Origin of the sequence: Actinoplanes utahensis (assembly GCF_016862455.1) — a bacterium.
GTDB classification, from domain to species: Bacteria; Actinomycetota; Actinomycetes; order Mycobacteriales; family Micromonosporaceae; genus Actinoplanes; species Actinoplanes utahensis.
The window spans coordinates 1-56,219 of the sequence record NZ_BOMZ01000001.1 but is presented as its reverse complement, the minus strand read 5'-3'; the positions used below and the strand labels follow the sequence as shown (position 1 = coordinate 56,219).

51 protein-coding genes and 2 pseudogenes (1 of these 53 running past the window's edge) are annotated in these 56,219 nt (G+C 70.8%); 31 read left to right on the top strand and 22 right to left on the bottom strand.

Annotated elements, in window-relative coordinates; genetic code table 11:
* Positions 1-186: the 3' portion of an L-2-amino-thiazoline-4-carboxylic acid hydrolase gene (locus tag Aut01nite_RS00260; RefSeq protein ID WP_052164073.1), read on the top strand. The gene continues 468 nt to the left of window position 1, outside the view; the window shows 186 of its 654 coding nt (coding positions 469-654); the start codon falls outside the window, past its left edge; it ends in the stop codon at positions 184-186.
* Between the two features lie 30 nt (positions 187-216).
* On the opposite strand, the gene Aut01nite_RS00255 is transcribed toward Aut01nite_RS00260, so the two are convergent.
* From Aut01nite_RS00255 to Aut01nite_RS00240, 4 genes are all read right to left on the bottom strand, one after another.
* Complete coding sequence (locus Aut01nite_RS00255; RefSeq protein ID WP_043528097.1) at positions 217-1,674, bottom strand: cellulase family glycosylhydrolase; 1,458 nt, start codon at positions 1,672-1,674, stop codon at positions 217-219.
* Between the two features lie 242 nt (positions 1,675-1,916).
* Positions 1,917-2,873 carry a helix-turn-helix domain-containing protein gene (locus Aut01nite_RS00250; protein ID WP_083999410.1) on the bottom strand — a complete coding sequence of 319 codons (957 nt, stop codon included), beginning with the start codon at positions 2,871-2,873 and terminating at the stop codon, positions 1,917-1,919.
* A 13-nt stretch (positions 2,874-2,886) separates the two neighbouring features.
* A complete protein-coding gene (locus Aut01nite_RS00245) occupies positions 2,887-3,105 on the bottom strand; it encodes a hypothetical protein (protein ID WP_152628877.1) in 219 nt (72 codons plus the stop codon).
* Positions 3,106-3,358: 253 nt separating this feature from the next.
* Positions 3,359-4,132, bottom strand: a complete 774-nt coding sequence (locus tag Aut01nite_RS00240) for an SAM-dependent methyltransferase (RefSeq protein ID WP_043528094.1) — start codon at positions 4,130-4,132, stop codon at positions 3,359-3,361.
* 405 nt (positions 4,133-4,537) lie between these two features.
* Between Aut01nite_RS00240 and Aut01nite_RS00235 the strand changes: the two genes are divergently transcribed.
* The 4 genes from Aut01nite_RS00235 to Aut01nite_RS00220 all read left to right on the top strand — a co-directional run bounded on the left by Aut01nite_RS00235 (position 4,538) and on the right by Aut01nite_RS00220 (position 9,629).
* Entirely contained in the window at positions 4,538-6,478 is a 1,941-nt protein-coding gene (locus Aut01nite_RS00235) for a cellulase family glycosylhydrolase (protein WP_043528092.1), read from the top strand.
* Between the two features lie 105 nt (positions 6,479-6,583).
* Positions 6,584-7,243, top strand: a complete 660-nt coding sequence (locus tag Aut01nite_RS00230) for a lytic polysaccharide monooxygenase auxiliary activity family 9 protein (protein ID WP_083999408.1) — start codon at positions 6,584-6,586, stop codon at positions 7,241-7,243.
* A gap of 132 nt (positions 7,244-7,375) precedes the next feature.
* Positions 7,376-7,921: a hypothetical protein gene (locus Aut01nite_RS00225; protein ID WP_043528090.1), complete on the top strand. Its 546-nt coding sequence runs from the start codon at positions 7,376-7,378 to the stop codon at positions 7,919-7,921.
* 100 nt (positions 7,922-8,021) lie between these two features.
* Positions 8,022-9,629 carry an RICIN domain-containing protein gene (locus Aut01nite_RS00220; RefSeq protein WP_043528089.1) on the top strand — a complete coding sequence of 536 codons (1,608 nt, stop codon included), beginning with the start codon at positions 8,022-8,024 and terminating at the stop codon, positions 9,627-9,629.
* 125 nt (positions 9,630-9,754) lie between these two features.
* Here the strand turns inward: Aut01nite_RS00220 and Aut01nite_RS00215 are convergent, their stop codons facing one another.
* Positions 9,755-10,576 carry an ABC transporter permease gene (locus tag Aut01nite_RS00215; protein ID WP_043528087.1) on the bottom strand — a complete coding sequence of 274 codons (822 nt, stop codon included), beginning with the start codon at positions 10,574-10,576 and terminating at the stop codon, positions 9,755-9,757.
* Positions 10,573-11,508 (bottom strand): ABC transporter ATP-binding protein, encoded by a 936-nt coding sequence (locus Aut01nite_RS00210; protein WP_043528086.1) that lies wholly within the window; start codon positions 11,506-11,508, stop codon positions 10,573-10,575. Before Aut01nite_RS00210 ends, Aut01nite_RS00215 begins: the two co-directional genes overlap by 4 nt.
* 155 nt (positions 11,509-11,663) lie before the next feature.
* On the opposite strand from Aut01nite_RS00210, the gene Aut01nite_RS00205 reads away from it, so the two are divergent.
* The 4 genes from Aut01nite_RS00205 to Aut01nite_RS00190 all read left to right on the top strand — a co-directional run bounded on the left by Aut01nite_RS00205 (position 11,664) and on the right by Aut01nite_RS00190 (position 15,175).
* On the top strand, positions 11,664-12,821 hold the full coding sequence (locus Aut01nite_RS00205) for a sensor histidine kinase (protein ID WP_043528181.1): 1,158 nt from the start codon (positions 11,664-11,666) through the stop codon (positions 12,819-12,821).
* Positions 12,818-13,471 carry a response regulator gene (locus Aut01nite_RS00200; RefSeq protein ID WP_043528084.1) on the top strand — a complete coding sequence of 218 codons (654 nt, stop codon included), beginning with the start codon at positions 12,818-12,820 and terminating at the stop codon, positions 13,469-13,471. Before Aut01nite_RS00205 ends, Aut01nite_RS00200 begins: the two co-directional genes overlap by 4 nt.
* A 124-nt stretch (positions 13,472-13,595) precedes the next feature.
* A complete protein-coding gene (locus Aut01nite_RS00195) occupies positions 13,596-14,852 on the top strand; it encodes an alkaline phosphatase (RefSeq protein ID WP_043528083.1) in 1,257 nt (418 codons plus the stop codon).
* A 26-nt stretch (positions 14,853-14,878) separates the two neighbouring features.
* Complete coding sequence (locus Aut01nite_RS00190) at positions 14,879-15,175, top strand: NADPH-dependent FMN reductase family protein (RefSeq protein ID WP_161790684.1); 297 nt, start codon at positions 14,879-14,881, stop codon at positions 15,173-15,175.
* A 61-nt stretch (positions 15,176-15,236) separates the two neighbouring features.
* Here Aut01nite_RS00190 and Aut01nite_RS00185 read toward each other — a convergent pair whose 3' ends face one another.
* Complete coding sequence (locus Aut01nite_RS00185) at positions 15,237-15,842, bottom strand: hypothetical protein (RefSeq protein WP_152628876.1); 606 nt, start codon at positions 15,840-15,842, stop codon at positions 15,237-15,239.
* Between the two features lie 75 nt (positions 15,843-15,917).
* Between Aut01nite_RS00185 and Aut01nite_RS00180 the strand changes: the two genes are divergently transcribed.
* Positions 15,918-16,127 (top strand): hypothetical protein, encoded by a 210-nt coding sequence (locus Aut01nite_RS00180; RefSeq protein WP_043528079.1) that lies wholly within the window; start codon positions 15,918-15,920, stop codon positions 16,125-16,127.
* A 36-nt stretch (positions 16,128-16,163) separates the two neighbouring features.
* On the top strand, positions 16,164-17,858 hold the full coding sequence (locus Aut01nite_RS00175) for a hypothetical protein (protein ID WP_043528077.1): 1,695 nt from the start codon (positions 16,164-16,166) through the stop codon (positions 17,856-17,858).
* A gap of 192 nt (positions 17,859-18,050) precedes the next feature.
* On the opposite strand, the gene Aut01nite_RS00170 is transcribed toward Aut01nite_RS00175, so the two are convergent.
* Positions 18,051-18,677, bottom strand: a complete 627-nt coding sequence (locus Aut01nite_RS00170; RefSeq protein ID WP_063958811.1) for a CGNR zinc finger domain-containing protein — start codon at positions 18,675-18,677, stop codon at positions 18,051-18,053.
* A 113-nt stretch (positions 18,678-18,790) separates the two neighbouring features.
* On the opposite strand from Aut01nite_RS00170, the gene Aut01nite_RS00165 reads away from it, so the two are divergent.
* The 4 genes from Aut01nite_RS00165 to Aut01nite_RS00150 all read left to right on the top strand — a co-directional run bounded on the left by Aut01nite_RS00165 (position 18,791) and on the right by Aut01nite_RS00150 (position 21,564).
* Complete coding sequence (locus Aut01nite_RS00165; protein WP_043528075.1) at positions 18,791-19,327, top strand: carboxymuconolactone decarboxylase family protein; 537 nt, start codon at positions 18,791-18,793, stop codon at positions 19,325-19,327.
* Complete coding sequence (locus Aut01nite_RS00160; RefSeq protein ID WP_052164071.1) at positions 19,324-19,824, top strand: nuclear transport factor 2 family protein; 501 nt, start codon at positions 19,324-19,326, stop codon at positions 19,822-19,824. The genes Aut01nite_RS00165 and Aut01nite_RS00160 overlap by 4 nt, the downstream gene beginning before the upstream one ends.
* 29 nt (positions 19,825-19,853) lie before the next feature.
* A complete protein-coding gene (locus Aut01nite_RS00155) occupies positions 19,854-20,198 on the top strand; it encodes an MOSC N-terminal beta barrel domain-containing protein (RefSeq protein ID WP_052164070.1) in 345 nt (114 codons plus the stop codon).
* Between the two features lie 196 nt (positions 20,199-20,394).
* Complete coding sequence (locus Aut01nite_RS00150; protein WP_043528074.1) at positions 20,395-21,564, top strand: epoxide hydrolase family protein; 1,170 nt, start codon at positions 20,395-20,397, stop codon at positions 21,562-21,564.
* Positions 21,565-21,755: 191 nt separating this feature from the next.
* Here Aut01nite_RS00150 and Aut01nite_RS44700 read toward each other — a convergent pair.
* From Aut01nite_RS44700 to Aut01nite_RS00140, 3 genes and pseudogenes are all read right to left on the bottom strand, one after another.
* Positions 21,756-21,983 (bottom strand): annotated as a pseudogene (locus Aut01nite_RS44700) (DUF2750 domain-containing protein); the annotation flags it as partial.
* Between the two features lie 65 nt (positions 21,984-22,048).
* Positions 22,049-23,086: a hypothetical protein gene (locus tag Aut01nite_RS44170; protein WP_052164069.1), complete on the bottom strand. Its 1,038-nt coding sequence runs from the start codon at positions 23,084-23,086 to the stop codon at positions 22,049-22,051.
* Positions 23,087-23,173: 87 nt separating this feature from the next.
* On the bottom strand, positions 23,174-23,515 hold the full coding sequence (locus Aut01nite_RS00140) for a DUF6223 family protein (protein ID WP_043528072.1): 342 nt from the start codon (positions 23,513-23,515) through the stop codon (positions 23,174-23,176).
* A gap of 172 nt (positions 23,516-23,687) precedes the next feature.
* On the opposite strand from Aut01nite_RS00140, the gene Aut01nite_RS00135 reads away from it, so the two are divergent.
* The 4 genes from Aut01nite_RS00135 to Aut01nite_RS00120 all read left to right on the top strand — a co-directional run bounded on the left by Aut01nite_RS00135 (position 23,688) and on the right by Aut01nite_RS00120 (position 31,464).
* The gene (locus Aut01nite_RS00135) at positions 23,688-24,776 is read left to right on the top strand and encodes a sensor histidine kinase (RefSeq protein ID WP_043528071.1); all 1,089 of its coding nucleotides are present in this window, start codon (positions 23,688-23,690) and stop codon (positions 24,774-24,776) included.
* Between the two features lie 80 nt (positions 24,777-24,856).
* Positions 24,857-25,510: a response regulator gene (locus tag Aut01nite_RS00130; protein ID WP_043528069.1), complete on the top strand. Its 654-nt coding sequence runs from the start codon at positions 24,857-24,859 to the stop codon at positions 25,508-25,510.
* A gap of 156 nt (positions 25,511-25,666) precedes the next feature.
* Positions 25,667-28,450: an FAD-binding and (Fe-S)-binding domain-containing protein gene (locus Aut01nite_RS00125; protein WP_043528068.1), complete on the top strand. Its 2,784-nt coding sequence runs from the start codon at positions 25,667-25,669 to the stop codon at positions 28,448-28,450.
* Between the two features lie 233 nt (positions 28,451-28,683).
* Positions 28,684-31,464 (top strand): TIM barrel protein, encoded by a 2,781-nt coding sequence (locus Aut01nite_RS00120; protein WP_063958810.1) that lies wholly within the window; start codon positions 28,684-28,686, stop codon positions 31,462-31,464.
* Positions 31,465-31,537: 73 nt separating this feature from the next.
* Here Aut01nite_RS00120 and Aut01nite_RS00115 read toward each other — a convergent pair whose 3' ends face one another.
* Complete coding sequence (locus Aut01nite_RS00115; RefSeq protein ID WP_043528066.1) at positions 31,538-32,350, bottom strand: citryl-CoA lyase; 813 nt, start codon at positions 32,348-32,350, stop codon at positions 31,538-31,540.
* Positions 32,347-33,525 carry a CaiB/BaiF CoA transferase family protein gene (locus tag Aut01nite_RS00110; protein WP_052164068.1) on the bottom strand — a complete coding sequence of 393 codons (1,179 nt, stop codon included), beginning with the start codon at positions 33,523-33,525 and terminating at the stop codon, positions 32,347-32,349. Before Aut01nite_RS00110 ends, Aut01nite_RS00115 begins: the two co-directional genes overlap by 4 nt.
* 182 nt (positions 33,526-33,707) lie before the next feature.
* On the opposite strand from Aut01nite_RS00110, the gene Aut01nite_RS00105 reads away from it, so the two are divergent.
* Both Aut01nite_RS00105 and Aut01nite_RS00100 read left to right on the top strand, forming a co-directional pair.
* Positions 33,708-35,198, top strand: coding sequence for an aldehyde dehydrogenase family protein (locus tag Aut01nite_RS00105; protein WP_063958812.1), 1,491 nt, complete (start codon positions 33,708-33,710; stop codon positions 35,196-35,198).
* Positions 35,195-36,952 (top strand): thiamine pyrophosphate-binding protein, encoded by a 1,758-nt coding sequence (locus Aut01nite_RS00100; protein ID WP_052164066.1) that lies wholly within the window; start codon positions 35,195-35,197, stop codon positions 36,950-36,952. The genes Aut01nite_RS00105 and Aut01nite_RS00100 overlap by 4 nt, the downstream gene beginning before the upstream one ends.
* A 73-nt stretch (positions 36,953-37,025) precedes the next feature.
* On the opposite strand, the gene Aut01nite_RS00095 is transcribed toward Aut01nite_RS00100, so the two are convergent.
* On the bottom strand, positions 37,026-37,835 hold the full coding sequence (locus Aut01nite_RS00095) for an IclR family transcriptional regulator (protein WP_043528065.1): 810 nt from the start codon (positions 37,833-37,835) through the stop codon (positions 37,026-37,028).
* A 418-nt stretch (positions 37,836-38,253) separates the two neighbouring features.
* Here Aut01nite_RS00095 and Aut01nite_RS00090 point away from each other — a divergent pair, with 418 nt between their 5' ends.
* Genes Aut01nite_RS00090 through dctP form a run of 3 tightly spaced genes read left to right on the top strand, consistent with a single transcriptional unit; the run spans position 38,254 to position 41,159 of the window.
* Positions 38,254-38,814 carry a TRAP transporter small permease gene (locus tag Aut01nite_RS00090; protein WP_043528063.1) on the top strand — a complete coding sequence of 187 codons (561 nt, stop codon included), beginning with the start codon at positions 38,254-38,256 and terminating at the stop codon, positions 38,812-38,814.
* A complete protein-coding gene (locus Aut01nite_RS00085; protein ID WP_043528062.1) occupies positions 38,811-40,091 on the top strand; it encodes a TRAP transporter large permease in 1,281 nt (426 codons plus the stop codon). Before Aut01nite_RS00090 ends, Aut01nite_RS00085 begins: the two co-directional genes overlap by 4 nt.
* A gap of 33 nt (positions 40,092-40,124) precedes the next feature.
* Complete coding sequence (dctP, locus tag Aut01nite_RS00080) at positions 40,125-41,159, top strand: TRAP transporter substrate-binding protein DctP (RefSeq protein WP_052164065.1); 1,035 nt, start codon at positions 40,125-40,127, stop codon at positions 41,157-41,159.
* Positions 41,160-41,214: 55 nt separating this feature from the next.
* Here dctP and Aut01nite_RS00075 read toward each other — a convergent pair whose 3' ends face one another.
* From Aut01nite_RS00075 to Aut01nite_RS00065, 3 genes are all read right to left on the bottom strand, one after another.
* Entirely contained in the window at positions 41,215-43,119 is a 1,905-nt protein-coding gene (locus Aut01nite_RS00075; RefSeq protein WP_043528060.1) for an alpha/beta hydrolase family protein, read from the bottom strand.
* 107 nt (positions 43,120-43,226) lie between these two features.
* Positions 43,227-45,899: an outer membrane protein assembly factor BamB family protein gene (locus Aut01nite_RS00070; protein WP_052164064.1), complete on the bottom strand. Its 2,673-nt coding sequence runs from the start codon at positions 45,897-45,899 to the stop codon at positions 43,227-43,229.
* 19 nt (positions 45,900-45,918) lie between these two features.
* The gene (locus Aut01nite_RS00065; protein WP_236642889.1) at positions 45,919-47,007 is read right to left on the bottom strand and encodes a ThuA domain-containing protein; all 1,089 of its coding nucleotides are present in this window, start codon (positions 47,005-47,007) and stop codon (positions 45,919-45,921) included.
* A 675-nt stretch (positions 47,008-47,682) separates the two neighbouring features.
* Between Aut01nite_RS00065 and Aut01nite_RS00060 the strand changes: the two genes are divergently transcribed.
* Positions 47,683-48,255: an MFS transporter gene (locus tag Aut01nite_RS00060; protein ID WP_052164063.1), complete on the top strand. Its 573-nt coding sequence runs from the start codon at positions 47,683-47,685 to the stop codon at positions 48,253-48,255.
* A 75-nt stretch (positions 48,256-48,330) separates the two neighbouring features.
* Complete coding sequence (locus Aut01nite_RS44695; protein ID WP_373871422.1) at positions 48,331-48,966, top strand: pyridoxamine 5'-phosphate oxidase family protein; 636 nt, start codon at positions 48,331-48,333, stop codon at positions 48,964-48,966.
* On the opposite strand, the gene Aut01nite_RS00050 is transcribed toward Aut01nite_RS44695, so the two are convergent.
* Positions 48,890-50,209 (bottom strand): alpha-amylase family protein, encoded by a 1,320-nt coding sequence (locus Aut01nite_RS00050; protein WP_043528059.1) that lies wholly within the window; start codon positions 50,207-50,209, stop codon positions 48,890-48,892. The genes Aut01nite_RS44695 and Aut01nite_RS00050 overlap by 77 nt on opposite strands.
* Before the next feature lie 89 nt (positions 50,210-50,298).
* Here Aut01nite_RS00050 and Aut01nite_RS00045 point away from each other — a divergent pair, with 89 nt between their 5' ends.
* Entirely contained in the window at positions 50,299-50,802 is a 504-nt protein-coding gene (locus tag Aut01nite_RS00045) for an anthrone oxygenase family protein (protein WP_052164062.1), read from the top strand.
* Here the strand turns inward: Aut01nite_RS00045 and Aut01nite_RS00040 are convergent.
* Genes Aut01nite_RS00040 through Aut01nite_RS00030 form a run of 3 tightly spaced genes read right to left on the bottom strand, consistent with a single transcriptional unit; the run spans position 50,744 to position 52,048 of the window.
* Complete coding sequence (locus Aut01nite_RS00040) at positions 50,744-50,983, bottom strand: helix-turn-helix domain-containing protein (protein ID WP_425551452.1); 240 nt, start codon at positions 50,981-50,983, stop codon at positions 50,744-50,746. The genes Aut01nite_RS00045 and Aut01nite_RS00040 overlap by 59 nt on opposite strands.
* A gap of 23 nt (positions 50,984-51,006) precedes the next feature.
* Positions 51,007-51,585, bottom strand: a complete 579-nt coding sequence (locus Aut01nite_RS00035) for a DUF2975 domain-containing protein (RefSeq protein WP_043528055.1) — start codon at positions 51,583-51,585, stop codon at positions 51,007-51,009.
* A gap of 55 nt (positions 51,586-51,640) precedes the next feature.
* Complete coding sequence (locus Aut01nite_RS00030) at positions 51,641-52,048, bottom strand: DUF6157 family protein (RefSeq protein WP_043528054.1); 408 nt, start codon at positions 52,046-52,048, stop codon at positions 51,641-51,643.
* Positions 52,049-52,220: 172 nt separating this feature from the next.
* On the opposite strand from Aut01nite_RS00030, the gene Aut01nite_RS00025 reads away from it, so the two are divergent.
* Positions 52,221-52,472 carry a hypothetical protein gene (locus Aut01nite_RS00025; protein WP_052164061.1) on the top strand — a complete coding sequence of 84 codons (252 nt, stop codon included), beginning with the start codon at positions 52,221-52,223 and terminating at the stop codon, positions 52,470-52,472.
* A gap of 39 nt (positions 52,473-52,511) precedes the next feature.
* On the opposite strand, the gene Aut01nite_RS00020 is transcribed toward Aut01nite_RS00025, so the two are convergent.
* Positions 52,512-53,318: an SDR family NAD(P)-dependent oxidoreductase gene (locus tag Aut01nite_RS00020; RefSeq protein WP_043528051.1), complete on the bottom strand. Its 807-nt coding sequence runs from the start codon at positions 53,316-53,318 to the stop codon at positions 52,512-52,514.
* A gap of 139 nt (positions 53,319-53,457) precedes the next feature.
* Here Aut01nite_RS00020 and Aut01nite_RS00015 point away from each other — a divergent pair, with 139 nt between their 5' ends.
* The 3 genes and pseudogenes from Aut01nite_RS00015 to Aut01nite_RS00005 all read left to right on the top strand — a co-directional run bounded on the left by Aut01nite_RS00015 (position 53,458) and on the right by Aut01nite_RS00005 (position 56,193).
* Positions 53,458-54,297, top strand: a complete 840-nt coding sequence (locus Aut01nite_RS00015) for a polysaccharide deacetylase family protein (protein WP_063958809.1) — start codon at positions 53,458-53,460, stop codon at positions 54,295-54,297.
* A 417-nt stretch (positions 54,298-54,714) separates the two neighbouring features.
* Positions 54,715-55,309, top strand: a pseudogene (locus Aut01nite_RS00010) (IS30 family transposase); the annotation flags it as partial.
* A 218-nt stretch (positions 55,310-55,527) separates the two neighbouring features.
* Complete coding sequence (locus Aut01nite_RS00005; RefSeq protein WP_043528049.1) at positions 55,528-56,193, top strand: Type 1 glutamine amidotransferase-like domain-containing protein; 666 nt, start codon at positions 55,528-55,530, stop codon at positions 56,191-56,193.
* Positions 56,194-56,219 lie beyond the last annotated feature (26 nt).

Genomic DNA, 56,219 nt, shown 5'->3' with positions numbered 1-56,219 from the left:
TGCCTCTTCCACGAGGTTCTGGCCGCGACCGGGCGTACCGCGCTGCAGTCGATCCTGTGCCGTTTCGATCTCAACTGGGCGGACGCCATCGACCCGGAACGGCACCGTCTGCGGTTCGTGCGCCCGGTGACGTTCGCCGGCGGCCCCACCTGCCGCATGCTGTTCACCCGGCAGGAACCCGGCTGACCGGGAACGGCAGGCACCGAGTCGGCTCCGTCAGGAGATCGCGACGTCGTCGAAGTAGACGGAGCCGGTGTTGTCACCGCACTTGAGGTGCAGCTGGACACTCGTCGCCGCGGCCGGTGCGACGGCGTCCACGGCGAGCTTGGTCCAGGTGGAGTTTCCGGTGGGCAGGCGGTTGGAGGTGTTCTGGCTGATCCACGTGCCGTTGATGTCGAACCAGCTCAGCGCGATCTCGGTGATCCCGGTGGCGGAGACGCCGCGGGCGTACGCCTCGGCGTGCCACTGGTGGCCCGCCTGAACCGGTGTGATCGGCGAGGTCAGCAGGGACGGCAGATTGCTGCCGCTCCGGGTCGTGGCGGAGAACCTGGCCGACGCGGCGCCGGTGCGCGCGGACTCGGTGGTGATCACCGCGGTGCCGGCCGCCGGCTGGTAGTTACGCCACGGCGAGTTCCCGGTGGCCGCCTCGAAGCCGAGGTTGAGGACGGTGTTCGGGGTGGCCCCGGTCGTCCACGCGGTGCCGGTGACGGAAGCGCTGAGCTTCGGCGTGGCGTCGGTGCGGTAGAGCCCGTACTTGTACTGGGCCGGCATCGTGGACACCGCCGAGTTCGCCGGGATCGCGCCGGGGGAGAAGTCGTTGAGCGTCCACGGCGCCACCGAGGCGACGCCCGCCACGCCGGCCGCACGGAAGACCCGGGCGAGGTAGGCGGCCTGTTCCCCGTCGCTGCCGGAGTGGGTGCTGGCGCCGGTCTCACCGATGACGATCAGGTCGGGCGCCACCGCGGCCTGGGCGCGGCGGATCTCGGCGAGGGATCGTTCGGAGGCGCCGTAGAAGTGGAAGTCGTAGTAGTCCAGCGGTGTGGTGGCCAGCTGCGCCTTGATGCTCGCCATGCCGGGCGCGCCGGTGCCGCCGTCGACGGACAGGGTGAGCGGCATGGCCGGGGCGGTGCTGCGGATCGCGGGGATCACCTGCCGGACCCAGGTGACCGCGGCGGCGTCGCCCGGCTGGAACTCGTTCTTCACCTCGACGGCGATCACCCGCGGATCGGCGGCGTACGGCGCCAGCAGAGCCTGTGCCCAGGTGATGCTGTTCGCCACGTCGGTGTAGCCGTTCCACCAGTCGAACAGGGTCAACTTGACGGTCAGGCCGTGCGCGTCGGCGATGCCGACGAACTGGCTGAGCTTCTGGGCGTACGCCGCCGTCGGGGTGGGATATCCGAAGGTCTGCGGGAAGACGATGGCCCGGACGTTCGTCGCGCCGAGGGCGGCGGCCCTGGTCAGGTCGGCGTCGATGCGGACCGGGTCGAAGCCCGTCCACATCGACGTCCAGCCGGCGTTCGACGGATAGTAGTTGATCGTCTTGGCGGTCTGGACCGCCGACATCCGGCTCGCCAGGGTCGGCGCGGCGGCGGCGTGGGCGGGCAGAGTCGGCAGCACCGTGCTCAGCAGCAGGGAGCCGCTCAGGACGATGGCGTGGAAGCAGAGACGGCGCATGGGGGACCGCACCTTCAGCAATGATCACGGCCGGGGGCGGGCCGTGTCCGGGGGAATGAGGACTCGTGGGCGACTGCCGCACTGAAGCCTCTATCGACGACAGTAATTACCGACCGTCTGGTCGGCAATGACTACCGCGTGCCATCCCGCGGACAGGCACGAGATGGCGAGGGGCATCCGGTGGGCGGGCAGGCGCTCGACCCGGGAAGGCCGGCCGGATGGCGCGTTCGCTGGCGCCGACTTCAACTCTCTCGCCGTAAGATCTCTTCAAGCGTCCTCCGAGATCGGCGGGGCTCGTCTGCGAGGATGACCAACTCGCCCATGGTTCGCCGATATATCTCGGATTCGTTGCGGTCGTCCAGAAATTGAGCCCGGTCGAGATGTTCCATGTAGACCACCTCGGAGGATTCATGCTGGAGGATCGAGAACGAATTCCCCCGGAATGTGAGGCCTCCGGCGCCTGGCATGATGATCTGAATCGTCACGTCCGAGGACTCGGTGATGTCCAGGAGAAATCTGATCTGCTCCTGCATTATCCGCGGATCGGTGAAACCCTCCGTCAGAGCCGAGTATTCGACGATGGCCCATAATCTGGGAACTCCGCGTTCCAATACCAGACGCTGCCGGTGCAGTCGCACATCGACAAGTCTGCCCACCTGATCCTCGTCGGTGGTCGCCGGGCGGATCACCGCCTCGGCATATGACCTGGTCTGCAGTAGCCCAGGAATGAATCGAACCTCGTATGTCCGGATGTGTTGAGCGGCCGACTCCAGGACGAGATACGAGCAGTACCATTCGGAGAAACCGCTACCGTAGGTGCTCCACCATCGAGGCTCACTCAGGCGCTGGTTGCGTTCTATGAAGGCAAGCCTCTCACCCGCGTCGGATATGCCGTACAGCGTCAGAAGATCGTGCAGGTCCAATTCCTTGATGCCGACTCGCCCGAGTTCCATTCGGCTCAGCTTGGATGCGGAGGCTTCGATGTGCGAAGCGGCCTCCTCGAGGGTGAGGCGGCGGGATTCCCGCAATGCGCGAAGCCGGAGACCGAGGGTCTGGCGGGCGTTGATGGGCCGTCCGTCGCCATCGGACGGAGCCGGCGTGGCGGCTACCACGTCCATCCCCTCCGCTGGTTCGGAAGGGCTGCTGAAGCCGTTCGATCTGGTGTTGCGGATGCAGATCTCGTAGTTCGCGCTTCGCATCGTCGGCGGACATTCACCGCAAGAGCCTGCGTGCCAGTCTGTTCGCCAGGCCGACGCTGGCGACGCCGGTGATTGCTGCCAGCGTGGGTTGGACCAGGATCACCAGCGTGATCGTCGAGCCCATGAGGGCGAGGTCGATCGCGGCGAGTGACATCAGAGCCCCATCGGGGACTCGCCGGCCGGGGCGCGGCGGCTCAGCCCCGGACCCGTGTCGAATCTTCGTCTTCTTCACGTCGAGGATGGTGCCGGGGCACCTGATGACTGGCAAGGCGATCTGCAAGCGTGCAACTTGCACGCCAGTCCCGGTGCTTCCCCGGCCGACAGCGATTGACGCACGTCAACCACGTGATCACCTGGGCAGTGACCGAGTGCGCCTCGAAAGGATCACCCTCTCGGGTGACACCGGCAGGGCGGTCCGGTGGGCACATCCGCCGTGGGCGTGCACGCTGCTACCGAAACCCGCCCGTCATCAGTGGCGAGCCGAGCTAGGGCTTGCGGCCGACGCCGCAGTAGCCGTCCAGAGCGGGTGGGAGCGGGCTGACATCCGGGCGCCAGTGCGGTATGGAGGTCACGCCCGGCTCGACCAGTTCGAGCCCGTCGAAGAAGCCGATGATCTCCTGTGGCGTGCGTAGGTGATACGGATGGCCGCTCCGGTTGGCGATCCGCTGCCCTTCGACGATCTCACTGCTGGTGTTCGTGCCGTCGGAGACGGCCAGGTAGCTTCCCGAGGGCATGGCGTCCAGCAGGCGCCCCACGATGGATCGGGCCTCGGCATGATCGGCGACGTTCCCCAGGATGCCCAGCATGGTGAGCCCGACTGGTTTCTGGAGATCCAGCGTGCGCTGGGCCTCCCGCAGGATTCGTCCCGGGTCCTCGACGTCGGAGTCGACGTAGTCGGTCACGCCCTCCGGCGTACTGTCCAGCAGGGCCCGTGCATGCGCCAGGACGAGTGGATCGTTGTCGACATAGACGACCCGGGAAGTGGGCGCCAGGCGTTGCGCGACCTCGTGCGTGTTGTTGGCGGTGGGCAGGCCGGTGCCGATGTCCAAGAACTGGCGGATGCCTGCCCCGACGAGGTAGGAGACCGCACGCACCAGGAACCTTCGCTGCTCGCGTGCCACTTCCACGATGGCCGGAAAAGATTCGCGCACCTGATCGCCGACCATGCGATCGATCTCGAAGTTGTCCCTGCCGCCCAGGATGTAATTCCAGACCCGGGCGCTACTGGGCCTGGTCAGGTCGATCTTCGGCTTGGGCATCTACGACGTCCTTCCACAGGAAGGCGAGACTGACATCGAGTCGGAAGTCAGATCCTACGGCTGCGGGTAGCGCTGAACCTATCCGATTAGCGCACCGAATGAATCGGGAGAACCCTCGCCTCCAGCGGCCGGGGCCGCGGCGCGGGCCGTTCACCGGGTTCGGGCCGCGCTCCGGGCAGCCGGCCTCGGCGGGTACGGCCTCGAGATGCGCGAGGGCGGCGGCGACCGGGACGCTCATGCCACCCCGGGGTCACCGGGCTGACCAGGTGCCGGAGTTTCTTGCATGACCGCGGGTGCGGTGGGCGTACCAAAAGAGGGTGTTGCTTTGTTTCCCGGGCATTAAATACTGTCGATGCGACTGGGAGCGCTCCCAGCCGCTCCGTTCCCCATCCCCTGGAGACTGTTGTGACACTCAGATCGCGTCGTGGGCGCCGGCTCGCGGCTGCTCTCGTCGGGGCCGCTCTCGCGGTCACCGGCGCCTCCACCGTGCCGACCGCGGCCGCGGCCGCGCCCCCGGCCGACGACTGGCTGCACGTATCCGGCAACAAGATCGTCGACGCCGCCGGGAATCCCGTGTGGCTGACCGGCGCCAACTGGTTCGGTTTCAACGCGTCGGAGCGCGTCTTCCATGGACTGTGGTCGGCGAACATCACCGAGATCACCAGGTCGATGGCGCAGCGCGGGATCAACCTCGTCCGGGTTCCGATCTCCACCCAGCTGCTGCTGGAGTGGAAGAACGGGCAGGCCACCGCCCCGAACGTGAACACCTACGCCAACCCGGAGCTGGCCGGGATGGACAGCCTGGAGATCTTCGAGTTCTGGCTGGACCTGTGTGAGCGCTTCGGCATCAAGGTGATGCTCGACGTGCACTCCGCCGAGGCCGACAACTCCGGTCACATCCACCCCGTCTGGTGGAAGGGCACGATCACGCCGGAGCACTTCTACCAGGCGTGGGAGTGGGCCGCGGCGCGCTGGAAGACCAACGACACGATGGTCGCCTTCGACCTCAAGAACGAGCCGCACGGTACGCCCAACGACCCCGTCCGCGCCAAATGGGACTCCTCCACCGACGTCGACAACTGGAAGCACACCGCCGAGACCGCCGCGAAACGCATCCTGGCGATCAACCCCGAGGTGCTGATCGCCGTCGAGGGCCAGGAGGTCTACCCGAGGGAGGGCGAGACCTGGAACTCGCCGAACACCGACCCGGACCTGTCGCCGAACTACCACTACAACTGGTGGGGCGGCAACCTGCGCGGCGTCAAGGACCACCCGATCAACTTGGGCGCCCACCAGGATCAGCTGGTGTACTCGCCGCACGACTACGGGCCGCTGGTGTTCAACCAGCCGTGGTTCGACAAGCCGTTCGACAAGGCGTCGCTCACCGATGACGTGTGGCGCCCGAACTGGTTCTACCTGCACGAGAACGGCACCGCGCCGCTGCTGATCGGTGAATGGGGCGGCCGGCTCGGGCAGGACGCCCGGCAGGACGAGTGGATGACGGCGCTGCGGGACCTGATCGCCGAGAACCAGCTGCACCAGACGTTCTGGGTGCTGAACCCGAACTCCGGCGACACCGGCGGGCTGCTGCTGGACGACTGGAAGACCTGGGACGAGCAGAAGTACGCGCTGCTGAAGCCGGCGTTGTGGCAGCACGGCGGCAAGTTCGTCGGCCTCGACCACCAGGTGCCGCTCGGCGGGGACGGCAGCACGACCGGGATCAGTCTGGGGCAGCGGTACGGCGACGGTGGCGGCGAGGGCGACGGCATCGCGCCGAGTGCGCCGGGGCAGCCCACGGCCGGGACGGTCACGGCGAACAGTGTGGCGCTGAGCTGGACGGCGGCGACCGACAACGTCGGCGTGACGGGGTACGAGGTGCTGCGCAACGGGACCGTGATCGCCACGGTGTCGGGGACCTCGTACACCGCGACGGGGTTGACCGCGAGTACGGCGTACACCTTCAGTCTCCGCGCCCGCGACGCGGCCGGGAACGTCTCCGCCGCATCGGCCGCCCGCGGGGTCACCACCGCGAGCGGCGGGGGAGGGGAGAGCCAGGGCTGTTCGGCCACATTCACGACGGCCGGGTCATGGTCCGGCGGCTTCCAGATGGCGGTCACGGTCACCAACACCGGCACGGCCGCCCGCACCGGCTGGACCGTGAGCTGGACGTACCCGTCCGGCACGACGGTGGCCTCGCTGTGGAACGGGGTGCTCGGCACGCCTGCGGTGACCGTCCGTAACGCCGCCCACAACGGCGCTCTGGCGCCCGGGGCGAGCGCCACGTTCGGTTTCGTCGGTAACGGCCCGGCTGCCACTCCCACGGCTCTGACCTGCACATCGTCGTAGGAAGACATCGAAAGTATTGACGTTTGTTGATATCACGAAACATCGGTGCAATGCTGGGCCGGGAGCGCTCCCATTCCCCGAACGCGACCCTTAGGAGGAGGTAACGTGCCCCCACACGAAACCCGCCGTCCCGGCCGCCGGCTCGTCCAGGTGTCCATCGTGCTGATCGCCCTGGTGGTCAGCATGGTGCCCTGGACCGGCGCGGCTCAGGCACACGGCACCATCGTCTCGCCGGCCAGCCGCGCCTACCAGTGCTGGCAGGCCTGGGGCAGTCAGCACACCAACCCGGCGATGCAGCAGCAGGACCCGATGTGCTGGCAGGCCTTCCAGGCCAACCCGGACACCATGTGGAACTGGATGTCCGCGTTGCGGGACGGCCTCGGCGGCCAGTTCCAGGCGAGGACCCCGGACGGGCAGCTGTGCAGCAACGGGCTGGCCCGTAACAACAGCCTGAACCGGCCCGGGGCGTGGAAGACCAGCACCGTCGGCAGGAACTTCACCGTGCGGCTGTACGACCAGGCCAGCCACGGCGCCGACTACTTCCGCGTCTACGTCAGCAAGCAGGGGTTCAACCCGGCCACCCAGACCCTCGGCTGGGGGAACCTCGACTTCATCACGCAGACCGGCCGGTACGCCCCGGCACAGAACATCTCGTTCGACATCTCCACGTCGGGTTACACCGGCCATCACGTCCTCTTCGTCATCTGGCAGGCCTCGCACCTCGACCAGGCCTACATGTGGTGCAGCGACGTGAACTTCGCCTGATCGGCACGACCCCGGCGGTCCGGTTCGTCCGGGCCGCCGGGTCTCTTGTTCTCCCGGCTGGTTGTCAGGGCTGTCTCGACCCCACCGAGGCGGCCCTGACAACCAGCCGGATCCCCTGAGACGAGGACAGAGATGAAGACCTTCTTGCGGTACGGGCTGGCGGCCGCGACCCTGCTGGCCACCTCGGCCGGTGCGTTCGCCCTGTCGAAGTCCGACGCGGCGCCCGTGGACCTGCGGACGCAGATCGAGACCCGGATGCGTACGGTCCTCGAGCAGGCCGACCCCGGGCAGCACCAGCACGCCGGGCATGCCGTTCAGCCGTCGGCCGGCGCGGCGAGACCGGCGGTGGTCTGCGGGGTGCGCGTCTACGGTCACGAGCCCGCCGCGGCCACCGCGCTGGACGAGGTGCGCACCGTCTACGGCTTCCACCTGTGCGGGGTCGCCGAGCAGCAGCGGCCCTGGGACGTGGCGGTCAAGCTGGCCGGACCGCTGATCCTGGACATGACCACCGATCCGCCCGGCATCGAGGTGGTCGAGGCGACGGCCGAGGTGAAGTACGTCGACCGGGTGTGGCAGAGGTTCCCGCCCCGGTACGCCGAGGTGGCGCTGGCCGAGGCGCTCTCCGCCGAGCAGATGGCTGACCTGCGGGAACGCTACGACGACGCGGCCGGGCTCTGACCGTACATCGGGTGTAGTCTATGTCCGCTCTGTGAGCGCTCACATCCCCAATCTGAGCGTCCACCCTCCGAGCGTCCCCCGATCCGAGTGGAGAATCCCCATGTCCCCCAGGAAACGCCCCTGGCGTGCCGCGCTGATCGGCACGGTCGTCACCGTGCTGGCCGGCGCCGGTGCCGCATTCGGCCTGCAACAGGCGAACGCCGCCACGGTCGACACCTCGGCCTGGTACGCCCTGGTCAACCGCAACAGCGGAAAGGCCATGGACGTCTACGACCTGGCCACCACCGCGGGCGCCGGCATCGCCCAGTTCACCCGCAACGACGGCAACTGGCAGCAGTGGCAGTTCGTCGACGCGGGCAGCGGCTACTACAAGATCAAGAGCCGGCACAGCGGCCTGCTGCTGGAACTGCCGAACGCCACCGACGGCACCCAGCTGATCCAGAACACCGACAACGGCACCACCCGCCAGCAGTTCACCCTCAAGGACTCGCCGGACGGCCATGTCCGCCTGCTCAACCGGCACTCCGGCAAAGCCGTCGAGGTGTGGGAGCACGCCACCGCCGACGGCGCGAAGGTCGCCCAGTACGCCGACCTCGGCAACCCCAACCAGCAGTGGCGGATGGTGCGGGTCGCCGGCGGTGGCACCGCGGCCGGCTGCGGCACCGGCACGTTCCAGTCCGAGGTGACCGTCAGCGGCGGCACCTGGACCGCCCGCAACGCCGCCGGCACGGCCGTCTACACCGGCGCCGACTTCCGGGCCGCCGTGCAGGCCGGCATCGGCAGCCTCACCGCCGGGCGCACCGGCATCCAGCGGGTCGTGGTCCGCGGCAACGGCACGATGACCGCCGGCAGCCGCATCTCCCTCGCGAGCTACACGTCGCTGTCGGTGTGCGGCACGATCAACGTGACCGGTGGCGGCAGCGGCGACTACGCCCCGATCTACGCGCGCGGGGTGAGCAACATCGAGGTGCCGTACCTGAACGTGACCGGCGCCCCGATCTACGGGATCTTCATGCGCAACGTCACCAACGTGTGGCTCGGCCAGATCGACATGCGGCTCGGCGCCGGCCTCGGCGTGCGCATCGACAACCGCGGCGACACCTCGCAGTGGACCCGCAACGTCAAGATCGACAATGTGTACGTGTCCGGCGCGTCCTCGCACGCCGTCGAGACGTACGGCGTGGACGGCATCACCATCGGCACGGTGACCGCCCGCAGCGTCGGCGAGTCCGGCCTGCTGCTCAACCAGACGATCAACGCGACGGTCGGCACCGTCGACGCGGAGAACGCCGGGACGGGCACCGGTTACGCGGCGTTCCGGATGGCCAACCGCAACGGCCGGGTCGGCTCGTCCTACCCCGACAACGTCAAGGTCGGCCTGGTCAAGGCCCGCGGCGGCGGCCGCGGCGTCTTCTGCGTCTCGGAGAGCGGCGGCGCGACCATCGACCGGGTCGACATCGCCGGCACCGGCAACAACGCGATCCTGGTGGAGAACTGCTACAACGTGGTCGTCGCCGGCGTCTCGGGCACGGTCTCCGGTGGTGGCGAGGTGCGCATCGCCTCCCGGGCCGAGTTCGCCCCGTCCAGCGGCATCCGGTTCCAGAACCTGACGGTGTCCGACACCAACGTCACCTGGAGCCCGTGCACCGGCAGCAACAACACGATCAGCAACGTCACGCGGACGAACTCCACGCTGACCTGGTGCTGACCGGCTGAAGCGCGGAGGTTGCGAAGTACGCGGCCCGGTCGTGACGCCACGACCGGGCCGCGCACACCCCCGTTGCCCGGTCGCGGCGCCACGACCCGACCGTGCACACTCCTCGTCGCCCGCGGTCAGGCGTCCCGCCGGCCGAGAAGGAGGAGGGCGATCGCCAGCAGCGCCGCGGTCGCCCCGGCGAAGGTGACGAATCCCGGCCACGGCGCGAGCTGTCCGGGGAGCCGGTCGACGTGCAGCAGCTGGAATCCGGCGTGCGTGGGCCACCACCGGCTCACCGCGCGTCCCGCGCCGCCCAGTTGGGCGAGCATGCTCGGCACGATCAGGATCGCGAGGATCAGCGTGGTGATGGTGCCGGCGCTGTGCCGCAGAATCGTGCCGGTGGCGAGCGCGAAGACGGCCAGCACGGCCAGGTACAGCCCGCTGCCGGCGACGGCACGGAGGACGCCGGGATCGGTCAGGCTCACCCCGGCGGCCGGGGAACCGATCATCGGCCTGGCGACGAGAAAGGCGAGCAAACCGGTGAGCGTTCCGGTGACCAGGGCGACCGCGGCGACGACGATCGCCTTGGCGAGCAGGAGCCGGTTCCGGGCCGGTACGGCCGCCAGAGTGCTGCGGATCATGCCGGTCCCGTACTCGCCGGTGATCACCATCGCGCCCAGGACCCCGATCGCCAGCTGGCCGAAGACGACGCCCTCCATCGCGGCGCCCACCACATCGGCGGCGGAGACGTCGGCGGGAGGTCGGTAGGAGAGCAGGGTCCGGCCGGAGACGACGGCGACCCCGACGACGGTGAGGCCGGTGATCAGCAGGCTCCACCCGGTGGAGCGCACCGACCACAGCTTGGTCCACTCGGCGGCCAGTGCCTGGCGCAGTCCGACCGGGTACGGCGCGGGCCGCTCGGGCCGATCGGTCGCCAGGGTCTCGGATCGTACGGTCATCGGATCGCTCCGTCCGTCTCGGCGCCGCGGTAACGCACCACGTCGCGGGTCAGGTCCATGAATGCGGCTTCCAGCGAGGCGCGGTGCGGGGACAACTCGTGCAGCCGCAGCCCCGCCTCGCCGGCCAGGTCCCCGATCCGGTCACTGTCGAGACCGGTCACCGTCAGCGCGCCGTCGTCGAGCGGATCCACGACCGCTCCGGCCCTGCGGAGCAGGGGGACCAGTGCGGCCGGGTGCGGCGTGCGGACCCGGACCCAGTGGTGCCCGGAGGCGTGGATGAGGCCGGCCATCGTCGTGTCCGCGACCAGCCGGCCCTGCCCGACGACGATCACATGGTCGGCGGTGTCCTGCATCTCGCTCATCAGGTGGCTGGAGACGAACACCGTGCGCCCCTCCGCGGCCAGCGACCGCAGGAAGCCGCGGATCCAGTGGATCCCCTCCGGGTCCAGCCCGTTGACCGGTTCGTCGAGCATGAGCACCGGAGGATCGCCGAGCAGGGCCGCAGCGATGCCCAACCGCTGCCGCATGCCGAGCGAGAAGCCCTTGACGCGCTTCCCGGCGACGTCGGTGAGCCCGACCGTGTCGAGCACCTCACCGACCCGCCGCCGGCCGATGTCGTTGCTGCGGGCCAGGGCGAGCAGGTGCAGGTACGCGGTGCGGCCCCCGTGCACGGCGGCGGCGTCCAGGAGCGCGCCGACCTGCCGCAGCGGCTGGATCGCGTCGGTGAACGGGCGGCCCCCCACGGTCGCGGAGCCCGAGGTGGCCCGGTCCAGGCCGAGGATGATCCGCATCGTGGTGGACTTGCCCGCTCCGTTCGGGCCGAGGAAGCCGGTCACCCGGCCGGGTCGCACGGTGAACGACAGGTCCGCCACCGCGGTCGTCGTTCCGTACCTCTTGATCAGTTCGCGGACCTCGATGTCGTCGGATGGCATGTGTCCAGCGTGGTCCTCGCGGCGGCGGTCGCGCATCGGTCCGGGGAGTGCTTCACCGGCTCCGCCGCACGGCCGACTGTGCGATTGTCATCGGCCGTGCGGATGACGGTCCGGGGGCGGACGTCCGCGCCGTCCGGTGGGGCTACCGTGGGCGGGTGCCGCAGGAAGCCCGCCCACGACTGGCCGCCCGACTGCGCCCCGGGCACTGGCTGGTCATCGATGCGTTGGCCGCCGCGGTGCTGGCGGCGGTGGGACTGGTGAGCGTCCAGCCGGGAGCCCTCGGGCCGCTGACGGTCGTCGCCATGACGGCGCCGCTGGCGGTCCGCCGGATCTGGCCCGTCCCGGTGTTCGGCGTGGTGCTGGCGTTCTCCGCGATGGCGCCGCAGTTCGAGGTGATCCGTGACGCGGACCTGGCCCGGGCGATGGCCCTCTATCCCCTTCTGGTGCTGGCGCCGGAGTGGCTCGCGGCGGGCGCCGGAGTCGCCGCCCTCACCACCACCCTGCTCGCGATCCTGGCAGCCTACGACTTCCACCTCGACGAGGCGGCCGGGCCGATGTTCAGTGGTGGGCTGATCATGACCACGATCGGCGCGATCGGGGTCGCGGTCCGGCTGCACCGCAGATATGTCGCGAGTGAACGGGGCCAGGCCGCCGAGCGGGCGGTGTCCCAGGAACGGCTCCGCATCGCCCGGGAGCTGCACGATGTCCTCGCGCACGGGATGAGTGTGATCACGATCCAGGCCGGAGTGGCACGGCACGTGTTCGAGGTCCGGCCGCGGGAGGCCCTCCGGGCGCTGGAGGCCATCGAGGACAGCAGCCGCAGCAGCCTGACGGAGCTGCGCCAGTTGCTGACCGCGCTGCGTGCCGAGGACGCCGGCGCCCTCGACGACGACGGGCCCGCCCTGGACCCGGCGCCTGGCCTGGCCGATCTCGCGACGCTGGTGGCCCGGACGAACGCCGCCGGGGTCCCCGTCGAGGTGCGCACCCGGGGCCGGCGGCGGCCGCTGCCGCCCGGGATGGAACTCTCCGCGTACCGGATCGTCCAGGAGGCGCTGACCAACGTGGTGAAGCACGCCGGCCCGGCCCGGGCCGAGGTGCTGCTGGACTACCAGCCGGAGGCGCTGACCATCGAGGTCACCGACGACGGGACGGCCGCCGGCACGCGCCCGGGGACCGGCTCCGGGCACGGCCTGATGGGCATGCGGGAACGCGTCGCCGTGTACGGTGGCCGGCTCAGCGCCGGACCTTTTCCGCCACCGCGGCCGGGCTTCCGGGTCCACGCACGACTGCCCCTGGGGGAGGAGCCGGCATGACGCGCGTCGTGGTCGTCGACGATCAGGCTTTGGTGCGGGCGAGTTTCGGAGTCCTCCTCGACACCACGCCCGGCCTCACCGTGGTCGGTGAGGCCGGTGACGGTGCCGAAGCGGTCGACGTCGTCACCCGCCTGCGGCCCGACGTCGTGCTGATGGACATCCGCATGCCCCGGCTCAACGGCATCGACGCCACCCGGCAGGTCCTGGCCCGGGTTCCGGACGTCAAGGTCCTCATGCTGACCACGTACGATCTGGACGAGTACGTGTACGCGGCGTTGCGTGCCGGCGCCAGCGGATTCCTGCTCAAGGACACGCCACCGGCCGATCTGCTGACCGCGATCCAGGTGATCGCGGGCGGTGACGCGATCCTGGCGCCGCAGATCACCCGGCGGCTCATCCGCGAGTTCGCCGACCGGCCCGAGCCGCGCCGGGGCCTGCCGCACGGGCTCGCCGGCGTCACCGAGCGGGAACGCGACGTTCTCCTGCTGGTCGCGCAGGGCCTGTCCAACACCGAGATCTCCGAGCGGCTGCACATCAGCCTGGCGACCACGAAGACGCACGTCGCACGGCTGCTGGCCAAGCTCGGCGCGCGCAACCGGATCCAGTTGGTCATCGTCGCCTACGAGGCCGGGCTGATGGAGACCGCCTGACGAAGCCGTGTCACCCGGCCGGCGGAAGTATCTCCACGATCTGGGTAAACATGTCGGCCCGCGGGTGTGCGGCGTCGCGACGGCGTTTACTGGCGTCGATGTCTCGACGTTCGAGGAGGAGCCCGTGCCGACACGTACCGTCCGATGGCTCGCAGCGGCCGGCCTGCTCATGGCCACCCCGTTCGCCGTGGCCGGGGAAGCCGTGCGCGGGCAGGCCGCGCCCGATGGAGAGGCGCAGAACCGCGGGACGAAGGTCCGTAATGTCATCTTCATCAACGGGGACGGGATGGCGGCCGCGCACCGTGAGGCCGCCCGCCTCTACCACGCCGGCCTCGACGGGCAGCTCGTGATGGACTCGTTCCCGGTGTCCGGGCAGCTCACCACCAGCCCGGACGACCCGGAGTCGGCGATCACCGACTCGGCGGCCGGGGCCAGCGCCTGGGCCACCGGTGTCGCCACCTACAACGGCGCGATCAGCGTCGACCCGGACGGGAACCCGCTGCCGGTGCTCGGCGGCCGGGCGAAGGCGGCCGGGAAGGCGACCGGGCTGGTCACCACCGCGCAGGTCACCGACGCGAGCCCGGCCGCGTTCTTCGCCAACGCCGTCGACCGGGCCGCCCAGGACGACATCGCCCGGCAATATTTGGAGGTCACCAAGCCGGATGTGATCCTGGGCGGCGGCGAGGACTGGTGGCTGCCGGCCGGAACGCCCGGCGCCTACCCGGACCGGCCGGCCGAGGACCCGGGGGAGTACAGCCGCGGCACCGAGGGAAACCTGATCGACCGGGCCCGTGCCGACGGCTACCAGTACGTCTCCACGGCCGCCCAGCTCGACGCGGCCCGGCCGGGGAAACTGCTCGGGCTGTTCGCCAACGAGGAGATGTTCCAGCAGCGGGCCGAAGGGCAGGGCGACGTCTACCAGCCGGTGGTGAGCCTCGCCGACATGACCCGCAAGGCCCTGTCCACCCTCTCCACCGACCGGGACGGCTTCTTCCTGCTGATCGAGGAGGAGGCGGTGGACGAGTTCGCGCACCGCAACAACGCCACCCGTACCCTGCAGGCGATGGGGGAGCTGGACAAGGCGGTCGCGGTCGCCAAGGCGTTCGCCGCCCGCCACCGGGACACCCTGGTCGTGGTGACCGGCGACCACGAGACCGGCGGTCTGGCGGTCGAGGACGTGGACGACGCCTCCCCGGCCGAGGACGGGCCGTTCGGTGTGAAGGGCACGCCGTTCCAGTTCCGCATCGACTGGACGACGACCGACCACACCGGGCAGGACGTGCCGGTCACCGCGTACGGCCCGTTCGCCGACCGGTTCACCGGCAAGCACCCGAACACGTACGTGCACGACGTGCTGGAGCCGCTGCTGACCCGGCGGTGAGGTCGGCGGAGAGGTCGGCGGGGAGGTTGGCGGTAAGGTCGGCGGCCAGGTCGGCGGGGACCGGCCCGGTCGAGCCGCGGACCCGCAGCGTCGTGGCGGCCGGGTACTTCCGTGGCTCGGTCCGGCCCTGGAAACGCTCGAGCCGGGCGGCGGGCCCGGCCGCCCACGGCCTCGACAGGGCCATCGACGTGCAACTGCGCGTGGGCGTCGCGGAGTACTGCGGCATCACCGACGCCTCCGTGCACCTGATCCACGACATCCTCGGCGGCCCCCGGGTCGCCGCCGTCGACGCGATCGTGTCGACCGCCGGCGTCGCGGTCTAAGGCCGGCCGCCGCCGTCTCCCGGCCCGCGTCGTGTTCGGCGGCGCGGGCCGGGGCCGGCGCTCAATACCGATAGCGGACGTCGGCGTATCCGGTGCCGTCCGGGAACGAGCTGACCGGCACGGCGAGGCTCTCCTCCTGCCCCGGCGTCCAGGGAGTACCGGCATCGGTGGAACCGTTGCTGGAGTTGCCGCCGTCGCCGCCCGAGGTGCCGTCATCGCAACGGTAACGGGTGGTGGCGTAGTCGAGTTCGATCGTGAAGTCGAACAGATGGGAGCCGTCGTCCTCCTGCATGTCGAAGCCGACCCTGCCCCGCACCCAGCTGAACGGCGGCGCGGAGGCCGTGCCCTGACAGCCGAACTTGAGGTCGTCGTACTCCAGGGCCACCGTGGCGCTGTCCTCGTCGATCACGTAGTCGCACTGGCCGCCGGGGGTGCAGGGCTCCCGTTTCGTCGCCGTGAACGTCACCTCGTCGGTGCGCCGGAGCTCCCGGGTGTTCTCCGTCATGTGGAAGCTGATCTCCACCTGGCGGGGGAAGGGGTCGTCGGGCGGGGGTTCGTGCGGCCCGTGGACCGATGCGGCCGCGGGCCGGCCGGGTTCCATGGTCATCGGCAAGGACAGCGCCATCAGCACGCCGACGGCTCCGCGCAGCAATGTTCTCGAGGTCATATCACGGAGCGTAGGCTTCTGGCTTCGTAACGTTACTGGCCTCGGTGGTTCCCGTGCCGGTCGTATCGGGCGATCATGGTGCGGGCGGACCCGGCGTTCCCCTTCCCGTTTGCGTTGGACCTGGTGTTCCTGACCCGGATGCTCACCAGCGCCGCCAACCTCGACCGGCGCCGACGCGGCCTGGACGTCCTCGCCGCCATCGACGGCCACGCCGGAACCGCGGTGATCGACTCGCTCGCTGAGATCTCACCCGCGCTGGGTCACCACGTGGCGGCGTCGAGCTGACGGCGTCCGGCTGCGGAGCGCGGGCCGAGACCCGGCATGATCATCGTCGTGCTGCCGCGCTCCGTTCCGATCACCGTGGACACCCTGCTCGCCTCGGCCCTGGCCGAGCAGCGGCCGGCGGATCGCGTCCACGCGATCGCCGACCTGGTGCCTCATCTCGGCGCCGGGCAACGGGACCGGATCCGGAACCTCGCCGTCGAGCTGCCCGACGAGCATCTCCAGCAGATCCTGATCGAGGCGCTGCTGCCCTACCTGGACATCGGGCACCTCGCCGCCATCTTCCAGCCGGGCCTGCTGTCCGACCTGGATACCGGGCACCTCGCCGCCCTCTCCCGGTCCGGCCCGCTGATCGTGCTCGCGCCCCGGCTCTCCCGCCGGCAGCAGGAGGACCTGATCGAGGGGTTGCTCGCCGAGGTCGAGGCCGGTCGGCGTGACGCCGGCTCCCTGACGACCCTGCGGCCCCTGCTCTCCACCGGGCAGGCGAGCCGGATCGGGCGGCTGCTGCTCGCCGGCGACGACCCGGAACGAGCTGTCCAGGACCTCCGGATCTGGGCGCCGGTGCTGCCGGCCGAGATCCGTTCGGCGGCCCTGGCCCTCGCCCGTACGGTCCACTCCGACGACTGGACGCTGGCTCGCCTGCTCGAGAATGACTGGATCCCCCATCTGAGCCCGGACGAGGCCCGGCGGCTGCTGCCGATGGCGGCGGCCCTGAACAGCGATGCTCGCGCCGAGGTGTTGCCGGCGTTGACCGCCGTACTGCCGGAGGTCGCCCCCGCCGCCGTGGAAGCGCTGCGGCACGGTCGCGGGACCGGCCGGGGCATCGTCACACTGGCGCGGGCCCTCGCACCGGCCGATCGCGGCGAACTGCTGAGGATCCTCCTTCCGCCACCCGTGAAAGTTCTGGTGGGCGAGATGCTGCGGCCCTTGGTGCCGTTGCTCGACGAGGACCAGGTCGAGTGGGTGCTGCGGGTCTGCGAGACCAGCCCGTACCCGGACACCTGGCTCGACGCCGCGGCCCTGTGTCTGCCGTACCTCTCCGGCCCTCGCCGGGCCGACGTCCAGGACCGGGTCGTCGAGCGGATGACCGGCATCCTGTCGATCCGCTCGTTACCGCGGTTCACCGGCCCGCTCCGGGACGAACAGTACGACGGCGTCAGCGAGCCGAGGCGCCTGCTGCCCACCGAGGATCTGCTGCGGGAGGATCAATATCGGGCTTTGATCCCGTACGCCTTCGCGCTGCCCTTCGGCGACGCGGTCGGACTGGTCACCCTGGCGCACGAACTCGATCGCGGCCACCGTGACGCGGCGCTCGGCATCGTCGACCGCCTGGAACCGCCCTCCCAGCGGACCATCCTGGTACGGGCCCTCGCGCCCTTCCTCGACGACGACCAGATCGAGATCGCCGCGACGCTGCCGGCCCTGGCCGACGCCGAACCGGACGAACTGGTCCCGGTGTTCACCGCCCTCGCCGTGTCGGCGGTCGACGACGCCCTGCACGCGCGTCTGACGGCAACGGCGATGAAGATCATTGAGACGGTGTACGACGGATACCGTCACGGCTGCATGATGGTCGACGTGGCGGCCGTCTGCCGTACCGAACCGGCCCGGCAGCACGCCCTGCACGCCGCGACCCGGCCCTTCCCGGAACTCACCCCCACACAACGCCTGATCATCCGCCGCCGCATCGCCGCGCTGCTGACGGGGAACCTCGTGGCCGCTTCCGATCGCTGAGGAGCGGGCACACCCCGACCCCGCCACCATCCGCACCGCACCGAGCGCGCCTACGTCGCCAGCGGTTCCGGCCCCGTTGCGGTTCCGTCCGGCTGGTGGTGCGGGCTGTCTCGGGGTTGTTCTGGGCCGGCCAACTGTCAGCGAGTGCGCCAGTCGAATGTCAGTGCGGCGGTCGACGTGCGGGTTCGGGTGTCAGGGGGCTTCGGTGGGGGAGTCGGACGTGGGGCGGTGGCGGCGGTAGTGGCGGGCGGCTCTGGCTCGGTTGCCGCAGGCGGTGGAGCACCATTCGCGTCGTGGGTGGTCCTTGGCGAAGTAGAGGACGCAGCCGGGGGCGTGGCAGGCGTTCAGGACGGCGTCGGGTGCGGTGAGCAGGGTGATGGCTTCGGCGGCCACGGTGGCCAGGGCGACGGTCGGGTCCGCGGTGGGCGCGGTGGGGCGTAGGCGTAGCTGGTCACCGAGGACGTCCAGGGTGTCACGGCAGGGGCCGGCGGCTGCCGTTTCGTTGACCACGTGGACGGCGGCGCCGACGTCGCGTATCGGGGAGCGGGCCGTGGGCCGGGTGTCCCGAGTCTTCAGGGCGGCCAGGCGTCGCAGGGCGTCGCGCAGGGTGATCGCGGTGTGCAGGTCGGTGGCCGTCACCACCGGCTCGGCGTGGGTGAGCCCTGTCGCCGTCAGCCATTGCGCCAGGTCGGCGGGGGTGGTGAGTGCCTCGTGGACGCCGTGGCGGTCGGCCCAGATGGTGTTCATCAAGCGGACCGGCCGGGGTTCGGTCGGCAGCACGAGCACCGTCGGCACGTTGTCGACGTGTCCCTCATCCATGTTCTAACGGTAACACCGGCTTGCCGGCGTGAGAACTCGTCTGCTACAACTTCTAACGGCAGCGACACGCCGTCGGCGTTAGAACATGTTGCCTTCGCTTTGAGGAGCACCACATGGGCACCCTGCCCCTGATCGACCCGGCCACCGCCACCGGCAAGACCGCCGACCTGCTCGCCGCCGTCCAGCGCGGCCTCGGCGTCGTCCCGAACATGACCAAGGCGATGGCCAACGCCCCCGCCCTGCTCGAGGGCTACCTCGCCCTGTCCGCAGCGCTGAGCAAGGGAACGCTCAAGGCCGCCACCCGCGAGCGCCTCGCGCTGGCCGTGGCCCAGGGCAACGCCTGCGACTACTGCCTCTCGGCGCACTCCTACCTCGCCGAACACGCCGCCGCACTGTCCGCCGACGACATCGCCGCCGCCCGCGAAGGCGACAACGACGACCCGAAGATCGCCGCGCTGCTCACCTTCGCGGTCGCCGTCAACACCACACGCGGCAGCGTCAGCGCCGACGACCTGGCCGCCGTGCGCGCCGCGGGAGCCGGCGACGAGGAGATCGCCGAGGTCATCGGTCACGTCGGCCTCAACGTGCTGACCAACTACTTCAACAAGGCCGCCGCCGTCGACATCGACTTTCCGGTCGTGACCGCATGACCGAGACCACGACAGCAGCAGCCCTCGGACCGGCTGCCGTAACCCCTCGTGCGCCGCTGCCGCCCTTCGACGAGGCCGGGGCACGGGCCAAGGTCCAGGCCGCTGAAGACGCCTGGAACAGCCGCGATCCCGAGCGCGTCGCCGCCGCTTACACACCGGACTCGCAGTGGCGCAACCGCGACGAGTTCCTCACCGGCCGCGAGGAGATCGTCTCGTTCCTCACCGGCAAATGGGCCCGCGAGCGCGACTATGCCCTGCGTAAGAGCCTGTGGGCCTTCACCGCCGACCGGATCGCCGTCCGCTTCCAGTACGAGTGGCGCGACGAGACAGGGCAGTGGTGGCGTAGTTACGGCAACGAGAACTGGGAGTTCGACGCTGCCGGATACATGAGCCGACGCGAGGCCGGCATCAACGACGTCCGCATCGACGTCAACGAGAGGCGCATCCACGGCGCCCGCCCCGCGTCTGAACGCGACAGCGTCCTGCCGCTGCGCTGAGCACAGCGGCCCGACCGGCAGGAGTCCTCATGCACGTCGCGGCGCTGTGGCGCTACCCGGTCAAGTCCCTGGCCGGGGAGCGGCTCCAGCAAGCAGTCGTCACCACCGACGGCCTGTACGGTGACCGTCTCGTGCACGTCCGAGGCCCGCGCGGCCCGCTGACCGGGCGCACCCGGCCCGGGCTGCTCACCCTGCCGGCAAGCACCGGCGCCGACGGTGTTCCGCGGGTGGCCGGCCACCCGCGGAACACCGTCGGCGCCGCCGAACTCATCCGCCAGCGAGCCGGGGACGCCGCCCGACCGCGGGCTTACGCCGGCCCCGAACGCTTCGACATCGGCAACCTCCTGGTCGCCCCCACCACCAGCCGGGGGTGACCGGGGCGGGCATGCATGGCCCGCAGCCGGGGGACGGTCGGAAGGGGACGCCTGCCGTTGCCGCCGCGAGGCACGGGACGCTTGCGTGGCCCGTACCGAGGCATGGTGTGAGAGAAGTGCCGCGGACCGGAAGCAGGCGGCCGCCGTAGGCGATTCAGGACAGGAGGTGTCCTGATCGTTTCCTAGCGTGGCCCGCATGACGAACAGCCGACCCGGCCTCCGCCCGTTCCGTATCGACATCCCGCAGTCGCAGCTCGACGACCTGAAGGCCCGCCTTGCCGACACCCGGTGGCCGCACGAACTGCCCGGGGTCGGCTGGAGCCGCGGAGTTCCCGTCGAGTACCTGCGGGAGGTCGCCGACCACTGGCGCACCGGGTACGACTGGCGGGCTCAGGAGGCGGCGCTCAACGCGTACCCACAGCACCTGACCACCATCGACGGGCAGAACCTGCACCTGATGCACGTGCCCTCGCCCGAGCCGGACGCGACGCCGTTGCTCCTGCTGCACGGCTGGCCCGGCGGCGTGGCGGACTTCCTCGACGTCATCGGGCCCCTGTCCGATCCGCGTGGCCACGGCGGCGACCCCGCCGACGCGTTCCACCTGGTGATCCCGTCGCTGCCGGGGTTCGGGTTCTCCACCCCACTGGCGGGGCCGGGCATGAACGCGGACCGGATGGCCGGGATCCTGGCCTCGCTGATGGACCGGCTGGGGTACGACCGGTACGGCGTACACGGCTACGACTGGGGCGCCTGGATCGGCGCCCGGGTGGGCCGGCGGGACCCGGAACGGGCCACCGGTGTCCACCTCACCGCGCTGGTCACCTTCCCGGTCGGAGCCGACGGGGAGATGGACGGCCTCAGCGACGCCGAACAGTCGCGCTGGCAGCGCATGCAGAACTTCAACGACGGCTATCTGCAGTGCAACGCCAAACGTCCGCAGACCGTCGGGTACGCCCTCACCGACTCCCCGGTCGGCCAGCTCGCCTGGATCATCGAGAAGTTCAAGGAGCTCACCGATCCGGAGGAGGGCCTGCCCGAGGAGAGCATCGACCGGGACCGCATCCTCACCGACGTGTCGATCTACTGGCTGACGGGCACCGCCGCCTCCGCCGCCCAGATCTATTACGAGGAGTTCTCCGCGAGCTCACCGGACGACGGCGAGCCGGACCCGGCTGCCTTCGGGCGCGGCACCGTGCCCACCGGTGTCCTCGTGTCCCGTCACGACACCACGATCCGGCGGTGGGCCGAGCGTGACCACCACGTCGTGCACTGGACCGAACTCGGCAAGGGCGGCCACTTCCTCGCCATGGAGGCGCCCGAACTCCTGGTCAGTGACATCCGGACGTTCTTCCGGAAGCTCGGGTGACCTCTGCGCCGGCCCACCTGACCTGACTCGGGGCCGGGTCCGGAGACGCCGGCAGGGGCGTCACCGGCCCGGCTCCGGAAGGGCTCGATCGAGCCGGCGGAGCACCTCGGCGACCGTGAAGTCCTCGCCGACGAGGCGCGGCCGGTCCAGTTGATCCCGGCCCGAAGGCCCTCCTCGGCGAGCCGGGGCAGGTCCTCCTCGCGCCATCTCCGCAGCGTCATGGAGGCGACGCGCAGGTCACCGCCCCACACCGTGACGGCGCGCCGGGCCCGGGCCGCGGAGGACCAGTACGGCATCGCCCGGCTCCCGCTGTCCGTCATCGGGGCCGGGCTGCCCTGGTCGTTCCGCACGAACCAGACGACCTGACGGCGGGCGACCTCCGTGAAGAACGCCGCCGCCTGGCTCCCACTCCGGCTCATGAACGCCGAGAACAACGGCGCCGACGGCGAACGAGGCCACGCCGGCGTGGTGACGGACGGTGCGGTCAGCGGCGCGAAGTGACCTCCAGGGAACCCAGGCCGCCGGAGGCGTCGATGGCCAGGCCGGGGCCGAAGCCCAGGGAACCGGACTCGACGACCGAGCCGGGTCCCTTGCCGCCGCTGCTGTCGCCGTACAGGGTGACGTTCCCGGCGCCGTCGCCGATGGTGACCCGGGCCGGGATCCGGGAGGTGGTCCGGATCCGCCAGATGCTGACGCCGCCGGTCATCCGGATCGGGAGTACGCCGGACGGGCGGCCCAGCGACAGGTTCGTGGTCTCCGCGCCGCCGTCGAGGTCGATGCGGCTGATCGCGCCGGACGTGGTGTCCAGGTTCAGGGTCCGCACCCCCGCGCCGATCCGCAGGTGCCAGGTGATCCGGTCGCTGAGCAGCACTTCGAGGGTGCTCGGGGCGGAACCGGCCCGGTTCACGTCGACGCGCAGCACGCCGTCGCCGAAGGTGGCGGCGGCGGCGTCCAGCGGCGCGGCGACCCGGAAGGGGGCGTCGCCGGTGCCGGCGATGCGGACGGTCAGTTCGGTGACGCCGGAGACGAACTCGAAACGGGCGCTGCGCACCGCCTTCCGCGGTGGGGTGGTCGGCGGCGGGCTGGGGGTGACGACCGACGGCGGGGGCGGAAGCGGTGCGGGGGAGGAGGACGGCGCGGGTTCGAGGGGGATGGTCGCGGGTGGCGGGGGCGGTGTCGCGGCCGCCTGCTGCCGGATCTCGGAGTCGGCGAGGGGCCGGGCCAGCAGCACCGTGCCGGCGACGACGAGCATGGCCGTCATCCCGGTGAGCACGACCGGGCGTTGCAGCCAGCGGCGCTCCGGCGGGACGTCGGTGGGCCGGCCGGCGTCCGTGTCCGAATGGAACGCCGACAGCGGCAGGAACGCCTGCCAGGCCGCGCCGTCCTGCAGCCGCCGGTGCGGGGCGTCCGGCCAGTAATCGGCGATGTTCGGCAGCGTGACGCCCGGCGGGCCGGTCTCCGGTTTCGCGGTACGGTGGTCCACGTAACGGCCCACTCTCAGGCCGTTCTCGTCCGAGCCCACGCATTCTCCTTGCGGCATCGATGGCGACCCCCATGGCATGTTACGAGCACGGAGCGTATCGATGGATCGGTGCGCTGCCAATAGCGGTCATGACCGAAAGCGCTCAGATGTGGGAACGTGCGCATGCGAGCGATGGGCGACGGTGCCGAGAGCGATGGCGAGCACCCCGAGAACGATCGCGGCGAAACCGCCGACGATGCCGTTGCCGGTGCCCGGGCCGCCGTCGGCGGTGCCCACCACGAAGGCGCCGACCACGATGCCGATCACGCCAGCGGCCCAGGCCAGTCCCGGTCCGCGGGAACCGGGCCGGCGGCGGATCACGGCCACCGCCGCGACGATCACCCCGGCCAGGGCGATCAGTGCGGCGACGGCGCCCAGGACGCGCCCGCTGGTCACGGCCGTGCCGGCCACGGCGTAGGTGTCGATCATGACGGTTCCTCCAAGAGGCTGTGGGGAGTACGACGGGTCGGGATGAATCGTGGCCGCCGGGACCGCTGCCGCGCGTCGTGCGGGCGTGGTCTCTTCCGACTGCTGCGGATGCGGTAGTCGGCTGCCGCTCCGGGAGGATCCGGCGGCGGAGAGAGAAGGCTAGGGTCGGCGCATGCGCTTCGATGTCCGGGACGGGCTGATCGCGGCCGGGGTGGCGGCGATCCTGCTGATCACCGGGCTGTCCGCGCGGCCGGCCGGGAACGGCGCCGCGATCGCCGGATGCGTGCTGCTGGCCGCCGGTGGGCTGGCGCTGGCGTGGCGGCGGCGGTTCCCGGTCGCGGTGCTGATCGCCACCGGGCTGTGTGCCGTCGGCTATCAGACGGCCGGTTTCGACGTGTTCGCGGTGGCCTATCTGGTCGCGGTCTACGCGGCGATGCGCGCGGGCGAGCGGGCCGCCACCGTGACGACGAGCGTGCTCATGCTGGCCGCGCTGCCGCTGGCCGCGATGGCGTCCGGTCTGCCCGCGACCAGCTCCCGCGGCGTCCTGGAACTGGCGTGGCTGATCGCGGCGGGGGCCGCCGGTGAGGCGCTGCGGCAGGCGGAGCGCCGCGCCGACGAGGCGGAACGCACCCGCGAGCAGAGCGCTCTGCGCCGGGCCGGGGAGGAGCGGCTGCACATCGCCAGGGAGCTGCACGACTCCCTGACACACCAGATCTCGGTGATCAAACTACAGGCTGAGGTGGCCGTACATCTCGCTCGGAAAAGGGGTGAGCCGGTGCCGGACGCGCTCGTCGCCATCCGCGATGCCGGGCGCGAAGCGGCCCGGGAGCTTCGCGAGACGCTCACGGTGCTGCGCGACGACGGGGACTTCTCGCGGTACGGGCTGGAGCACGTCCCCGGACTCCTCGACGGTGTCCGTGCGGCGGGCGTGAACGCCACGCTGACCACCACCGGCGATCCCGGCGCGCTGCCGCCGGCGGTGGACCGCACCGGCTACCGGATCGTGCAGGAGTCGCTGACCAACGTGGTCCGGCACGCCGCCGCGGGCTCCGCGACCGTCTCCATCGACTACCGCCCCGGTTCGGTCCGGATCCGGGTCGACGACGACGGCGCCGCCGGGCCCGCGTCGCCGCAGCCGGGCGTGGGCCTGCTCGGCATGCGGGAACGGGTCACCGCCCTCGGCGGCACCCTCCGCGCCGAGCCCCGCGACGAGGGCGGTTTCACGGTCCACGCCGAGCTTCCGCTGGCCGGCGCGTCATGACCGGTGGCGGGCCGACGAACGGGCCGAGCGGCGGGCCGACCGGCGGGACCACGAGTGGGACGAGCGGCGGGAGGGCTGCCGTGATCCGGGTGCTGCTCGTCGATGATCAGCCGCTGATCCGCAGTGGGTTCCGGGCGCTGCTGGACGCCGAGGACGACATCGAGGTGGTCGCCGAGGCGGGCGACGGGCCGGCCGGGGTGGAGCAGGCCCGGCGGCACCTGCCGGACATCGCGCTCGTCGACATCCAGATGCCGGTGGCCGACGGCATCGAGGCGACCCGCCGGATCGCCGCCGACCCGGCGCTGGCCGGGGTGCACGTCGTGGTGCTGACCAACTACGGCCTCGACGAGCACGTGTTCCACGCCTTGCGTGCCGGCGCGGCCGGTTTCCTCACCAAGGACATCGAGCCGGAGGATCTGCTGCACGCCGTCCGGGTCGCGGCCCGCGGTGACGCGCTGCTCGCCCCGTCGATCACCCGCCGGCTGATCGACCGGTTCGTGACCGAGCCGCCGGCCCCGGCCGCCCTCGGCGAGCTGACCAACCGGGAGCGGGAGGCGGTCGCCCTGGCGGCCCACGGCCTGTCCAACGACGAGATCGCCGCCCGCATGGTGATCAGCCCGATCACGGCGAAGACCCACGTCAACCGGGCGATGACCAAGCTGCGCGCCCGCGACCGCGCGCAGCTGGTGGTGATGGCCTACGAGTCCGGCCTCGTCCGCCCGCGCGGCCGCTGACCGGGCCGGCCACCGAAGCGAGTGATCTCACAGCGCCTCCGGCGGGCGTGCGAGCCCCGATCCGGGGCGGATTACCATGGCGGCGACGTCCGAAGCGCGTTCACCGCCGCACGATGCCCAAGGCGGAAACAGCACGAACACAGCCTTGGAGACCGCGTGACCAGTGCCGATCTGACCGCCCGCCTGCGCGCGGCCGGTGTCACCGACATCCTCACCGACGCGGCGCACCGGTCGGCTTACTCCAGCGACGCCTCCCTCTACCGGGTGGTGCCGCAGGCGATCGTCCGCCCGCGCCACGACGACGACGTGCTCGCCACCCTCGCGGTGAGCCGCGAGACCGGCGTCCCGATCACCGCCCGTGGCGCCGGCACGTCGGTGGCCGGCAACGCGATCGGCCCCGGCATCGTGCTCGACTTCAGCCGCCACATGAACAGGGTTATCGAGGTCGACGGGGACGCGCGGACGGCCCGGGTGCAGGCCGGCACCGTGCAGGCGGTGCTGCAGGCCGCCGCGAAGCCGTTCGGGCTGCGGTTCGGCCCGGATCCGTCGACGCACACCCGCTGCACCATCGGCGGCATGATCGGCAACAACTCGTGCGGCTCCCGCACTCTCGGGTACGGGCGGACCTCCGACAACACGCTGGGCCTCAAGGCGTACACGATCGACGGCGAGGAGCTGTCGCAGTCGAAGGCCGTGGACCGGCTGCGCGACGTGATCGGGGCGAACCTGGCGATCGGCCGCACCGAGTTCGCCACCTTCGGCCGCCAGGTCTCCGGTTACGCCGTCGAGCACCTGCTGCCGGAGAACGGGTTCAACCTCACCGAGTTCCTGGTCGGCAGCGAGGGCACTCTGGCGATCGTCACCGAGGCGACGGTCCGGCTGGTCGCCGACCCGGCGTACCGGACGTTGATCGTGCTCGGCTACCCCGACTTCGGCACCGCCGGCGACGTCATCCCGAAGATCCTGGAGTTCAGCCCGACCGCCTGTGAGGGCCTCGACCACCGCATCTGCGACGTGGTGCGGTCCCGGCGCGGTCCCGGCGCGGTTCCGCCGCTGCCCGGCGGCACCGCCTGGCTGATGGTCGAGATCGCCGGCGACGACGCCGACGAGGTCCGCGAGCGGGTCACCAAGCTCGTCGCCGCCGCCGAGGCCGTCGATCACCGGATCGTCGAGGACACCGCCGAGGCCGCCCCGCTGTGGAAGATCCGTGAGGACGGCGCCGGCCTCGCCGGGCGGGCGCCGAGCGGGCTGCCCGCGCACGCCGGCTGGGAGGACGCCGCGGTGCCGCCCGCCCGGATCGGCGCCTACCTGCGCGACTTCGACGCGCTGACCGCGCGGCACGGGCTGTCCGTGATGCCGTACGGGCACCTCGGCGACGGCTGCGTGCACGTGCGCCTCGACTTCCCGCTCGACAAGCCGGACGGGCCGAGACTGTTCCGCGCGTTCCTCGAGGACGCCGCCGACCTGGTCGTCAGCTACGGCGGCTCGTTGTCCGGCGAGCACGGCGACGGCCGCGCCCGCAGCGAGCTGCTCACCCGGATGTACTCGCCCGAGGCCATCGACCTGTTCCGGCAGATCAAGGGCGTCTTCGACCCGCGGAACCTGCTCAACCCCGGCAACCTCGTCGACCCGGACCCGGTCGACGCCAACATCCGGGTGTCGCAGGCGCGCAAGGTGACGGTGCCGCTGGCCCTGGCGTACCACCACGACGGCGGCGACTTCAACCAGGCCGTGCACCGGTGCACCGGCGTCGGCAAGTGCCGCGTCGACACCACCGTCCTCGGCGGGGTGATGTGCCCGTCGTTCCTCGCCACCAAGAACGAGAAGGACTCCACCCGCGGGCGGGCGCGTGTCCTTCAGGAGATGCTCGACGGGGACCTGGCGCCGGATTGGCGCTCGGAGGCCGTACACGATGCGCTCGATCTCTGTCTGTCCTGCAAGGGGTGCGCGTCGGACTGTCCGACCGGTATCGACATGGCAGCGTACAAGTCCGAGGTGCTGCACCAGAGCTACAAGGGCCGGGTGCGGCCGCGGTCGCACTACTCGCTCGGCTGGCTGCCCCGGTGGTCGAACGTCGCGGCGCTCATGCCGCGTTTCGCCAACTTCATGATGCGCCTGCCCGGGTTCCGGGGCCTGGCGCTCTATGCGGCAGGCGTCGACAAGCGACGTGGCATCCCCGCTTTCGCCGACAAGACGTTCCGGTCCGGGTTCACGCCGGTGACGGGCGGTAAGCCGGTCGTTCTGTTCGTGGACAGCTTCACCGACCACTTCTCGCCCGCCGTGGCCCAGGCGGCCGTGGACGTGCTGGTCGACGCCGGTTATGCCCCGCAGATCTCCAGCCGCAAGGCCTGCTGCGGCCTGACCTGGATCTCCACCGGCCAGCTCGACGCGGCCCGGCGCATCCTCGGCGGCACCGTCGCCGAACTGCACGAAGCCGTCAAGCAGGGCATCCCGATCGTCGGCCTGGAGCCGTCCTGCACCGGCGTGCTCCGCCAGGACGCCGTCGAACTCGTCGACAACGAGGCGGCCCGCGAAGTCGCCAAGGCGACGATGACGGTGGCCGAGCTGCTCGCCGCCACTCCCGGTTACACCCCTCCCAACCTCGACGGGGTACGGGTCATCGCCCAGCCCCACTGCCACCACCACGCCGTCATGGGCTGGGACGCCGACGCCAGACTCCTCAAGAAGGCCGGCGCGACGGTCAAACGCCTCGGCGGCTGCTGCGGCCTGGCCGGCAACTTCGGCGTCGAACGCGGCCACTACGAGGTGTCCGTGCAGGTCGCCGAGCAGCAGCTGCTGCCCGCCTTGGCGCAGGCGCAGGACGGCGACATCCTGCTCGCCGACGGTTTCTCCTGCCGCACGCAGGCCGACGATCTGGCCGGTGTCTCCGGCGTCCACCTGGTCCAGCTCCTCCAGGAACGCCTCGGACAACGCCGCTGACCCCGCGCGCGGGGTCGATCCCGGTGTAGGCCGCTCGAACGCCGAGATGGACGGAGGTACTTCCTCCGTCGGCGCTCCGCGCGTATAACTAACTAACTAGTACATACATAGCGGCCGACGGTGACGCCTGTGGTGCGGGACCGTCGGCGGCGTACACCTTCCCTGGTCCCATCAGGCGCATCGCTGAACCCGTCCGCGAAGCCGGGTGAAGCCGTCGAGGAAGGCAGTGCACCATGCTGATCGCTGACCGTGATGCCGCCCGGGGCGAGGCCGCCGTACCGTCCACCGGCCCGCACCTGACGATCGCCACCGCCTGCCTGTCCGGAACCCTGGAGGACAAACTCGCGGCCGCCGCGGCCGCCGGCTTCCACGGGATCGAGATCTTCGAGAGCGACCTCATCGCGTCGGCATGGTCACCGGCGCGAGTCCGGCAGGAATGCGCACGCCGCGGCCTGACCATCGACCTCTATCAGCCCTTCCGCGACTTCGAGGCCGTCGCGCCCGACACCTTCCGGGCCAACCTGCGCCGCGCGGACCACAAGCTCGGCGTCCTGGAACGACTCGGCGCCGGCACGATGCTCGTCACGTCGTCGGAATCGGCCGACGCCGTCGACGACGACGAACTGGCCGCCGATCAACTGCGGGAGCTGGCCGGGCGGGCCGCGGCTCGCGGGCTGCGCATCGCGTACGAGCCGCTGGCCTGGGGCCGGTTCGTGAACACGTACGCCCACGCGTGGCGGATCGTGCGGCATGCCGACCACCCGGCCCTCGGTCTGTGCCTGGACAGCTTCCACGTGCTGTCCCGGGGAGACGATCCGGCCGGGATCCGGGTGGTGCCCGGCGCGAAGGTGTTCCACCTGCAACTGGCCGACGCGCCCCGGTTGAAGATGGACGTGGTGGAGTGGAGCCGGCACCACCGTCTCTTTCCCGGCCTGGGCTCGTTCGACCTGACCGGCTTCGTGAGCCACGTCCTGGCCACCGGCTATGACGGCCCGTTCTCGCTCGAGGTGTTCAACGACGTCTACCGCCAGGCCGATCCCCGGCACGCCGCCATCGACGGCATGCGCTCGCTGCTCGCCCTGCAGGAGTCGGTCAGCACCGGTGGCCCGCCCGTCGCGCGGCGGCGGCTGCGATCACCGGGCCTGCCCCCGGCTCCGCGCCTCGGCGGCCACCTGTTCACCGAACTGGCGGTCGACGACGTCTCCGGCCCGGTCGTCGCCCGTACCCTGACCGCGCTCGGTTTCGCCCGGACCGGGGCGCATCGTTCCAAGCCGGTGCAGCTGTGGCAGCAGGACGGTGCCCGGATTCTGCTCAACTTCGCGTCGCAGCGGACGGTGGAGCCGGGTACGGCGGCGATCTGCGCCCTCGGGCTGGAGAGCAGCGATCCCGCGAGTTCGGCCGAGCGTGCCGACCGCCTGCTCGCTCCGGTGCTGCCCCGGGTGCGTCAACCGGGGGAGGCCGACCTCAGCTCGGTGGCCGCTCCCGACGGGATGGCGGTCTTCTTCTGCCGCGCGGGCGCCGACGGCAACGGCTGGCCGGCCGACTTCGAGGCCGTCGACGGCGGCACCCGCACCGAGGGCCTGGTGACCGGAACCGACCACATCGCTCTCACCGAGCCGGTGGACGACTTCGACCAGGTCGCGCTCTTCTACCGTACGGTGCTGGGCCTGCGCGCGGGTCAGACGACGGAGCTCGCCGCCCCCTTCGGCCTCCTCCGCAGCCGGTCCGCCACCGACCCCGGGCGCACTGTCCGGATCACCCTCACCACGGCGCCGCTGCGCCGCGGTTCCTGGGCGCCCGTCGTGCCGAGCCCGCAGCACATCGCGTTCACCAGCAGCGACGTGATCGCCGCCGCCAGGGCCATGCGGGAACGCGGCGCGCCGGTGCTGCGCATCCCGCACAACTACTACGACGACCTCGACGCCCGGCTCGCCCCGGACCCGGAGCTGCTCGCGACGCTGCGCGAGCACTCGATCCTCTACGACTGCGACGCGGGCGGGGAGTACCTGCACTTCTACACCGAGATGCTCGGCTCCCGGCTCTTCTTCGAGGTGGTGCAGCGCATCGGCGACTACGCCGGTTTCGGTGCCGCGAGCAGCGCGCCGGTGCGGATGGCCGCTCACCGCCAACGCCGCCTGCGGCGACTGAGGGAGACCCCACGGCGGGCGTACGGTCGTGAGCACGACTATTCACTCGCCCACCTGACGGCGCTGAGCCTGTCCCCACCGGAACTGGTCGAGGCGGCCGCGGACGCCGGTTACCGGTATGTGGGCCTGCGCCTGACCCGGGTGACGCCGGTCGAGCCGCACTATCCGCTGGCCACCGATCCCGCGCTGATGCGTACGACGAAGATCCGCCTGGCGGCGACCGGGGTCGAGGTGCTCGACATCGAGCTGGCCAGAATCGGCCCCGACGAGGATCCTCGGGATTTCCAGCGCTTCTTGGAGGCCGGTTCCGAACTCGGCGCGCGTCATGTCATCGTCCAGCTGCCGGACCCGGACCGCAACCGCAAGATCGACCGGTACGCGCAGTTGTGCCAGATGGCCCGTCCGCTCGGCCTCACCATGGACCTGGAGTTCCCCTCGTGGACCGAGACACCGGATCTCACGGAGGCGACCCGGGTTCTGCGGTCGGCGGATCAGCCGAACGCCGGCGTCCTCATCGACCTGCTGCACTTCGCCCGCTCCGGCTCCAGCGTGGCCGATCTGCGGGAGCTGCCGGCCGAGTGGTTCCACTTCGCCCACGTCTGTGACGCGCCGCCGGGAGTGCCGGCCGGCCGGGAGGAGCTGATCCACACCGCGCGGTTCGAACGGCTCTATCCCGGCGAGGGCGGCATCGACGTCGGCGGGATCCTGGCTGCTCTGCCGTCCGGTATCCCGTACGCCCTGGAGATCCCCCGGGCGCAGTTGGTGGCGCAGATCGGCGCGAAGGAGCATGCCCGTCTGGCGGTGGCCGCGGCGCGCCGCCGCCTCGACGGCGTGCCGGCGAACCCGGATTCGGCCGACGCGGCATAGCCGAACCGGCGGGCGCCGCGGAAGGGAGTGACGGCCGATGGCGGAGGTGGCGCCGCCGGGGATCCCGACGCCGTCAGGCGCCGTCGGTGAAGGTGGGCAGGATGGACGGCGGCATCGGGCCCTTGTTGCGGCGGCCCTGCCCGGTCTCCTCCCAGGCGTGGGCGAGGATGCCGACACTGCGGCTGAGGACGAACAAGCCCCGGGCCAGCGGCGGCGGGAAACCCAGTTCGGCGTAGACGACGGCGGTGCAGCCGTCGATGTTGATCGGCACGGGCCGGGCGCGGCCCTCGGCCAGAACCCGTTCGACGGCGTGCGCGGCGCGCAGGTAGGAGCCGTCGACGACGCGGTCGGCGACCGCTCGCTCCACCTGACCGAGCAGGGGGTCCCGGCGGGGGTCCACGGAGTGGAACCGGTGCCCGAAGCCGGGCAGGTATCTCGAGCGAGCCCGCCAGGAGGCCACGGTCGTCTCGGCGGCGACGGCGAGGCCGACGCCGTCCCGGTGCAGGCGCCGGACGTCGTCCAGCAGGGCCATGCACTGTTCGCCGGCGCCGCCGTGCACGTCACCGAGCAGGTTGACGCCGGTGGCCACGGCGTTGTTGAGGCCGATCCCACAGGTCGCCGCCATCCGGGCGACCGCGATGGACGGTGCGTGCGGCCCGTGGTCCACCGAGGAGACCAGGGCCGCTTCGAGCAGCCGCTCCTGGCCCGGCGTGGCCGTCTCGCCGCGCAGCATGAGCCAGATGATCCCGGCGAAACTCATCGAGCCGATCAGGTCCTGGACCGGATGCCCGCGCAGTTCGATGCGGTCGGGTTCGACACGCGAGACGCTCGTCGCCCACCAGTCGGACACATCCCGGACGGTCGGTTCGGGTTGATCCCGGCTCATGGCGCCGTCACCTCGTCGGTGGTGGTCTTGAACAGGTGGTTGTGCTCACCGAGCAGTGGAGGCGGCGTCCGGGGGCGCAGGGCCTCGCCGTCGACCAGCACCCCGTTGCCGGTGACCCGCAACGTCCGGTCCGGGTCGCCGGGGAAGTCCAGGTCGGTGAGGAAACCGCGGGCTTTCAGCTGGTCGAGTTCCATCGCCTGCGCGACGGTGAGGATGCGGGCCGCCGGCACGCCGGCCGCCGACAGGACGCGTTCCCACTCGAGGGCGGATCGGCTGCGCAGGGCTGAGTTGATCTCCTCGTTGAGCGCCGCCCGATGTCGTTTGCGGGCCTCACGGTCGGCGAATCGCTTGTCGGTGAGCAGGCCGGGGCGCTCGATGAGCCGGCAGAGGGTCGCGAACTGCTCCTGCCGGTTGGCGGCGATGTTGAGGGGCCCGTCGGCGGCATGGAAGGTGCCCGAGGGCGCGGCGGTGGCGTTCTGGTCGCCCATCGGCTCCGGTGGGACGCCGCTGACCAGGAAGTTCGATGCGGCCCATCCCATCGCGGACAGCGAGGTCTCCAACATGGAGACGTCCAGGCACACGCCCTTGCCGGTCCTCGACCGCCCGGCCAGCGCGGCGGCGATCGTCATGGCGGCGACCAGGCCGCCGATGGTGTCCGAGACCGGGAACCCGACCCGGAGCGGGGCGGTCTCGGGTGTGCCGGTGACGCTCATCATGCCGGACAAGCCCTGGATGATCTGGTCGTACGCGGGCGCCCGGCGCATCGGCCCGGTCTGCCCGAAGCCGGAGATGGCGCAGTACACCAGGCGCGGATTGATCCGGTGCAGCACGTCCCAGCCGTATCCGAGCCGGCTCAGGACACCGGCCCGGAAGTTCTCCAGCAGGACATCGGCGCCGGTGAGCAGCGTCTCGAAGGTGGCGCGGTCGGTGGGTTCCTTGAGGTCGAGCTCGACGGACTTCTTCCCCGCGTTCTGGGCGAGGAAGGAGGCTCCGATCGCTGCCCGGTTCAAGCCCGGCTCCGGGCCCAGCCGGCGGGCCAGATCGCCGTCGCCGGGCCTCTCGATCTTGACGACCTCCGCGCCGAGAAGCATCAGGTGATAGCTGCAGTACGGGCCGGCCAGGACGTTGGTCAGGTCCAGGATCCGGACGCCGTGCAACGGTCGGTCGTCATCCATGAGGCGTGCCCCTCGGTCGTCATCGGGCGAGCAGCCCGGCATGGCGGTCAGGCGGCTTCCACTTCCCCGGAACAGAACCGCGGAGCCGGCCATTGCCAGGGGGTCTCCGCGGCCCGTACGTTACACCTAGTCCACAGGGTGGTCCATATGGACTACCAAGCGGTTCGCTCGGAGGAGTGCCGATGATTGACAGCCCTGGCCGTGCCGCCCCGGACGACGCGCCCGTCACGGTCGGATGCCTGGTCGCCGGCGAGTGGTCGAGCGACGGACCGCGGGCGGACCGCGTCGGCCCCTGGACCCGGGCCGTCGTCAGCACCGCCCGGCAGGCAGACGACCGCGACGTCGAGACGGCCCTGCGATATGCGCGCCACGGCGCCACGGCGGTCGCCCGGATGTCGCCCGCGGCCCGCGCCGGTGTGCTGGAACGCGCCGCGGCCCAGGCGCTGGCCCGGCGCGACGAACTGGCCCGGCTGCTCGCGCTGGAGCTGGGCAAACCGGTCAAGGACGGGCGCGGGGAGATCGACCGGGTTTCCGACACCTTCGCGGTCTCCGCCGCCGAGGCCCGCCGGATCGGCGGGGAGGTCCTGCCGGTGGCGGGCTGGGCCCGCGGCGTGGGCGACACCGCTCTGACCCACCGCGCCCCGGTCGGTGTCGCCCTCGCGATCACCCCGTTCAACGCGCCGGCCAACCTGCTGGCCCACAAGCTCGCCGCCTCGTTCGCCGCGGGCAACACGACGATCGTGAAACCACCGCCACAGGCCCCCGCGTCGTCGGCGGCGGTGGTCCGGCTGCTCCTCGACGCCGGGATGCCACCGGAGGCGGTCCAGGTGCTGCACGGCGGCGGCGCGGTCGGCGCGGCCCTGAGCGCCGCGCCCGAGGTCGGCGTCATCAGTTTCACCGGCAGTCCCGCGACGGGTGCGGCGGTGGCCCGGTCGGCCGGCGCCAAACGCCTGGTCATGGAACTCGGCGGCAACGCCGCCACCATCGTCTGCGAGGACGCCGACATCGCCGCCGCCGCCCGGATCTGCGCCGCCACCGGCTACAGCAACTCGGGACAGAGCTGCATCTCCGTGCAGCGCGTCTACGTGCACCGCAGTCGGTACGAGGAGTTCCTCGACGCGTTCACCCCGGCGGTCGGGAGACTGACGGTGGGTGACCCTCTCGACGCGGCCACCGACGTCGGCTCGATGGTCGACGACGACGCGGCCGAACGGGTCGTCTCGTGGGTGCGGGAGGCGGCGGCTGCCGGCGCGACCATCACGATCGGGGGCCGCCGCGACGGAGCGACGGTGATCCCGACCGTCGTCGCGTCCCCGCCGCCGGACGCCCGCCTCGTCCGCGAGGAGGTGTTCGGCGCCGCCGTCGCGGTCCGGCCGTTCGACGACTTCGACGACGTGCTCGCCACCTGCAACGACAGCCGCTACGGCCTGCAGGCCGGGCTGTTCACGCACGACGTGCGGCGCATCGTCACCGCATGGCGGGAGCTCGAGGTGGGCGGGCTGATCGTGAACGGGTCCTCGAACCACCGGCTCGACCACGTCCCGTTCGGCGGGGTCAAGGACTCCGGGTTCGGCCGCGAGTCCCCGCGCTGGATGATCGACGACTACACCGTCGTCAAGACCCTGATGCTGCGCGGCATCTCCCTCTTCGGCGACCAGGAGGACGCCCGATGACCATCGGATCGGACGAGAAGACCGTGACCGCCGCCGAGGCGATGGTCGCCCAGCTCGAGTCGTACGGTGTCGAGTACGTCTTCGGCACCTGCGGGCACACCAACATCGCGCTGCTCGACGCGATCGGGCGCAGCGGCATCCGGTTCGTCATCGCCCGCCACGAGCAGGCCGCCGCGCACGCCGCCGACGGGTACGCCCGCGCCAGCGGCCGCACCGGCGTGGTGCTCATGCACGTCGGGCCCGGCCTGACCAACGGGGTCACCGGCGTGCTCACCGCCGCGCTCGACTCGGTGCCGCTGGTGGCGATCGCCGGTGACATCCCGTCCTATTACCACGGCCGGCACCCCCATCAGGAGGTGAACCTGCACGCCGACGCCGACCAGACGGCCATCTACCGGCCCTTCGTCAAACGGGCCTGGCAGGTGCACCGGGCCGCGGACCTGGCCCGGTTCACCGAACGGGCCTTCTGGACCGCGGCGTCCGGCCGTCCGGGAGCGGTGCTGCTCAGCGTGCCGATGGACCACTTCTCCCGCCCGGTGCCGGCCGACACCGGCAGCACCCGCCCGCTCGCCGTGCCGCAACGCCCGGCCCTGCCCGCCGACGTCGCGGAACGCATCGCCGACATGCTGCTCGCCGCCGGCAGACCGCTCGTCTATCTCGGCGGCGGGCTGCGCCGCGGGCCCGGCCTGAACGCGTTGCGCTCCCTGATCGAGCATCTCGACATCCCGGTGGTCCACTCGCTGATGGCCAAGGGAACCCTGCCCGACAGCCACCCGTTGCTGCTCGGCATGCCGGGCTTCTGGGGCTTGGCGACGACCAACGAGCACACCCGCGAGGCCGACGTCGTCCTCGCCCTGGCGACCCGCTTCGCCGAGACCGACGCCAGCTCCTGGGATCCCCGCTACACCTGGGGATTCCCGCCCGGCAAGCTGATCCAGATCGACATCGACCCCGCCGAGATCGGCCGTAACTACCCGGTCGCCGTCGGTGCGGTCGCCGACGTCGCCCAGGCCGTCCAGGCGATCGACGCCACCGTGCGCGCCCGCCACCCGCGGCCCCGGCAGCGGGACGGGCTGCGGGAGACCATCACCGCGGCCCGCCGCGCCCTGTTCACCGGCAGCCGCGAGCGGGGAGCCGGCGACGACTTCCCGCTGCGCCCGGAACGCATCCTCACCGACCTGCGCTCGATCCTGCCCGCCGACGCGGTCCTGGTCACCGACGTGGGCTGGAACAAGAACGGTGTCGCGCAGTGCTACGAACTGCCGGACGAGGGGCGGTTCATCACGCCGGGGGGCGCCTCGACGATGGGCTTCGGCCCGGCGGCGGCGGTCGGGGTGCAGATCGCCCGGCCCGGCCGTACCGTGGTCGCCCTGATCGGTGACGGCGGCATGAGCGCCCAGCTCCCGGCGCTGCCGATGGCGGTCGAACAGGGCGCCCCGGTCATCTTCGTGGTCATGAACAACGGATCCCACGGCACCATCAGTGACCTGCAGGCCGCCCACTTCGGGCAGAGCTACGGCTGCGACTTCACCGGTCCGGACGGGAAACCGTACAGCCCGGACTTCGCCGCGCTCGGCCGCGCCTGCGGCGCCGACGGCTACGCCGTGACCAGCGCCGGCGATTTCGGTGACGCCCTGCGGGCCGCCCTCGCCGCGCGCCGGCCGGCGGTCATCGACGTGCCGATGGTCAACGAACCGGTGCCGACTCCGGGGCACTGGAACATCAAGGACATCTACCAGGGCGTCTTCGAGTGACTCCCGAGGTGCCGGCTCCCGTGGCCGGCGCCGGAAGGCGAGGCCGTCCGTGCGGACCGGGACGGGGGAGTGGTCAGCCCGCGCTGCCGAACGGGCGGTCGAAACCGCGGTCGGCCATCCGCGCCGCCACCTGCCGCAGGTCGTCGGCGAACGCGGTGACCTGCTCGGGGGTGAAGCGGACGGTGGGACCGCTCAGCGCCAGCGCGGCGACGACGCTGCCGGACTGCCCGAGAATCGGAACGGCCACGGCGGACAGGCCGGCCTCGCGCTCGCCGTGGCTCTCCCCGTACCCCTTGGCGGCCGTCTCGCCGATCCACGCGCGCATGGTCGCCGCGTGCTGCGGGCCGTGCGGCGACTGCCTGGCGATCCGCTCCAGGAGCCCGTCGGCGGCGTCGCGCAGCAGGACCTTCGAGGAGGCGCCCGCCCACATCGGCAGCTCGTCGCCGACCTGGACGACGTGCCGCAGCGGCTGCGGGCTCTCCTGCTGGGCGACGCACACGCGGTAGATGTCGCGAACCACGTACATGTTCACGGTCTCGCGGCGGCGCGCGGCCAGCTCCCGCATGTCGCGCTGCGTCTCGGGCGGCAGTTCCCAGCTGCGCCGGGCGAGATGCGCCCACCGCCAGAGTCCCGGTCCCGCCATGTAGCCGCTGCCGGTGGCCCAGAGCAGGCCACTCTGCTCCAGAGTCGACACCAGCCGCAGCACGGTCGTCTTGGCCAGGCCGGTCTCCTCCACGATGGTGCGGACCGAGACGGTGGGCCGGTCGTCGGTCAGCAGGCCGAGGATGCCCAGCGCCCGCTGGACGCTGCGCACGCCCTGCTGGTCGGCGGACTCCGCCGCGGACGGCTGGGCCGCGGCATTGCGGGTGGGGGGCGCGTCCACGGTTCTGCACTCTCCTCGGGTCGCGGGAACGGTCCGCTGACCATCCTTCCTGCATCGCCCCCGTTCTCGCCTCCGGGGCTCTCGTTTCGCTCATCCGTAACGGTCCGGACTCAGGCCCTTGCCAGGAACGGGGGCCGCCCGTACCTTACACCTAGTCCACGCAGCGGTCTATTTGGTCCGGCTGGTGGTCACCCGGGTGAAGGTCCCGTCCGGGTGCTGTTCCGGGATCGCACCCGCCGTGAAGGCCCAGCCCGGATCACCAAGCCCGATTCCGGTCATCGAAACAGCGGCATCGCCGCGGCACCTCGTGTCGCGACGGACATGAACCTGAAAGCGAGGGCGCATTGTTGACCACCCCCGTCCCGCATGACCGGCCCGCGCTGCCGGCGGCCGGAGCATGTGCTGGGAACGACGGCCGATGACCGCCGAACCCGTCGATTCCCCGGACGCCCCGCCGCGCCCTCCGGAGCCGGAGCCACCGTGGCGTGAGCCACGGATCCTGCGCGCCTGGGCGGCGGCCGAGCTCGGGATCGCCTGCCTCGCCGTGGCGACGATCTTCCTCAGCGTCCTCTGGCAGGTGATCAGCCGCTATGTGCCGGCCCTGAACTGGCAGGGTGTGAGCGAACTGGCCAACTATTCGCTGATCGTGCTGACGTTCATCATGGTCGGGTACCTCATCGGCAACAACGGCCACATCGTCATCCAGATCATCGACTATGCCGTCAAAGGCCGTGCCCTGACGGTCGTCAAGGTCATCTCCGCGGCGTGCACGGCGGTGATCTGCGCGTTGATGGTGTGGGAGGCGTGGGAGCTGATCCTGGCCTATCCGGACCGGCGGACCGCCGCCCTCGAGATCCCCCTCTGGATCCTGTACACGCTGCCGCTGGCCGGCTTCCTCTCCGGCGCCGTGCGGGCGATCGTCCGCATCTTCCTGGCCGGCCGGCCGGACGGATTCTTCGACGCGGCGGAGGCCCGATGATCCTCGAGCTCTGGATGGTCGGCGTCGCCATCATCGTGTTGTTGCTGCTCAGGGTGCCGGTCGGGCTCGCCTTCATCGGCCCCTGTCTGTGGTACGCGCTGGCCGACGGGAATTCCAGCGGGTTCGCCCTGAAGACCACCTTCGACGGCCTCAACAGCTTCCCGCTGCTCGCGGTCCCGCTGTTCATCCTCGTCGGCGTCATGGCCAACCGCCTCGGCGTCGCCGACCGGCTCTACGACTTCTGCCTGGCGGTGTTGGGCCGCATCCGGGGCAACCTCGCGTACGTCAACATCGGCACCGCGGTGGGCTTCTCGTGGATGAGCGGCTCGGCGCTCGCCGACGTGGCGGGACTGGGCAAGATCGAGGTCCCGCACATGGTGAAGGCCGGCTACCCGTACCGATTCGCCGCCGGTCTGACCGCGTCGTCGTCGCTGATCAGCCCGGTCATGCCGCCGAGTATCCCGGCCGTGATCTACGCCGCGACGGCGACCGTCTCGACCGGGGCACTCTTCGCCGCCTCGATCATCCCGGCGCTGCTCATGGCGGCCGGCCTCTGCGTGTACGTCTTCCTCTGGACTGCGCGCCGCCCGGATGTCACCTCCGTGCCGTTCGACCGCACGCGGCTGCGCAGCACGGCGATCGCCACCATCGGCCCCGCGTTCGTCCCGGTCATCCTGCTTGGTGGCATCCTGTCGGGCACCTTCACCCCGACCGAGGCCGCGTCGGTGGCCGTGCTCCTGATGGTCGTGCTCGGCCTCCTCTACCGCACCCTGACGTTCCGGGTGATGATCCAGTCGCTGCGCGAGACGGCGGTCATCACCGGCGGCATCGGACTGATCCTGGGCTCGGCCGCTCTGCTCGGGCTGATCCTGACCCGCGCGCACGTCTCGCGAGACGTGGCGGAGCTGGTGACGTCGGTGTCGACCGAACCGTGGATCTTCATGATCATGGTCAATGTCGTCCTGCTCATCCTCGGCACCGTGGTCGACGCGACGGCCGCCATCCTCGTGCTCGTGCCGGTGCTGCTACCGGTCGCCGTCGGCCTGGGGGTCGACCCGGTCTATTTCGGCGTCGTCATGATCATGAATCTGATGATCGGGCTGCTGACGCCACCGGTCGGCAGCGTCCTGTTCGTCACCGCCTCGGTGACCGGACGACCCGTCGAAGAGGTGTTCCACGGGATCATCCCGTTCCTGGTCCCCCTGGTCGCCGTACTGGTCCTGGTCACGGCACTGCCCGGCTTCGTGCTGTGGCTTCCCCACCTGCTCGGATTCTGACCGCATCGCCGCCCCATCCGAAAGGGAGACACCATGCGCCAACGTCCAGTTGGGTGGCGCCGAATCACCGCGGCGCTCACCCTGCCCCTGTCACTCCTGCTCGCCACCGGTTGCTCCACGGCCGGCAACACCCCCGCAGCCGAGGGCGACAACCCCGCACTGACCCTCAAGATCGGCAGCTCGCAGCCGGAGGCGCAACCCAACTTCTACTGCGGAATGAAGCTGCTCAAGGAACGGATCGAGGCGCAGAACCTCGGCCTCACCATCGACATGTTCCCCAACAGCCAGCTCGGCCCGGACGCCGAGCGATTCGCCAGCGTACAGACCGGTGACATCGACATCGACCTCCAAGGCGGCTCGGCCATGTCGACCGCCTTCCCGCAGATCGGCGTGCTCGACGCGGCCTATGCCTTCAACGACGTCGACCACTTCTTCACGTGGATCGATCGGAACGGCAAGGACTTCTTCACCGAGTTCAACACCGCGACCGACACCACCATCGTCGACGCCTGGTACTTCGGCATGCGGACGTTCACCGCCACCAAGCCGATCCGCAAACCGGCGGACCTCGCCGGCTTGAAGGTCCGCTTCCCGAACACCCCGCAGTTCCTCGCCAATGCCAAGGCGCTCGGCGCCGACGCGGTGGCGATCGCCGTCGAGGAGCTCTACCTCGCCCTGCAGCAGGGTGTGGCACAGGGCCAGGAGAACCCGGTCGTGGCCACCCACGCCCAGAAGTTCGACGAGATCCTCAAGGTCGCCAGCCTCACCGACCACCAGGTCGGCGCCCACTACGTGGTGGTCTCCGACAAGACCCTCGACAAGATGAGCCGGCCCCAGAAGGACGCGCTGTTCAAGGCCATCCACGACATCCGTGCCGAGAACCGCAAGTGCGTCGACGACGAGACCGGGAAGGTCCTCGACGGCTGGCGCGGCGACTCCGCCCGTACCGTGGTGGAGATCGACCAGGTCGACCGGGCGGCGTTCATCAGCAAGGCGGAGGCCTTCTTCAACACCCACTTCACCGGTGAGAACCTGGAGCTCTACAAGAGCATCCGAGCATCGGCCTGATCGGTACGCCGGGGCCGGCGATCCGCCGGTCCCGGCGAACGGTGCGCGCCCCGGATCACAGCCGCTTCTTGTCCCGGGGACGCCGGAACGCGGACCGGCTGTAGTACCGGACGACGTCGCCGTCGTGGTCCGCCTCGCTGCTGTAGTGCTTCAGGAAGTCCCACAGCAGCGGCGACTCCTCGGGCATGGTGTTGTGCGAGCGGTACAGGTTCCGGGACAGCTTGAGGACCGGGATCGCGGTGTCGTCGTCGTGCCACGTCCAGGTCTGGAAACGATCGTGCCGGCCGTGCCGTCTGCCCGTGACGGTGTCCACGTCGGCGAGTGTCAGCCCATGGGCGCGCAGGTGGTACCCCGCCCAGCTGTCGAGAGCGTTCTGCGTGCCGTCCCAGAGGTCGCCGGCCAGGAAGCCGAGGTCGCCGTACCCGTAGATCTGGTAGTTCGGGATCGGCCGGCCGCTGGCCGGGACCTGCACACCGTCGATGCCGACCGTGCCGGCGGCGTCCGGGGCGGTGGTGAACGACGTCGAGGCGACCGCGGCGAAGTACTCCGGGTAGGCGATCGCGAAGTTCTGGGTCACCGCGCTGCCGGCGGACTGCCCGGTGGAGTAGAACCTCGTCGGGTCGGCCCCGAACTCGTCGGTGACGAGCCGGCGCAGCTGCCGATAGAAGGCGTGCGAGTCGCGGTGGCTGACCGACACGGAGGTGGCGCTGTACTGCTCGCCGACGACCACGAGGATGCAGCCCTCGCGGTCGGCGACCCTCCACCATTGGGCGGCGTCGAAGAAGACCTTGGCGGTCTGGCTGTTGCCGGGCCAGACGAACACGACCGGCGCGCGGTCGCGCCACAGACGGCGGGCGGCGCGGGGAACGTAGACGAGGTATTCGCGGAGGGAACCCTCGACCATCATGGTGCGCACCTGTACGCCCATCTTCGCGTAGTCGGCGCGCTCGAAGAGCTGGTTGCCGTACGCGAAGAAGTTCTCGTACCGGGTGTACCGGGTGAGGAACTCGACGATGTGGTGGGTGCTCATCGGACGCTGTTGCACCGCCACCTGCGAGATCGGCCCGGCGTACGATGTCATCCACCGGCGGGAGCCGTGGCGCTGGCGATACACGGCGCCGAGCGTCCGCTCCTGCCGGGTGCGGTTCTCGGTGTCGTTGGCCCGCATCCAGTAGGACAGGCTCGCGCCTATCCGGTGCCGATCGGGACGGATGTACCAGGTGGGCAGGACCGTCTCGTCGTACCGGATCAGGTCGAAGCCCTCGGGGAACTCGACCGGGGTGTAGGCGCCTTCGGTCTCGCCGCCGAACTCCCGGCCGGCGTAGGAGTTCAGATGGTCAGCGCTCAGGCCCGGCGAGTCGACGTACACCTGGCTGATGACGCGCAAGGGGTGCGCGACCGCCCAGGCCTCCAGGGCAGCCGCGCCGGTGCCGTAGCCGACGAGGTAGTGCAGGCCGAAGATGGAGAAGTACCGGTTGTTCTGGAAGAACGCCATCGCGGCCTCGACGTGGGCCGCCTCCTCCGTGGCGGCGCCCCACCCGCCCGGACCGGGCTCCAGGACGAACAGACCCTCCTCGCGCTGGTCGGCGATGCCGGCCCAGCCCGCTCGCCGGAGGAAGTCGCCCGTCTCCACGTCGTCGGGAACGGCGATCACCGTGTAGTAGGAGCGGATCGGCGTCTCGGGTGAGATGTACACCTTCGCGCTACGGGTGGTGCCCGCGACGTCGAAGGACTTCGTCCAGTAGCCGGTCATCTCCCGCGGCAGCCTGCTGGCACGGGAGTAGTCGTATGCCGGGAACGGGCGGCCGTCCAGCGGTCGTGGTTCCCCGAGTGTTCCCGGGATTCGCCAGGCCGGGCCCGCGCCGGACGCCGGCAGGGCGGTGGCCTGGCTCGCCAGGGTCGCGGTCACCGCGAGGCCGGCCGTTCCCCGAAGCAGGCGGCGCCGATCGATCGTACTCATGACGATGGTCCTTTCGCCGGTGACGGCTGGTGGGACATGGGCTGCTCGGGACGGGGGGCCAGCTCGGCGAGGCGGGTGTCGCCGCCTCGCCGAGCCCTCACCGGGTTCTACTTGCGGATCCGGACCGTCGCCGTCGAGGTGAGCTGTCTCTGGTCGCCGGCGTGCCGGAAGTTCGCCACCAGCGTCAACGGCACCGCGTCGCCCGCGGGCACGTTGTTGTCGAGGTCGGCCCGGTCGAACGTCACGATCAACGTGCGGCCGGCGGTCGTCGCATGCGTGGCCTTGACGGGGGAGCGCGACAGCGGCGTCCGCAGCTCGACGTCACCGTCGAGCCGGTGTCCGGCCGGAAGGGTCAGCGTCGCCGTCACCGGACCGCGGACCCCGGTGAAGATCCCGGTCCGTGAGCCGAGGTCGATGGTGGAGGGGACGAATCGCAACGCGCCCGGCAGGTCCCGCGGTGTCGCGTACACCTCGATCTTGCCGGTCGGCCGCGGGTCGGTGCAGTCGTTGAAGTAGTACTCGCCGGCGCGGTCGAACGTGAACTCGAAGCGTTCCCCGGGATTCAGCCGAGGGTTGAACAGCCCCTCGAAGAACTGGGTCGCGCAGTGCGGCAGCTGGTTGGGGAAGTTCGGGAAGGTCTCCGCTCCCGGGTTCAGGAACGTCACGGTGGTCCCGACCGGCACCCGCAGGTGAGTCGGGTTCATGCCCGCCTGGGAGGTGCTGTCGCGTGCCGCGGCGGTGTCCGCCGTGCGGTTCTGCCGGCCCAGGTAGACGGTGTCGTTCACCGTCGATCCCTCGACCGGAGTGCCCTGAACGGGACGGCGGATCGTCAGCGGAGCGGTGTCCGGCCCCTCCTGGCTGCCCGACTCGGTGGTGTAGGCGCCGCCGAGCTTGAACGCCCACAGCGAGTCACCCTGCGTCACCGAGCCGCCGTACGGGTTCGTCGATCCGGCGGCGAGAACGGCGACGTACTGTTCGCCGTCGACCATGTAGGTGATCGGTGCGCCGGCGATCCCGGAGCCGGTCTGGAAATCCCACAGGACGTCGCCGTCGCGGGCGTCCATCGCCAGGAGGCGGCCGTCGATCTGGCCGGCGAACAGCAGGTCGGTCGCGGTCGTCAGCGGGCCCTGACCGTGCGACATGTCGGTGCCGAGGTGGTTGCGCCACCGCACCTTGCCGGTCGAGGCGTCATAGGCGAGGATCCCGCCGGTCTGGTACTGGCCGATCGCCCGCTGCCCGTTGGCCGCGGCGCCGTTCCAGTGCGCCACCGGGTTGGCGCCGTACGGGTAGTAGACCAGGTTCGTGCTGTGGCTGTAGGAGTTGTTCGACCAGTCGCCGCCGCCGTTCTGGCTGGTGGTCGAGAGGATCGGCAGGTTCCACTGCGGGTCGTACATGCAGCCGCGCCGGTGGTCCGTGGGGGAGCCCTGCGGGTAGGTCAGGAACGGCTCGTCCGCCTTGACGTAGCTGTCCGGGTCGAAGACCAGGTCGCCGTCCGCGTCGGCCTGGTAGCCGTTGTAGTTCGGCACGGCCCGCCACGGGTCTCCCGGGACGGTACGTGGATCCAGCTTCTGCCAGACGACGCACTCGGGCAGCAGGCGCTCGGCGGGGAAGGGCTGGGTCGCGGCGTTGTGCTGCCGGGAGTCCACGATCATCGGCTTGTCGGCGACCGGGAGCACGGGCTTGCCGGTGGCCCGGTCGAGCACGAACTGGTGTCCCGACTTGCTGCCGTAGAACACGACCTTGCGCTTCTGGCCCTTGATCCTGATGTCGGCCAGGGTCGGCGGATGGACGTTGTCCATGTCCCACACGTCATGCCGGATCGACTGGTAGTGCCACCGGTAGGCGCCGGTCTTCAGGTCCACCGCGACCATCGTGGTGGAGAACAGGTTGTCACCCGGGCGCAACGAGCCGTCCTGCGAACTGCGGCAGCTGCGCGGGTTGCCGAAGGTCATGTAGTAGAGACCGAGGCCGGGGTCGACCGCGCCGTGCATCCACGGCGTCGCGCCGCCCTCGAGGTTGCACTGCGTCCCGTCGGGCAGCACGGGCCCCCAGGTCGCGCCGGCGTCGACGGAGTCGCCGTTGACGTCGGTGTAGACGGTGCCGCGGTCCGGCCCGCCGAAGACGTGCCACAGGTGGCCGCCGTCGGCGGCGCGGACCGCGACGACCGCGGCGCGGTCGCCGTTGGCGGCGTGGGCATAGACCACACCGTCGTGGTAGACCGTCGCGACCCGGTCGAGGTTGCCCAGGTCGACGCCGGCCTGGACGGCCGGTTGCACGACCCAGACCTGTTCGCCGGTGTCCTTGTCGAGGGCGACGATGCGGTCGCCGTCGGCGAGGGTGTAGACCTTGCCCTGGCCGATGGAGACGCCACGTCGCGTGTCCGCGGTCGCGAAGCCCTCCGGCGCCCACTTCCATCGGGGGGCTCCGGTCCTGCCGTCGACGGCGATCACCTCACCGCCGGGCGTGTCGAGGTAGATGACCCCGTCGGCGACGATGGGCGTCGTCTGCTGGCCGACGTCGTCGCTGGCCGGCGCCACCGCCGAGACATGGGTGCGCCAGACCGGGCCGAGCCTGTCGATGTTGCGCTGCGAGATCTGCCGCAGCCCCGAGTAGTGCTGGTTCGCGAGGTTCCCGCCGACGGTCGGCATGTCCGCCCCCGTCGGCTCCAGACCGGGTGGTTCGGCCTGCTGCACGCCGTGGGGGCCCGACGCGACGGCGGTCGAGGGCCCGACGGCGACAGCGACGGCGAACAGGATCGGTGCGAGTGTTCCCGGTTTCATCGATCGTCCTTCGCTGTGGCTACTTGCGCTTGGCCGGTGTGCAGAACGGTTCGAGACCCATGGCGGACTTGATGCCGTGCTTCAGATGTGCCTGGAACTCGGCTGCGCCGGGGAAGGTGGAGTTCTCCTGGAAGGCGGCGCCCTCGTGCCCGAGCGTGGTGACCCAGGACCGGCCGCCGTCGTAGTACTGACACCAGGTGACGGGATGGAAGTCGCCGTGTCCGGGGTGCGACCCCTCCCCGCCCGCGCCGTCGGCCAGCGTCCGCTCGTCGACGGTGGCGAGGAAGTTCACGCCGGTCGGGAACGGGACGAGGTTGTACCACTCGTCGGAGAATCTCCAGCGTCGCGGAAGGTCCCTGGTCGACACGTCCCGGTCGTTGACGACGACGACATCACCGGGCTGGCTGCGGCCGTGGTTGTAATAGTTGGCGTTGCCGAGCAGGCCCTCGTACCACTGCCAGCCGTACTCCGTGCCGAAGGCGTTGTGGACGCCGACGAAACCACCACCGCCCTGAACGTATTTGCGCAGCGACTCCCGGGCCCAGTCGAGACGGGTGCCGCCCGTCGCACCGCGCGCGTGGTTCCACAGCGTGTCGCGGGTCGGGCTCATGAAGATCACGGCCCGGTAGCCGGCGTTCAGCCGCTCCATCGCCTGGACGTCCTCGGTGACGTGCACCTCGATGCCGTCGGCCTCGAGCATCCGCACCAGACCGGCCTGCGCCACGTTGGAGCCGTCCAGCGGGCGCGGCCAGGCAGCCGGGTCGCTGTGGTCGTGCGTGATCACGTAAGGGCGGGGAAGCGCGGCGCCTTGGACGCTCGGGTTGTCGGGATCCAGGACCCGGCCGAGGTTCGCGTGCCGCGGTCCCGCCGTCCGCGAGTACACCAGCACCTTGTTGTCGCGCTCGGTGCCCCAGTCGTGGTAGCAGCCCGGGTCCACTCCACGGCACACGCCGTAGACCGGATCGATGCCGGCCGGCCGGCCCTGATGCTCCTTCGGGGAACCCGTGATCTGCTCCTTCGGAGAACCCGTGATCGCGAGAGCTGACGCGGGCACGAGGATCGCGAGCGCCGCGAGGGGCGCCATCATCTTGAGCCAGTTGGCGTTCACGCCGGGAGTCCCCGGCCGGGGCTGGATTCCGGTTGCATGCGATCTCGTCCCCTCGTCGATGCCACACCGATCGATCGATATGCGTCCTGACGGCGCTGCCGTTGCGGACCGGGGCCCTGGTCCACCTGGCGGTGTTCAAGTACCGCTGCGCAGACCATAGTGGCGCGTGGGCTGCGTCACAAGGCGTGGCTGAGGAGTGGGCGGCATCGAAGACCTTCGTTGTCACCCTCTGGGTTATCCGGCGCGCGCCCCTTCCTCGCGTCGGCTCGATCGGCTATAACTAACCAACCGGTACATTGCTTCGGTCCGAAAAGACCGCCAGGCGGACCAACCCTGATTCATGCCGTACGGGAAGGCGAAAGCTCTCGGCGATGTGGACCGCGGCGCCTTGGCTCGCGGACCCACCTCGTCTTCGTCGTCCTCATCGTCGTCGCACGCCGGGGGACTGCTCACACCATCGGCGACCCACCGCTCTACCTCGGCTTCCGGAATGCGGCCGGGCTGTCCCCGGAGTCCGACCCGGGGGAAGGAGCCCGGGAGCCTGGTCGTGGGGCAGTGGCCGGGGTGGCCCGGAGCCTGAAGTCGGTTGTGGCCTCGGATCCGACGGTGGGCCGGGAAGGCGATCCGGATATCGGAGGAACGGGCGCGGGCGGCCGGATAGCGAGGTGGTCGCCGGTGGGGTGGGTTCTGGGGTTCGGGGGACTCGCCTTCTGTGTGCTGCTCGCGGAGGGGAGCGCCAACGAGTGGGCGGCCGTCTACCTGCGGGAACTCGGCGCGAGTGAAGCGCTCGCCGCGGCGGGGGTCGCGCTCTTCCTCGGGGCGATGACCGTGGGCCGGCTGGCCGGGGACCACATCCGGCAGCGGGTCGGGGCGGCCCCGCTCGTCCGGTGTGCGGCTCTGCTCGCGGCCTCCGGTCTCGGGCTCGCTCTGGCGGTCCGGCATCCGTTCGCGGGACTGGCCGGGTACGTGCTGCTCGGTCTCGGGCTGTCGGTGATCTTCCCGGTGATGCTCGGGGAGGCCGCCCACCGGGCCGGCGCCGAGGGCGGCTCCCCGGCGGGGACGGTCGCCCGGATCTGCACCATCGCGTACCTCGGCAGCTTTCTCGGACCCGGGCTCATCGGTGTGCTGGCGACCGCCGCCGACCTTCGGACCGCCCTTCTCCTGCCGGTCGCCACCATGATCGTCGCGGCGGCCGGGGCCGGCCTCCTCCGGCGGCGCGCGGCTCGGATCGTACCGCTGCGGGGGTGATCGTCCGCGGTCTCGTCACTGACGGCGTCCGCATGTGAAGGTTCGTCATATCGGCGTTCACAACAGGGAGACACGATGGGGGGCATGACCACCGGCATCATTCCCGAGGAGCACCGCGATCTGCTGGAGCGGCCGCTGATCGCTGATCTGGCGACGGTTCGGGAGGACGGGACACCGCAGGTCAATCCGATGTGGTTCGCGTGGGACGGCGAGTTCCTCTCCCGGTGCGCCCCGACTTCTTCCGCCTGGAGAACCCGGACCGCGAGGGCGCCTGACCCCGCTCCGCTTGCGGTCCGCGTCGCTGCTCTCACCCCATGCTCCGGTACGGGCCACGCACCGTCCCGTGCCTCGCGGCGGCCACGGCAGGCGTCCCCGCACGCCCACCGCGCGGGTGCGGCTCATGCATGCCCGTCCCGGTCACCCCCGGCCGGCTCTCACTGTTGTCTCGGGCGCTGCGAGGCAGCCCGCACGACCAGCCGGACAGAACCCGAACCGATCCGCTCCGCGCCCGGGTCCGCCGTACCACTACCGACCGGGCGGGTGCACCACACCCGCGTCGGTCTGCGGCGTCCCGCGAAGGCGGCCGCTGCCCCGCGCCGGGCAGCCGATGGGCCGGTGGGCGAAAGTGGCCTCCTCAGGCCCGTGGCGGCTGATCGCCGGACGACAGGACGGCCCAGCCGCGGGCGGGCAGCCGCAGGTCGGGGCCGTTGAGGGTGGCGGAGCCGGCCAGGACGGTACGGGCGTCGGCCGCGGGCAGGCCGGCCGGGGTGTCGTCGAGGTTCAGGGCGGTCAGGATGGCGCCCGTGCCGGTGGCGGTGCGGAGCACGATCCGGCGGTTCTCCAGGTGGACGACGTCGGTGTGGGCGCGAACCAGCCAGGGGTGCCGACGGCGTACCCCGATCAGGGTCTGATGGGTGTGGAAGAGGTCGCCGGGCGCCGGAGGGGCCGGGGGGAACTCGGGACGGACCGCGTCGTCGCCGCCGTGGCGGTGTTCCTTGACGCCGGTCCAGGCGTATTCGTCGCCGGCGTAGACGCTCGGCACCCCGGCGACGGTGAACAGCACGGCCATGGCGTGCGGCACGAAATCGGCGCCGATCGCGGAGGCGAGCCGGGTCACGTCGTGGTTGCCGGCGAACGTGGCCGGCACGAACGTGGCGAGCAGGTCGTTGTGGCGTTTGACGGCGTGTGCCAGCTCGAACAGGTTCCGGTCGGCGATGCCGTGCCAGAGACCCTGCCACAGCTCGTACTGGGTCACCGAATCCATCGTGGAGGCCTGGACGACGTCGGCGAAGTCACCGCGGATGACCTCGCCGGAGATCCACGCCTCGGGGTGGCGGGCGCGGACCCGGGGCAGAACCCCGGCCCAGAACGACGGCGGGACCGCGTAGGCGGCGTCGAGGCGCCAGCTGTCCACCCCGCGGTCCAGCCAGTGCAGCATCACGTCGGTGACCAGGTCGGCGACGGCGGGGGACGAGTGGTCGAGGGCGACGAGCGCGTCGTGGCCCTCGAACACGTCGGCTTCGACCGGGTCGCCGGGCCGCCAGCCGGACCAGTCGACGCGGAACATGCCGGCGGTGGGTGCGGCCGGGCCCTGCTCCTCGAGTGCGCGGAACGCGGGGTGCGTACGGCCGAGGTGGTTGAAGACCCCGTCCAGCTGCAGCCGGATGCCGCGCCGGCGGGCGGCGGCGACGAGCCGGTCGAAGTCGGCGTCGTCGCCGAGCCGCGGGTCGATGCGGAAGTGGTCCTCGGTGTCGTACCCGTGGGTCCGGGAGGCGAAGATCGGCCCGAGCGCGATCCCGTTGAGACCGAGTTCGACCACGTGATCCAGCCACGCCTCGATCCGGCCGAGCCGGTGGGTGATCTCGCCGACGGGTTCGGCGGGCCGCACCGGGGCGCCGGTGAACCCGAGCGGATAGAGATGCCACCAGATCACATGATCACGCCAGGAAGTCACGGGACGAGCATAGGCGGAGGTCGCGGCGGGGTCCGCCCTACGGGATGACCCGGATCCGCCGTGGGCCGTGCGCCCATAGAGTCTCGTGAATGCTGACCCGAATCGCTCAGATGGTGAGTGTCGTATTGACCGGTCTGCTCGCGGGCCTGTTCGCCGGCCGCTGGTTCGGCGCGCCCGCCTCCCGGCAGTACGAGGGTCCTGTCTTCACCGAGGTGCAGCAGCGGGTCGACGCGACGGTCGGCGCCTGGGCCCCCGGCCTGATCATGGGTGCGATCGTGGCGCTGGCGGTGACCCTGCTGCTGGTGCGCCGGCCGTTCGGCACCCGTTTCCTGCTGACCGCCGGAGCGCTCGTCCTCGTCGTCGCGCTCACCGTCTCCACGCAGATCGTCAACGTCCCGATCAACGAGGAGATCAACAGTTGGGTGGTCTCGTCACCGCCCGCGGACTGGGCCGAGTTCCGGGACCGCTGGGAGGCGTATCACACGCTGCGCACCGTCTTCGCCGTCCTGGCTCTGGTCCTGATCGCCGCCTCGGTCACGCTGACCCGCGATCCGCGCCTCGTCCACCAGCCGGTCGGAGCGGCCGCACGGTGAACAGGTCCCCCGGCCGGCACTGGAGGGCGTCGCAGAGGGCGGTCAGCGTGCTGAACCGGATCGCCCGGGCGTGGCCGTTCTTCAGGTTCGACAGGTTCGCCAGGGTGATCCCGACCCGGGCGGACAGTTCGGTCAGGGTCATCCCGCGATCGGCGAGCAACTTCTCGAGGTGGACGTCCACCCGGTGCTCCTCCTCCGGCGGCATCACACCACCCCGTCGAGGTCGGCCCGCATCGCCTGGCCGCGCCGCACGATCTCGCCGACCGCGAGCACCGCGATCCCGAAGAACAGCCAGGCCAGCGGGACGAGGAAGTCGACCACCGCGTACGTCCCGCCGAACCCGACCGTGGAACTCAGCGCGTACCGCGCCACCGACTCGGCCACCCACACCGCCGGCCCGCCGGTGATCAGCAGGATCCCGAGGGTGCGCAGCCGCATCGCCAGCGCCGACCGGAACGGATCATCGTGGCTCGCCTGCCGGACCGCCCGCCACAGCAGCGCCAGCACCACCGTGATCAGCGCGATCCGGGGCAGGGTCGCCGCCAGTTCGAGGGCACGTTGTGTCACGCTCGGTTCCTCGACGACCATGTCCAGCGACGACCCGAGGCGCACGCCGGGGGGAACGCCGGTCAGCGTCTCGGGCCGCACCGCCTCGCCGACCGCGATCGGCACCTCGATCGGCTGCCCCGACAGGGTCGCGACGGACGACGCCACCGCGCCGACACCGGCCGCCACCATGCCGAGCCCGAGCATGCCGCGCAACTCGTTCAACCAGTGCGCCATCACCCCTCCTTATCGATAATCAGTATATCGATAATCGATAAGAAGTCGATTGATGTCAACCCCGCTTCGTGCGCATCGCCTTGATCACCTTCAGGTCGCCGGCCTCCAGGTGGCCGCGATAGTCGGGCGAGTCGATCGCGCAGAGCGCGATCCTGCCCTCCGCGTCACAGATCAGCCCCCAGCCGTGCGTACGGGCCAACGGCGACGTGCGCAGACACGGCTGATCCTTGCTGAAGAACGCGGCACGCAGCTCCGCCTTCTCAGCGTCGTCGACATCGAGGCCCTGCCGCGCGAACCAGGACTCGAAGAGGACGTCCTCCTGGGTGTACGTGAACGGGTGCGTCGAGAGCATCTCGTACTGGATCTGCGCCACGGTGCGCCCCGGCCCCCGCCCCGCCGGCACCTTCCCGTGACCCACCTTGCAGTCCTCGGCCACCGCGATGAACGTGCTGATGTAGTTCATGCCGAAGCAGCGTATGGGGCGCCGTGCGGGGTGGGCCCCGAAGACCGCGCCTCGCTCCCGCGGCCGGAGGCGGACCGGCTGTCGGCCGTCCGGTCCATGTGGGGTGGGACCTTCGTCCCTGTCGGCCGGTTGGGATACCGTCGACGATGGGTCATCGACGGAGGTGGTTGCGGTGGCGTTCCTGCTCATCGTTCTGGCGATTCTGCTCACCGCCGCGGTGCTGCCGCTCTGGCGGCAGCCGCGGGACGCGCCGGAGCCGGAGGACGCCCGCGCGGAGCGCGGGCCGGAGCCGACAACCCTGGAAGGGGCGCTGGCGGCGCAGTTGATCAGCGGCGAGATCGGCGCCGCGCAGTACCGGGTCGCGGTCGCCCGGCTCGCCGCCCGCGACGAGGAGCGCAACCCGATGTCCGTGCCGGACGCGTGAGGCCGTGGCCGCCGGGCGTCCCGGCGGCCACGGCGCCCGTCACTTCGAGGCGGAGCCGGGCTCGGCCATCCGGCGGTGCATCTCGGCCTTGACCTTGTCCGGGGCCACCTTGCTGGCGACCGCCTGCGCCCGGGTCTTCACCGACCCGGCCAGGACCTTCTCCTTGCCGTCCAGCAGCGCCTTGATCGCCTGCTCGGCGACCTGCGCCGGATCGTCCTTGTCGCTCGCGCCGACCCGGGTGTCGTCCATGTCGGCCCGGTGGAAGAAGTTCGTGTCCGTCGGCCCCGGCATCAGCGAGGTCACGGTCACCCCGGTGTCCACCAGTTCGGCGCGCACCGCTTCGGCGAACGACTGCACGAACGACTTCGACGCGTTGTAGACCGCCTGATAGGTGCCGGGCATCATCGACGCGATGGAGGAGGTGATCAGGACGCGGCCGCGCTTGCGGGCGACCATCGGGGGAAGAGCGAGCTTCGCCAGGTGTACGGTCGACGTCACGTTCACATCGATCACGTTCAGTTCGTCGTCGAGCTTCGTGCCGCCGACGAAGTCGCCGCCGATGCCCCGGCCGGCGTTGAGGGCCAGCACGTCGATGTCGCGCCCGGTCGACGTGATCGCCGCCCAGGCCTGTTCCACACCCTCGCGCCGGGCCAGGTCCGCCCGGACCGCCGTCACCTGGTTCACGCCGTCGCGGCGCAGACCGGCCGCGGCCTCCTCGATGCCTTCGTCCTCGGCGATGACCAGCAGGTCGTAGCCGTGCTCGGCGAGCTGCCGGGCCAGCTCGTACCCGATGCCACTGGAAGCGCCGGTGATCACGGCGAACGGGTTCTCACTGTCAGTCGTCATACCGGATCGGGTGCCCACCGGGGCGGCGGTTAATCATCGGCGCCCACCGCGGGCCGATCGGCCACTTCCCTCCCGGGCCCGGCCCGCCTAGTGTCCACATAGCTCGATCGACGGGTGTGACAGGCGCCGAGGAGATTCCGTGTTCTTGCGACGTCCCTCCATCTACGCGGGCCCGGTGGTCGCGACCCTGGCGGCGGCGGTGCTCGTGCCCCAGGTCGGCTCGGCCGCGACGACCCCACCGCCGGCGCGGACCGGCGCCGCCTCCGTGGGTTCGGGCGCCGCCGGCGTCGACACCTCGGGGCCGTACGGGTCGATGCGCCGCACCGGTTCCGCGGCGGTGGCGCTGACCTTCGACGACGGTCCGGACCCCAAGGTCACACCGCAGTTGCTGGACCTGCTCAAGCAGCAGAGGGTCAAGGCGACGTTCTGCCTCACCGGCTGGCGGGCGCGCGACCATCCCGCCATCGTCCGCCGGATCGCCGCCGAGGGGCACACCCTCTGCAACCACTCCTGGCAGCATCTGGAGGATCTCGGCAAGCGCGACGTGGCGACGATCCGTAAGGATCTGGAGGCGACGACCCGGTCGATCCAGCGGGCCGTACCGGGCGTTCCGGTCCAGTACTTCCGGGCGCCGTACGGCAACTTCACCGCGCGGCTCAACGCGACAGCCCGGGAATCCGGCATGACCCCGCTGTCGTGGAACGTCGACGACCAGTCCTGGATGAGCAAGGAGTACGGCAAGGGCAGCGCGATGGTCCAGCACATCGTCGGCGTCGTGCAGAAGAACACCCGCCAGGGTTCGATCGTGCTGGGTCACGACATGGCGAAACCCTGGACGGTCACCGCGTACCGCACCCTGTTGCCCTGGTTGAGGCAGCGTTTCCAGCTGATCCCGTTGCCCGTGCACACGATCCGGGTGCCGAGCGCCCTCGCCGAACGGTTGCGGGCGAGGAAGCCTGTTCGGCCGGCGAATGGTTGACCGCCTTCTCACCGCGAACACATCCGGAGAAGTAGCCATTCGTTGATGACGTCACCCACGTGGGCGGCGAATTCTTCGTCGAGAAGCGGCGACGATTCCCGGGATGGCCCCGATCCGCACCCCTGGATTCTGACGGTCGTCGCAACACCTGACCCGCTCAGGAGTCGCCGTGCCCGACCCCCGTCGTCCGCGTAAGCCACCGGGTGCCGGTCCGGAACAAGCGAAACGTGATCACTACCTTCGCCTCATGGCACAGGGTATGAACAACTCGGCGGCATGCCGGGAAGTCGGGATCAACCGACGTACCGGCACCCGCTGGCGATACGGCCGGAACATCACCGGCTCGGACGGCGAATCCCGGGTCTACCCGCCGATCGCTGCGCCGAAGCGGGCTGTCTCGGCCCGCTACCTGTCCGAGGGCGAGCGGATCACCATCAGCGCCGCCGCAGCCGCGAACAGCGGACACCGCGGTTCACCGACCGCTCCAAGAGCATTCACGACGGGCCCGCCACCGCCGACGACCGCGCCTTACCCGGTCACTGGGAAGCGGTCACTGGGAAGGCGACCTGATCATGGGTGCCCACAACCGGACCGCCATCGGCACCCTGGTCGAGCGCACCACCCGCTACGTCCTCCTCGTCCGCCTACCACAGGGCCGCAACGCCGCACATCTCCGCCACCGGCTCATCACCATGTTCTCGACCCCTCCGGCAGGACTGCGACAGTCCCTGGCCTGGGACCAGGGCGTCGAAATGGCCGGCATGCCGAGTTCACCGCAGCCACCAGCACACCGGTCTACTTCTGCGACCCGGCCGGCCCCTGGCAACGCGGCGCCAACGAAAACACCAACGGCCTGCTCCGCCAGTACTTCCCCGAGCGCAGCGACCTCAGCCTGCACACCGCCGAAGACCTGACCGCAGTGCCCACCGAACTCAACAACCGCCCCCGCAAGATCCTCGGCTGGGACACCCCCGCTCAGCGGTTCACCCGCCTGCTCGCAGAAGCCGCATGATCACACTTACTGACTGATCTGCCGATGAGCGGTCGCCGTTACGACGTGAGGGTCCCGCGCTCCGACGGATGCAGATGTTGGACGAAGTAGGACCGGGTGGAAGGGAGGCGCCCCGCTGATCGAGGGACATCTGAAAGTGCACGACCGAACTACGATGAGCGCCGGCGCGGTGTTGATCATCAGACGCATTCTCCCTCACGCGTGAATCTGGAGGCATCGTGAAGCTCTTGCTCACGTCCGGCGGCGTCACGAACCCGAGCATCCACTCGGCGCTCGTACAGCTGCTCGGCAAGCCGATCGAGGAGTGCCACGCCCTCTGCGTCCCGACAGCACAGTGGGGTCATCCGATGTGCGGTCCTGCATCGGTGCGGGGGCTCGTGGCCGCCGAGCGCGAGTCTGACTGGCAGTACCTGTCTGGCCTGGGCTGGGCGTCGCTCGGTGTCCTCGAGCTCACGGCACTGCCCAGCATCGGTGCGCAGCGATGGGTCCCCTGGGTCCGGAAGGCCGACGTGCTTCTGGTCGACGGAGGCGACGCGACATACCTGTGCCATTGGATGCGCGAGTCCGGGCTCGCCGATCTGCTGCCTTCGCTGCCCGACAAGGTCTGGGTGGGAGTGAGCGCCGGCAGCATGGTGATGACGCCCCGGATCGGGGACTACTTCGTCGAGTGGCCGTCCGCGCCCGACGACCGCACCCTGGGAGTTGTCGACTTCTCGATCTTCCCGCACCTGAACCTCTTCCCGACGAACACCATGGCCGACGCGCAGCGATGGGCCGCCGACATCGGCGGCCCGGCCTATGCCATCGACGAACAGACGGCCATCAAGGTCGTGGACGGCTCCGTCGAGGTGGTCTCCGAAGGGCAGTGGACGAAGTTCGGGTGATGGTCGCCGGGCGACTATCCGGATCT

What these genes read in the sequence shown, in the direction of transcription:
- Aut01nite_RS00255 (WP_043528097.1), bottom strand. Translation starts at nt 1,674, where the DNA reads ATGCGCCGTCTCTGCTTCCACGCCATCGTCCTGAGCGGCTCCCTGCTG.
- Aut01nite_RS00250 (WP_083999410.1), bottom strand. Translation starts at nt 2,873, where the DNA reads ATGCGAAGCGCGAACTACGAGATCTGCATCCGCAACACCAGATCGAAC.
- Aut01nite_RS00240 (WP_043528094.1), bottom strand. Translation starts at nt 4,132, where the DNA reads ATGCCCAAGCCGAAGATCGACCTGACCAGGCCCAGTAGCGCCCGGGTC.
- Aut01nite_RS00225 (WP_043528090.1), top strand. Translation starts at nt 7,376, where the DNA reads ATGAAGACCTTCTTGCGGTACGGGCTGGCGGCCGCGACCCTGCTGGCC.
- Aut01nite_RS00220 (WP_043528089.1), top strand. Translation starts at nt 8,022, where the DNA reads ATGTCCCCCAGGAAACGCCCCTGGCGTGCCGCGCTGATCGGCACGGTC.
- Aut01nite_RS00215 (WP_043528087.1), bottom strand. Translation starts at nt 10,576, where the DNA reads ATGACCGTACGATCCGAGACCCTGGCGACCGATCGGCCCGAGCGGCCC.
- Aut01nite_RS00210 (WP_043528086.1), bottom strand. Translation starts at nt 11,508, where the DNA reads ATGCCATCCGACGACATCGAGGTCCGCGAACTGATCAAGAGGTACGGA.
- Aut01nite_RS00200 (WP_043528084.1), top strand. Translation starts at nt 12,818, where the DNA reads ATGACGCGCGTCGTGGTCGTCGACGATCAGGCTTTGGTGCGGGCGAGT.
- Aut01nite_RS00185 (WP_152628876.1), bottom strand. Translation starts at nt 15,842, where the DNA reads ATGACCTCGAGAACATTGCTGCGCGGAGCCGTCGGCGTGCTGATGGCG.
- Aut01nite_RS00180 (WP_043528079.1), top strand. Translation starts at nt 15,918, where the DNA reads ATGGTGCGGGCGGACCCGGCGTTCCCCTTCCCGTTTGCGTTGGACCTG.
- Aut01nite_RS00175 (WP_043528077.1), top strand. Translation starts at nt 16,164, where the DNA reads ATGATCATCGTCGTGCTGCCGCGCTCCGTTCCGATCACCGTGGACACC.
- Aut01nite_RS00170 (WP_063958811.1), bottom strand. Translation starts at nt 18,677, where the DNA reads ATGGATGAGGGACACGTCGACAACGTGCCGACGGTGCTCGTGCTGCCG.
- Aut01nite_RS00165 (WP_043528075.1), top strand. Translation starts at nt 18,791, where the DNA reads ATGGGCACCCTGCCCCTGATCGACCCGGCCACCGCCACCGGCAAGACC.
- Aut01nite_RS00160 (WP_052164071.1), top strand. Translation starts at nt 19,324, where the DNA reads ATGACCGAGACCACGACAGCAGCAGCCCTCGGACCGGCTGCCGTAACC.
- Aut01nite_RS00155 (WP_052164070.1), top strand. Translation starts at nt 19,854, where the DNA reads ATGCACGTCGCGGCGCTGTGGCGCTACCCGGTCAAGTCCCTGGCCGGG.
- Aut01nite_RS00150 (WP_043528074.1), top strand. Translation starts at nt 20,395, where the DNA reads ATGACGAACAGCCGACCCGGCCTCCGCCCGTTCCGTATCGACATCCCG.
- Aut01nite_RS00140 (WP_043528072.1), bottom strand. Translation starts at nt 23,515, where the DNA reads ATGATCGACACCTACGCCGTGGCCGGCACGGCCGTGACCAGCGGGCGC.
- Aut01nite_RS00135 (WP_043528071.1), top strand. Translation starts at nt 23,688, where the DNA reads ATGCGCTTCGATGTCCGGGACGGGCTGATCGCGGCCGGGGTGGCGGCG.
- Aut01nite_RS00120 (WP_063958810.1), top strand. Translation starts at nt 28,684, where the DNA reads ATGCTGATCGCTGACCGTGATGCCGCCCGGGGCGAGGCCGCCGTACCG.
- Aut01nite_RS00115 (WP_043528066.1), bottom strand. Translation starts at nt 32,350, where the DNA reads ATGAGCCGGGATCAACCCGAACCGACCGTCCGGGATGTGTCCGACTGG.
- Aut01nite_RS00110 (WP_052164068.1), bottom strand. Translation starts at nt 33,525, where the DNA reads ATGGATGACGACCGACCGTTGCACGGCGTCCGGATCCTGGACCTGACC.
- Aut01nite_RS00105 (WP_063958812.1), top strand. Translation starts at nt 33,708, where the DNA reads ATGATTGACAGCCCTGGCCGTGCCGCCCCGGACGACGCGCCCGTCACG.
- Aut01nite_RS00100 (WP_052164066.1), top strand. Translation starts at nt 35,195, where the DNA reads ATGACCATCGGATCGGACGAGAAGACCGTGACCGCCGCCGAGGCGATG.
- Aut01nite_RS00090 (WP_043528063.1), top strand. Translation starts at nt 38,254, where the DNA reads ATGACCGCCGAACCCGTCGATTCCCCGGACGCCCCGCCGCGCCCTCCG.
- Aut01nite_RS00085 (WP_043528062.1), top strand. Translation starts at nt 38,811, where the DNA reads ATGATCCTCGAGCTCTGGATGGTCGGCGTCGCCATCATCGTGTTGTTG.
- dctP (WP_052164065.1), top strand. Translation starts at nt 40,125, where the DNA reads ATGCGCCAACGTCCAGTTGGGTGGCGCCGAATCACCGCGGCGCTCACC.
- Aut01nite_RS00075 (WP_043528060.1), bottom strand. Translation starts at nt 43,119, where the DNA reads ATGAGTACGATCGATCGGCGCCGCCTGCTTCGGGGAACGGCCGGCCTC.
- Aut01nite_RS00070 (WP_052164064.1), bottom strand. Translation starts at nt 45,899, where the DNA reads ATGAAACCGGGAACACTCGCACCGATCCTGTTCGCCGTCGCTGTCGCC.
- Aut01nite_RS44695 (WP_373871422.1), top strand. Translation starts at nt 48,331, where the DNA reads ATGGGGGGCATGACCACCGGCATCATTCCCGAGGAGCACCGCGATCTG.
- Aut01nite_RS00045 (WP_052164062.1), top strand. Translation starts at nt 50,299, where the DNA reads ATGCTGACCCGAATCGCTCAGATGGTGAGTGTCGTATTGACCGGTCTG.
- Aut01nite_RS00035 (WP_043528055.1), bottom strand. Translation starts at nt 51,585, where the DNA reads ATGGCGCACTGGTTGAACGAGTTGCGCGGCATGCTCGGGCTCGGCATG.
- Aut01nite_RS00030 (WP_043528054.1), bottom strand. Translation starts at nt 52,048, where the DNA reads ATGAACTACATCAGCACGTTCATCGCGGTGGCCGAGGACTGCAAGGTG.
- Aut01nite_RS00020 (WP_043528051.1), bottom strand. Translation starts at nt 53,318, where the DNA reads ATGACGACTGACAGTGAGAACCCGTTCGCCGTGATCACCGGCGCTTCC.